General features: G+C 70.7%; 43 protein-coding genes and 1 pseudogene. 22 read left to right on the top strand and 22 right to left on the bottom strand.

Annotation, left to right across the window (positions count from 1 at the left end; all coding sequences use genetic code 11):
- Positions 1-143 precede the first annotated feature (143 nt).
- The gene (mycP, locus tag ACFWX1_RS00975; protein ID WP_378382744.1) at positions 144-1,424 is read right to left on the bottom strand and encodes a type VII secretion-associated serine protease mycosin; all 1,281 of its coding nucleotides are present in this window, start codon (positions 1,422-1,424) and stop codon (positions 144-146) included.
- A 118-nt stretch (positions 1,425-1,542) separates the two neighbouring features.
- Here mycP and ACFWX1_RS00980 point away from each other — a divergent pair, with 118 nt between their 5' ends.
- The 4 genes from ACFWX1_RS00980 to ACFWX1_RS00995 are packed head-to-tail and all read left to right on the top strand — an operon-like array spanning position 1,543 to position 15,010.
- Positions 1,543-1,920 carry a YbaB/EbfC family nucleoid-associated protein gene (locus tag ACFWX1_RS00980; RefSeq protein ID WP_378382745.1) on the top strand — a complete coding sequence of 126 codons (378 nt, stop codon included), beginning with the start codon at positions 1,543-1,545 and terminating at the stop codon, positions 1,918-1,920.
- Positions 1,920-2,279, top strand: coding sequence for a hypothetical protein (locus ACFWX1_RS00985; protein ID WP_378382746.1), 360 nt, complete (start codon positions 1,920-1,922; stop codon positions 2,277-2,279). Before ACFWX1_RS00980 ends, ACFWX1_RS00985 begins: the two co-directional genes overlap by 1 nt.
- A gap of 9 nt (positions 2,280-2,288) precedes the next feature.
- Positions 2,289-12,827 carry a hypothetical protein gene (locus ACFWX1_RS00990; RefSeq protein ID WP_378382747.1) on the top strand — a complete coding sequence of 3,513 codons (10,539 nt, stop codon included), beginning with the start codon at positions 2,289-2,291 and terminating at the stop codon, positions 12,825-12,827.
- Between the two features lie 17 nt (positions 12,828-12,844).
- Positions 12,845-15,010 (top strand): YrhB domain-containing protein, encoded by a 2,166-nt coding sequence (locus ACFWX1_RS00995; protein ID WP_378382748.1) that lies wholly within the window; start codon positions 12,845-12,847, stop codon positions 15,008-15,010.
- 64 nt (positions 15,011-15,074) lie between these two features.
- Here ACFWX1_RS00995 and eccB read toward each other — a convergent pair whose 3' ends face one another.
- A complete protein-coding gene (gene eccB / locus ACFWX1_RS01000; protein WP_378382749.1) occupies positions 15,075-16,508 on the bottom strand; it encodes a type VII secretion protein EccB in 1,434 nt (477 codons plus the stop codon).
- A gap of 3 nt (positions 16,509-16,511) precedes the next feature.
- On the bottom strand, positions 16,512-17,894 hold the full coding sequence (gene eccD, locus ACFWX1_RS01005) for a type VII secretion integral membrane protein EccD (protein WP_378382750.1): 1,383 nt from the start codon (positions 17,892-17,894) through the stop codon (positions 16,512-16,514).
- Between the two features lie 101 nt (positions 17,895-17,995).
- Here eccD and ACFWX1_RS01010 point away from each other — a divergent pair, with 101 nt between their 5' ends.
- A complete protein-coding gene (locus tag ACFWX1_RS01010; protein ID WP_378382751.1) occupies positions 17,996-19,549 on the top strand; it encodes a serine/threonine protein kinase in 1,554 nt (517 codons plus the stop codon).
- 78 nt (positions 19,550-19,627) lie between these two features.
- Here ACFWX1_RS01010 and ACFWX1_RS01015 read toward each other — a convergent pair whose 3' ends face one another.
- From ACFWX1_RS01015 to ACFWX1_RS01030, 4 genes are read right to left on the bottom strand one after another with little or no spacing between them, the layout of a single operon-like run.
- Entirely contained in the window at positions 19,628-21,814 is a 2,187-nt protein-coding gene (locus ACFWX1_RS01015) for a DUF3488 and DUF4129 domain-containing transglutaminase family protein (protein ID WP_378382752.1), read from the bottom strand.
- Complete coding sequence (locus ACFWX1_RS01020) at positions 21,811-22,944, bottom strand: DUF58 domain-containing protein (protein ID WP_378382753.1); 1,134 nt, start codon at positions 22,942-22,944, stop codon at positions 21,811-21,813. The genes ACFWX1_RS01015 and ACFWX1_RS01020 overlap by 4 nt, the downstream gene beginning before the upstream one ends.
- Before the next feature lie 2 nt (positions 22,945-22,946).
- Entirely contained in the window at positions 22,947-23,900 is a 954-nt protein-coding gene (locus ACFWX1_RS01025; protein WP_378382754.1) for an AAA family ATPase, read from the bottom strand.
- A complete protein-coding gene (locus tag ACFWX1_RS01030) occupies positions 23,897-26,065 on the bottom strand; it encodes a fibronectin type III domain-containing protein (protein WP_378382755.1) in 2,169 nt (722 codons plus the stop codon). Before ACFWX1_RS01030 ends, ACFWX1_RS01025 begins: the two co-directional genes overlap by 4 nt.
- Before the next feature lie 122 nt (positions 26,066-26,187).
- Between ACFWX1_RS01030 and ACFWX1_RS01035 the strand changes: the two genes are divergently transcribed.
- A complete protein-coding gene (locus ACFWX1_RS01035) occupies positions 26,188-27,525 on the top strand; it encodes a type VII secretion protein EccE (RefSeq protein ID WP_378382756.1) in 1,338 nt (445 codons plus the stop codon).
- Positions 27,526-27,544: 19 nt separating this feature from the next.
- On the opposite strand, the gene ACFWX1_RS01040 is transcribed toward ACFWX1_RS01035, so the two are convergent.
- Both ACFWX1_RS01040 and ACFWX1_RS01045 read right to left on the bottom strand, forming a co-directional pair.
- Positions 27,545-28,069, bottom strand: coding sequence for a nitroreductase family protein (locus tag ACFWX1_RS01040; protein WP_378382757.1), 525 nt, complete (start codon positions 28,067-28,069; stop codon positions 27,545-27,547).
- Between the two features lie 34 nt (positions 28,070-28,103).
- Positions 28,104-28,463 carry a hypothetical protein gene (locus ACFWX1_RS01045; protein WP_378382758.1) on the bottom strand — a complete coding sequence of 120 codons (360 nt, stop codon included), beginning with the start codon at positions 28,461-28,463 and terminating at the stop codon, positions 28,104-28,106.
- A gap of 121 nt (positions 28,464-28,584) precedes the next feature.
- Between ACFWX1_RS01045 and ACFWX1_RS01050 the strand changes: the two genes are divergently transcribed.
- Positions 28,585-29,664, top strand: coding sequence for a class I SAM-dependent methyltransferase (locus ACFWX1_RS01050; protein ID WP_378382759.1), 1,080 nt, complete (start codon positions 28,585-28,587; stop codon positions 29,662-29,664).
- Here the strand turns inward: ACFWX1_RS01050 and ACFWX1_RS01055 are convergent.
- Genes ACFWX1_RS01055 through ACFWX1_RS01070 form a run of 4 tightly spaced genes read right to left on the bottom strand, consistent with a single transcriptional unit; the run spans position 29,622 to position 31,699 of the window.
- Positions 29,622-30,185: a hypothetical protein gene (locus ACFWX1_RS01055; protein ID WP_378382760.1), complete on the bottom strand. Its 564-nt coding sequence runs from the start codon at positions 30,183-30,185 to the stop codon at positions 29,622-29,624. The genes ACFWX1_RS01050 and ACFWX1_RS01055 overlap by 43 nt on opposite strands.
- Positions 30,182-30,439, bottom strand: coding sequence for an Ada metal-binding domain-containing protein (locus ACFWX1_RS01060; RefSeq protein WP_378382761.1), 258 nt, complete (start codon positions 30,437-30,439; stop codon positions 30,182-30,184). The genes ACFWX1_RS01055 and ACFWX1_RS01060 overlap by 4 nt, the downstream gene beginning before the upstream one ends.
- Positions 30,440-30,443: 4 nt before the next feature.
- Entirely contained in the window at positions 30,444-31,166 is a 723-nt protein-coding gene (locus tag ACFWX1_RS01065) for a 2OG-Fe(II) oxygenase (RefSeq protein ID WP_378382762.1), read from the bottom strand.
- 26 nt (positions 31,167-31,192) lie between these two features.
- On the bottom strand, positions 31,193-31,699 hold the full coding sequence (locus ACFWX1_RS01070; RefSeq protein WP_378382763.1) for a methylated-DNA--[protein]-cysteine S-methyltransferase: 507 nt from the start codon (positions 31,697-31,699) through the stop codon (positions 31,193-31,195).
- Positions 31,700-31,974: 275 nt separating this feature from the next.
- On the opposite strand from ACFWX1_RS01070, the gene ACFWX1_RS01075 reads away from it, so the two are divergent.
- Positions 31,975-32,901 carry a 5'-nucleotidase gene (locus ACFWX1_RS01075; protein WP_378382764.1) on the top strand — a complete coding sequence of 309 codons (927 nt, stop codon included), beginning with the start codon at positions 31,975-31,977 and terminating at the stop codon, positions 32,899-32,901.
- A 13-nt stretch (positions 32,902-32,914) separates the two neighbouring features.
- Here ACFWX1_RS01075 and ACFWX1_RS01080 read toward each other — a convergent pair whose 3' ends face one another.
- Positions 32,915-33,481 carry a hypothetical protein gene (locus ACFWX1_RS01080; protein ID WP_378382765.1) on the bottom strand — a complete coding sequence of 189 codons (567 nt, stop codon included), beginning with the start codon at positions 33,479-33,481 and terminating at the stop codon, positions 32,915-32,917.
- Positions 33,482-33,621: 140 nt separating this feature from the next.
- Between ACFWX1_RS01080 and ACFWX1_RS01085 the strand changes: the two are divergent.
- A pseudogene (locus ACFWX1_RS01085) lies at positions 33,622-33,813 on the top strand (transposase); the annotation flags it as partial.
- Positions 33,814-33,871: 58 nt separating this feature from the next.
- On the opposite strand, the gene ACFWX1_RS01090 reads toward ACFWX1_RS01085, so the two are convergent.
- The 4 genes from ACFWX1_RS01090 to ACFWX1_RS01105 form a co-directional block, all read right to left on the bottom strand.
- Positions 33,872-35,131 (bottom strand): DUF222 domain-containing protein, encoded by a 1,260-nt coding sequence (locus ACFWX1_RS01090; RefSeq protein ID WP_378382766.1) that lies wholly within the window; start codon positions 35,129-35,131, stop codon positions 33,872-33,874.
- A 707-nt stretch (positions 35,132-35,838) separates the two neighbouring features.
- On the bottom strand, positions 35,839-37,170 hold the full coding sequence (locus ACFWX1_RS01095) for a family 2 encapsulin nanocompartment cargo protein terpene cyclase (protein ID WP_378382767.1): 1,332 nt from the start codon (positions 37,168-37,170) through the stop codon (positions 35,839-35,841).
- Between the two features lie 41 nt (positions 37,171-37,211).
- On the bottom strand, positions 37,212-38,063 hold the full coding sequence (locus ACFWX1_RS01100) for a geranyl diphosphate 2-C-methyltransferase (protein ID WP_378382768.1): 852 nt from the start codon (positions 38,061-38,063) through the stop codon (positions 37,212-37,214).
- 410 nt (positions 38,064-38,473) lie between these two features.
- The gene (locus ACFWX1_RS01105) at positions 38,474-38,899 is read right to left on the bottom strand and encodes an SgcJ/EcaC family oxidoreductase (RefSeq protein WP_378382769.1); all 426 of its coding nucleotides are present in this window, start codon (positions 38,897-38,899) and stop codon (positions 38,474-38,476) included.
- Positions 38,900-38,960: 61 nt separating this feature from the next.
- Between ACFWX1_RS01105 and ACFWX1_RS01110 the strand changes: the two genes are divergently transcribed.
- The 3 genes from ACFWX1_RS01110 to ACFWX1_RS01120 all read left to right on the top strand — a co-directional run bounded on the left by ACFWX1_RS01110 (position 38,961) and on the right by ACFWX1_RS01120 (position 42,453).
- Entirely contained in the window at positions 38,961-39,566 is a 606-nt protein-coding gene (locus ACFWX1_RS01110; RefSeq protein WP_378382770.1) for a TetR/AcrR family transcriptional regulator, read from the top strand.
- Positions 39,567-39,949: 383 nt separating this feature from the next.
- Positions 39,950-41,083 carry a PrpF domain-containing protein gene (locus ACFWX1_RS01115; RefSeq protein ID WP_378382771.1) on the top strand — a complete coding sequence of 378 codons (1,134 nt, stop codon included), beginning with the start codon at positions 39,950-39,952 and terminating at the stop codon, positions 41,081-41,083.
- The gene (locus tag ACFWX1_RS01120) at positions 41,080-42,453 is read left to right on the top strand and encodes an MFS transporter (RefSeq protein WP_378382772.1); all 1,374 of its coding nucleotides are present in this window, start codon (positions 41,080-41,082) and stop codon (positions 42,451-42,453) included. Before ACFWX1_RS01115 ends, ACFWX1_RS01120 begins: the two co-directional genes overlap by 4 nt.
- Before the next feature lie 17 nt (positions 42,454-42,470).
- Here ACFWX1_RS01120 and ACFWX1_RS01125 read toward each other — a convergent pair whose 3' ends face one another.
- Positions 42,471-43,382 (bottom strand): LysR family transcriptional regulator, encoded by a 912-nt coding sequence (locus ACFWX1_RS01125; RefSeq protein ID WP_378382773.1) that lies wholly within the window; start codon positions 43,380-43,382, stop codon positions 42,471-42,473.
- Between the two features lie 74 nt (positions 43,383-43,456).
- On the opposite strand from ACFWX1_RS01125, the gene ACFWX1_RS01130 reads away from it, so the two are divergent.
- The 8 genes from ACFWX1_RS01130 (at position 43,457) to ACFWX1_RS01165 (ending at position 51,360) form a co-directional block, all read left to right on the top strand.
- Complete coding sequence (locus ACFWX1_RS01130; RefSeq protein WP_378382774.1) at positions 43,457-44,407, top strand: DMT family transporter; 951 nt, start codon at positions 43,457-43,459, stop codon at positions 44,405-44,407.
- 163 nt (positions 44,408-44,570) lie between these two features.
- Entirely contained in the window at positions 44,571-45,515 is a 945-nt protein-coding gene (locus ACFWX1_RS01135; RefSeq protein ID WP_378382775.1) for a helix-turn-helix domain-containing protein, read from the top strand.
- Between the two features lie 74 nt (positions 45,516-45,589).
- Positions 45,590-46,369, top strand: coding sequence for a MoaF C-terminal domain-containing protein (locus tag ACFWX1_RS01140; RefSeq protein WP_378382776.1), 780 nt, complete (start codon positions 45,590-45,592; stop codon positions 46,367-46,369).
- 25 nt (positions 46,370-46,394) lie between these two features.
- On the top strand, positions 46,395-46,781 hold the full coding sequence (locus ACFWX1_RS01145) for a nuclear transport factor 2 family protein (RefSeq protein ID WP_378382777.1): 387 nt from the start codon (positions 46,395-46,397) through the stop codon (positions 46,779-46,781).
- A gap of 105 nt (positions 46,782-46,886) precedes the next feature.
- Entirely contained in the window at positions 46,887-48,065 is a 1,179-nt protein-coding gene (locus ACFWX1_RS01150; RefSeq protein ID WP_378382778.1) for an ABC transporter substrate-binding protein, read from the top strand.
- 28 nt (positions 48,066-48,093) lie between these two features.
- A complete protein-coding gene (locus ACFWX1_RS01155) occupies positions 48,094-48,954 on the top strand; it encodes a branched-chain amino acid ABC transporter permease (protein WP_378382779.1) in 861 nt (286 codons plus the stop codon).
- Positions 48,941-50,668 carry an ATP-binding cassette domain-containing protein gene (locus tag ACFWX1_RS01160; RefSeq protein WP_378382780.1) on the top strand — a complete coding sequence of 576 codons (1,728 nt, stop codon included), beginning with the start codon at positions 48,941-48,943 and terminating at the stop codon, positions 50,666-50,668. Before ACFWX1_RS01155 ends, ACFWX1_RS01160 begins: the two co-directional genes overlap by 14 nt.
- Positions 50,665-51,360 (top strand): ABC transporter ATP-binding protein, encoded by a 696-nt coding sequence (locus tag ACFWX1_RS01165; RefSeq protein WP_378382781.1) that lies wholly within the window; start codon positions 50,665-50,667, stop codon positions 51,358-51,360. Before ACFWX1_RS01160 ends, ACFWX1_RS01165 begins: the two co-directional genes overlap by 4 nt.
- Before the next feature lie 177 nt (positions 51,361-51,537).
- Here ACFWX1_RS01165 and ACFWX1_RS01170 read toward each other — a convergent pair whose 3' ends face one another.
- The 3 genes from ACFWX1_RS01170 to ACFWX1_RS01180 form a co-directional block, all read right to left on the bottom strand.
- A complete protein-coding gene (locus ACFWX1_RS01170) occupies positions 51,538-52,455 on the bottom strand; it encodes an ABC transporter substrate-binding protein (protein WP_378382782.1) in 918 nt (305 codons plus the stop codon).
- 365 nt (positions 52,456-52,820) lie between these two features.
- The gene (locus ACFWX1_RS01175) at positions 52,821-53,627 is read right to left on the bottom strand and encodes an SDR family NAD(P)-dependent oxidoreductase (protein WP_378382783.1); all 807 of its coding nucleotides are present in this window, start codon (positions 53,625-53,627) and stop codon (positions 52,821-52,823) included.
- A gap of 34 nt (positions 53,628-53,661) precedes the next feature.
- Positions 53,662-54,378, bottom strand: coding sequence for an SDR family NAD(P)-dependent oxidoreductase (locus ACFWX1_RS01180; protein WP_378382784.1), 717 nt, complete (start codon positions 54,376-54,378; stop codon positions 53,662-53,664).
- 153 nt (positions 54,379-54,531) lie between these two features.
- Between ACFWX1_RS01180 and ACFWX1_RS01185 the strand changes: the two genes are divergently transcribed.
- Both ACFWX1_RS01185 and ACFWX1_RS01190 read left to right on the top strand, forming a co-directional pair.
- Positions 54,532-55,329 (top strand): molybdenum cofactor biosynthesis F family protein, encoded by a 798-nt coding sequence (locus ACFWX1_RS01185; protein WP_378382785.1) that lies wholly within the window; start codon positions 54,532-54,534, stop codon positions 55,327-55,329.
- 3 nt (positions 55,330-55,332) lie between these two features.
- Positions 55,333-57,024, top strand: a complete 1,692-nt coding sequence (locus ACFWX1_RS01190; protein ID WP_378382786.1) for an amidohydrolase — start codon at positions 55,333-55,335, stop codon at positions 57,022-57,024.
- Positions 57,025-57,050: the final 26 nt, after the last annotated feature.

Genomic DNA, 57,050 nt, shown 5'->3' on the forward strand with positions numbered 1-57,050 from the left:
GCCCCCCCCCTTTATATACCTCTCCTGGGGGGGCGGCCGCTTATTATTTTTAAACTCCACAGCCTGCCCGCCCCCCCCCCCCCCCCCCGGCGGGGGGGCCCCGCTTTTCTTTCTTCGTCCATTCAGGACTAGTCTAGTGAGGACTACGGGAACAGCGAAACCTGTTCGGGCGCCTCGGTTCCGGCGGGTTCGGCGGGCACAGCCGGCGCCAGCGCGGGCCGCCAGTCTCGCCGGCGGCCACGGCGCACGACGGCGACGGCGACGGCCACCAGCACCATCGCCCCGATCACCCCGGCCGCCAGCCACAACGCGGCGGACGTCGTGTCGCGCTCCCGCGCGGCGCGCGCCAGCGCGGCGTGATCCACCGGCGCCGAGTGGTAGGCCGGAAGACCCGCCGCCGGGGCGAAGTCCGTCCCGTCGGTGACCGCGCGGTACGGGTTCACCAGGCCCGCCCCGTAGGCAGCACTCGCCTGGCCGCCCCGGGCCGGGCTCGCGGTGGCCTTCAGCCGCCGAACGACCTCCGCGGCGGACAACCGCGGCCAGGCGGCTCGCACCAGCGCCGCCGTCCCCGCGACGAAGGGCGTCGCGAAACTGGTGCCGTCCACGTAGGCGTGACCGTCCACTCGCGTCGCGGCCAGCACCTTCGCGCCCGGCGCGACGAGGCCGACGTAGGGCCCGATCTGGGAGGTGGACATCCGTGCCCCGTTGATGTCCACCGCGCCCACGCCGAGCACGCCGGGATAGGCGGCGGGATACGAGGGCAGTTCCGTCGCCGTGCCCTGCTGCGCATTGCCCGCCGCCGCCACCACGACGACGTCGCGAGCCACCGCGTAGGCCACGGCGTCCCGGATGGCGGGGAAGTCCGCGGTGCCGGACAGGGAAAGGTTGAGTACCCGCGCGCCCTGGTCGACCGCGTAGCGGATGCCGTCGCCGATCGACTGGGGACTGATCCGCAGGGACTCGCCCCGGTCCCCGATCTCCCGGTCGCTGACCCGCACCGGCAGGATCACCGCGTCCGGGGCCACACCGTGGAAACCGACGCCCGGCAGGGCACCGCCCGCGATGATGCTCGCCACGGCGGTGCCGTGGGAGTCGCAGTCGAAGTTTCCCGGCAGATTCCGCGCCGCCACGAAATCCCGGCCGGGGAGCACCTTGCCGGGCTGCCGCAACTGCGGATGGCCGGCGTCCACTCCGGAATCGACCACGGCCACCGGCACCCCTCCCCCGCGACTGTGCGGCCAGGCCGCCTCGGGCGCGAGCATCTGCTGTGCCCAGGGCTGGGCCGCGATCCCGGGATGCGCCGGCTGGGCGTCGGTGCAGGCTCCCGCCGCGGGTGCCGCCTGTGCCGTGCCCCCGCCGAGGGCGAACTGGAGCGTCGCCATCGCGACGACGGTGAGGATCGAGGCCGGACGGTGTCGGTTCACCCTCGCGATACTGCGGCAGTCCCGTCCCGGTGACCGCGGCGTGGCAGCAACAGGTCATCCGGCGGACCGGGACCGATCTTCGCGCCAGACTGGTCCCCGCACGAGAAAGGGGGCCGACATGGACACACCGCTCCACCTGAGCATGTACGGCGAGTACCAGCGGATGGCCGAAGACGTCCGGGCCGTGCAGGCCCGCGTGACCGAGATCCGTACCGAGGCCACTTCCGAGGACGGGACGATCACCGCGATCGTCGGCGGTTCCGGGGAACTCGTCGAGCTGCGGCTGGATTCCCGGATCTACCGGACCCCGGACTCGAACCAGCTCGCGACCGACATCACCGCCGTCGTCCACCAGGCGGCGCGACTCGCCCGGCAGGAGACCTTCGACATCCTCTCCGGCTTCCTGCCGCCGGACGCCCGGCCGGAAACGACCGACCTGCGGGCCGATCCGCTGTTGCACGAACTCGACCGGCAGGTCGCGGGGAGGGAACGCTGATGGCGCCGCCGGACGAGCGCGGAATCACCGTCACCAACGCCGACGGCCTCATCGACATGTATCCGGACGCGACCGAGCGGGTCTTCCGGGCGCTGGACATGATTCGCCAGACCTTCAGCACCACGCTGCCCGCCATTCGCGAGGTCCTGGAGCGGGAAATGACACTGGGGAACGGGAAACCGGGCGAGATGTTCATGGACAACTACCGCAAACCCGCGGTCGAGACCTTTCGTTACGCCAACCAGACCCCGCGAGTGCTCGACCGTTACGCGCAGAACGGCCTCGGGCAGGTCACCGAGTACCGGACAGCGGACGCGAAGAACGCCGCCGGCCTGCGGACGCAGCAGCCCGGGAACTAGGACCAGGTCATGGCCGACCCGAGTGACATCCAGGAACCGAGCGACGAACTCTTCATCCGGGTCAAGAAGATCTGGGGAGTGGACGCGGTCTGGCCACGCGACAGCGAGGGGGACGCGCAGAAACTGGGCGAGGCCTGGGAATCCCTGGCGACCGCGTTGACGAAGCTGGCGACCGACGGCCAGGCACAGCTCAAGGATCTTCACGAGGCATGGCAGGATCTCGCCGGAGTCGCGGCCTACGACTCCCTTCGCTCCCTCTTCGCAGGATCCGACGGCAAGAGCGGCATCCAGGCGCTGGCCGGCCAGTGCACCCAGCTCGCCGAGTTGTGCAAGGGATACGCCAAGCAGATCTCCGACATGAAGGGCGAGATCATCGCGGATCTCGCCATCAACGTCGCGCTGTTCGCCCTGTCCTTCGCCTTGGCCGGACCAGCGGGCGAGGCCTTCTTCGCGGCCCGGTTCGGCGCCATGATCGCGGCGAGGATGGCGCAGTTCGCGGAGGCCGTCGAGGCGATGGGCGCCGGGCTCAGGTTCGGGTTGCAGGCCGGGATGAACGCGGGTTTCGGCGCGCTCGCCGGCGGGCTGGGCAACCTCGCGGGCCAGGAACTGAGCAACCTTCGCGGCTACGGGCCCATCAACTGGGACAACGTCGGGCACGCCGCGGGCGCCGGTGCCGTCGCGGGTGCCATCGCGCACGGGGTCTTCACCGGGGCCGGAAAACCGATCAGCAAGGGCGTGACCTGGTTGGCAGGCAAGACTCCGGGGATCTCCGGCACCGTGGCGGGCCAGATCGGCAACATCGCCGGGGTGGCCGCGACGGGTGCGGGCGCCGGCGCGGCGACCGCCGCGGTCTTCGGCCAGGACGCGATCGACGGCGCGATCGGCGGCGCGGCCATCGGCGGCAGCGCGGCGCTGGCCATCCACGGCGGGCGCAACACCTACGAGCACGTCACCGGCAACAGGGCGAACTCCCTGCAGGACTTGATCAAACCCTCCGGCGGGGGCGACGGCGACCCGCCGGGCCCCGGCGCGAGCCGCTCGACCGGAGGAGATCCCCCGCCCTCCGGGACATCGGAACGCCACAGCGCCGGAACCGCCGAGAACGCCCAGGCCGGCGCGGAATCACAGCATTCCACCCGGGAAACCGCCCAGCACGGCGACGGCCCAGTCACCCGCGCGGGCGCGCAGGGCGCCGATCACCCGGGGACGACGCAGGAAACCACCGTGGCCGAGAACCGGCAAACCGCCACGCCGCCCGGTCACGAGACCACCGCGAACGCCGGGCCGCCGACCGGGGAAACCGTCTCGAACGCAGTGCCGCGGACAACGGCGCAGGTGCCCGCGGCGACGATGGTCGAAAATGTCCACAATGGATCCTCGACCGTCTCGCACGGGACGAACTCGTCCACCGTCCCGGCGAAGTCCGCGAGCGTCGAGCCCTCGGTACGGCAGGCAGCGAGCGGAGACACTCCAGCACAGCAGGCATCGGCCGCGGAGACGTCCAAGACCCAGCAGGCGGCGAGCCGGACCACGGAGAGTCCGGAGCAGGCGTCCCCGAAGCCGAAGCAGGGAGAGCAACCCGGCAAGGGTGGCGAGCAACCCGCCAAGAGCACGGAAACCGCCACCCCACCGGAAAAATCCGCACCGGCGGCGGCCAAGCAGACAGCCGAGGGCCAGGCGGAAACGCGCGGCCGGAACGGCGGCTCGCAGCAGGCGGCACTCCAGCCGGGCGAGAATCCGAAGGCCACCCCCGGCCCGGCGGTGGCCGAGCGGGCCGAGGCCCGGCCGGGAGAGCGCGAATCCGGCAGCGACGACAAGCGCGGCTCCGCCCCGGAGCCACCGAAACCGTCCGAACACACCGGCGCAGGGCGTGACCCCGCCAGTGCCGAGCCGCGCGGACGGCAGGGCGAGCGCGGGCTGGTCGTCGAGAAGATCACCACACCGGAGCCGCTGACCCTGGCGGACGGGACGAGCCACACACTGCCCGCCGGAAGCGAGATAGTGCGGGACAGGGCAACGCGCGAAACGGTCGCATACCGCCAGACGACCGGCGAAGACGGCAAGCCACTCGCCAAGCCGGCGACGTTCTTTCCCACCCACGACGGCGGCTGGGCCAGGACGGAAAAGCCGCTGGACCCGGCGATGCACGAGGCGTGGCTGGCGAACGCGAACTACTCGCACGAGACCGCCCGGCTCCTGGACGATCTCGGCAAGCGCTACAGCGAAGACCTGCCCAAGCGCGAACGCCTGAACAACCTGCGCTGGCACGAGCTGAAGAGCCTGCTGCGCGGTAGTGCCGACGATGTGGCCGCCGCGATTTTCGAGGCGATCCGGCGGCGGGAGGGGATCTTCCTGCGCTGGACGCAGTTGTCGGCGGCGGACGCGCTCGGCAACGGCAAGATCGTGAACATGGCCGCGGGCGAGGGCAAGTCCTATGTGTACCTGGTGCACGCCGTGCGTGAGGCGATGCGGAACGGCGTCGACGCGGTGAACGTGATCCAGACCCGCGGCCATCTGGCCGACCGGGAACTGGAACGGTACCGCAAGGTGCTGGGCAAACTGGACATCGACGTCCACCGGATCACCCCGGACGAGCCGATGCCGGTGCCCGAACCCGGCAGGCCGACGATCTACATCGGCACCCAGCAGGATCTCGAGTTCACGGTGCTCAAGCAGAAACAGGTCCCTGGCCAGGTCGCGGACGGTTCCAACAAAATCCACGCCGTCGTCGACGAAATCGACGAAGCGTTCGTCTACTCCGACACCAAGTACGTCCTCAGCGAGGGCGCGGACCAGCTCGCCCCGCCGGAAATCGCCCAGGAAGTCCACTGGGCCCAGGAATTCCTCGACACCAACCTGACCCGGGAACATTTCAGCCCCGCCGGGGGCCGCGAGGGGCAGCTTCTCGCCCTGAACAAGGCAGGCGGGATCAAGGTGGTGGAACTGCTGGGCGAGGCGCCGCCGGTCAAGCTGGCCCAGCGGCTGAACATGGCGGCCAACGCCAAATGGATGTTCGAAAAGGACGTCCACTACATCGTCGACGACGGGGTGCACCCCAAGGGCCCCGGCGCGTCCGGGCCCGACGGCCCGTCGGTCAAGATCATCGACCCGGTCACCCACGAGGTCCTCTACGACCCGAAGACCGCGACGGAGAGCCGGTGGAACGGCGGGCTGGCCCAGGCGGTCGAGGCCAGGGAAGGCCTGCCGGTCCGCGACGACCCGATCGGCCACAACGAGATCACCGCCGGAGAGACCTACGGCAAGGGCAAGCTGATCGAAAGCGTGACCGGCGCCTCGGGAACGGCCAATGGCCACGGGGAGCATTTCAGCTCCCAGGGCCTCCCCGGCGAGGTCGCCGACACCCCCGTTTACTACAATTCGCGGCTGCAGCAGCTCGACGACGTCTTCACCCCGAATTCGGCCGAAAAACTGAAGACCATGGCGCAGGAAATCAAAGATTTCCAAACGAACGAAGAGCGTCCCCAGCTTGTCCTGATGCACCGCAACGACCTGGTCGGCAAACTTTCGGACCTGCTCACCAAGGACGGCGTCGAGCACGTCGCGGTCGACGCGAAACAGTTCACGAAATGGGGCACCCACCGGCCGGAGGAGTTCAAGAAGATCCTCGACGAGGCCGGCGGGAAGGGCAAGGTGCTGGTGGTCAACATGCAGGGCGCCCGCGGTGTCGACATCAAGGTCGCGCCGGAGATGCAGGCGCAGGGCGGCCTGCGGGTCCGGGTCAGTGCCCGGTCCCCCTTCGCGGACATCGACATCCAGGCGGAGAACCGCACGGCCCGCAACGGGGAACCGGGCGACGTGGTCTATTACCCGTCCCTGGACGACGAAGTGTTCAGACTGGCGCCCGACGCGCAGGTCGAGCACGCGATCGTCAGGTACGAGAAGGCCCACGCCGAACACGAGAACGCCGCCGCCGAACACAGCGCGAACCCCACCCCGGAGAACCGTCAGGCGCTCACCAACGCCGAACAGGAACTTTCCCACGCTGGCAAGGGGCTCACCGGCTCCCTTCCGCAACTGCGGACCCACGCCCTCGCGGGCCGGGTCGCGCTCCAGATGCTGCCCACCCACCAGCCCAACGCCCCGCCCGGCCCTGCCCAGCCCACCGGCGACCTCCCTGCCGCACCGGATGCGAAGCCGCCCCCATCGCCGCGGCACACCGTCCTGACATCGCAGCCGGGCGAACAGCCCGATTCGCCGATCGCACGGCTGACGCCCGAGATCTGGCCGCAGGTGCCCGCCGCGGCGCAGCTTGGCGAAAACCCCGTCGCCCCCACGAATTTCAGCACTGTCCACGCCGTGATCGCCGGTGAGACCGGACCGGCGGTGCCGCAGACGACGGGCGAGCACCAGGGCCCTGCCGAGCAGGCCACGGAATCACCGAAGCGGCCCGAACAGGCCGAAACGCCGGAACCCGGGCCGGTTCCGGCCTCCGAGGCGCAGCCCGCCACGCCCCAGCCCTCCACACCCCAGCCCGCCACGGCTCAGCCCGTCGCGAGCCCGGCACCCGCCGCCCCGCAGCCCGCCGCTCCCCCACCACCGACCGGAACCCCGCCGGGCCGGGGATCCGAAGGCCCCACCTGGCCACGGCCGCGCTCACTCGCGAAAGCGTCTCGCCCGCTCACCGGCACCATCGAAATCCACGGTCCGCTCAGCACGGTCCGGGGCGCCCGGCAGAAGCGGACGGCCGAAGAGGTTTCCCGCTCGCGGCTGCTGCCCGCGGCGACCGCGGCGGACGTGGGCGTAGTCGAGAACGTCCCATTCCCCCTGCCCTCGGCGGACGCGGTGGTGCTCGAGGGGGCCGGGGTGCCGTTCGTCTTCCAGACCATCCACGTGCCGAACCTCGGCCACTCCACGGCGAAACCGATCACCTTCCAGGTCTATCTGGAAGCCACGTCGAGCCTGCCACTGCCCCGGGTCGTCCTGCGCCTGCCCGACTGGCTCACGCCGGACCAGGCGGTCCTGCCGATGGCACACGCGATGGCGGCGGGCGCCGCGATGGTGGCCGAACGAGCCCGTGGCGGCTTGGCCTCCCTCCACGAACAGCACCTCGGCCATGACCTGTTTCCCGGTCAGGCACCGGTGCTCACGCCGACCGACCTGGGCCACATCGCCCAGATCGTCGCGCTGGGCAAGGAAATCGACCAGGCACGGTGGCGCGACCGGCGGCGGCTGCGGGCGCAGCTGGGACGGTTGCTGTCGGACCTCGGACTCGCCGAGGACGACCCGTACGGCAACGTCCGGCTGCGCGCGCTCGCCGGGTACGGCACCAGAATCCGGATGAACGCACCGCCCGAAGCACGCGACGCGGCGACAGCGGCCGACAGCGCGCTCATCATCGCCAACCGGTACCGGCCGGCCAAGGCGGTCAAGGGATACCGATCCGTCCACCGGCCGGTCGAGGACCCGGCCGTGGAAATCGGCTACCGCGTTCCGGTGGACGCCCCCGCCCGGCCCTTCGGCCGCGCCGCCGCGGTCGGGGCGGCCGTGCGCGAGCACCTCGGCAAGGCCGGATCGCGGGCCGGGGTGCGGCTGGTCCCCAGCGGACCGGACCTGCGCTACGACGCCTTCGTCGGTGAGCGGAAGATCTTCACCGTGGTCTTCCACGTGCTGCCCGGCCGCACGCTCGAAACGACCGGTGTTTCGGTGCACCCCGGCAGGCAACTGCTGTCCGGGTACCTCCCCGCCCGGACGCGGCTACGGGACGTCGAGGAGGTCGTCAGCGCCGCGATCGCTTACGGGGCAAGGTATTTCACCACGGCGACCGCCGACCCGCACGCCCACACCCTGCACCAGGACACCGATCTGGACGCGCTGCCCTCGGGGCCCGCCGACCGCGCCTTCGAGGCCAGGATCGAGGTGCTCGGCGATCGCGTCGTCACCACGCCGGCGTGGCGGCCGTGGCGCAGGCGGCAGCTGGTCTCCCAGCTGCGTGAGCTGCTCGAACGGGCCGGGCTGGAAAAGCAGCTGCCGGGCTATTCCTACCGGGCGGGCTCGCTCGGCCCGCACGCCCGCGCGGTGGTGGACGAGTTCGCCAGGACCAGGTCCCACGCCGACTACCTGCCCACCTGGTTCCACGTCGGGACCGCGCTCTTCAACGAGTATCCGGCGATGCTGGCGATGGGGGTCACCTTCACCATCGCCGGCGCCGCGCAGCACCACGCGGGCAACGGCATCGGCTACCTCGTGTACGGCTTGGTGGCCACTCTGACGGGTGCGGCGATGGCCCGGAAATACGACATCGCCAGCGACAAACAGGCGGCCAAGAAGAAGAAATGGGACGAGATCCGCGCCGCGGTCGACCACGGCCGCGCGCTGGCGGATTCGGTCAACAGCTGGCGGCACGACCACCTCGGCCGGGCGCCGAAGCACAACGCCGAAGTGCCCTCCGCCGCGCAGCTCCAGGGCGAAGCCCCCGACATCGCCCCGAGCCTGACCCGGCGGTATCTCCGCTTCGGGACGCCCCGGGTGGCGGGCCTGGCAGCCGGCCTGGCCGCGGGCTGGCCGCTGGGCATCGCCGCCTCCTCCGTGCTGGGCCTGCTGTTCGCGGCGCTCGCCACGACCGTTCTGCAGCCGCTGGCCGAGGGGATCAGCCGCCGCTCGCGCAAGGGTGCCGAGCTGGCCCAGCAGGACGACCTCCGGCGCACGCTGAACAGTTACGACATCGAGGAGATCAACGATCTGTACCGGCAGATCGAGCAGGCCTTCGCCGTGATCGACGGTCATCTCGCGGACACGCCACTGCCGGCGGACGTACTGGCCAGGCTGACACCGGCACCCGCCGAGCGCCCCGGCGTGGCCTACGACGTACGCGAGCCGGTGCTGGGGACGCTGAGTGCCTCGTCGGGCTTCATCCCCTACGTGCCCGATCCGAACAAGCTCGCGCGGCCGTCGCCGAGTCTCAAGCCGATCGGGCCCATCCTGGAGCACCTCAACGCGCACGCGACCGTGGTGGCCTTCGACCTGGTGCGGCTGGCCGTCGCGGGCAGTGTCGCCGCGTGGGCGGAGAACCGGCTGGCGGTGCGCGAGGTGAACAACAAGCTCACCCGGCTGGCCATGCGGATGCGGGCCGAACGCGAAACACAGCTCCCGATGAAGACACAGGACCGGGACCAGCTGCTGCGGGACATCATCGTGCAGGCCCTGCGGATCGTGGCCGATTCCGAGAAAGCGAACCCGGCGGAGAACGCCTGGCTGCCGCCGGTCACGTCCCTGCCCCCGGAACTGGACCGGCTGTTCGGCACCATCCGGTCGCACGCGCCCCGGCTGCCGGACCCGGTTTCCCGGAAGGCTTCGGCGTCCCGGTGGGCCTACGCGGGATTCATCGCCACCAAATCGGCGGCCGCGGGCGCGGTCACGGTCATTCCGAGCGCACTGCTCGGCATGCCGGGATCGTATCTGCTCGGCGCGAGCGCGGCCGCCGTGGCCGGGCTGCTCGCGGTGGCGGGCAGGCCGTTCCACCGGATCAGGGAAATCCTCGTCGACGACCGGGCGGGCTCCCCCGTGGAGAAACAGGGCGACCAGGCCGCCGTGGAAAACCGCCACGTGCTCCAGCAGGTGCTCGAATCCGGGCTCAGGGGCTACGCGGAGAAGTACGGCGAGGCCCTGCCCGGTGCTCTGGTGGAACGGGTTTCGCACTTCGTCACCTCGCACGAGCAGCCGACGCTACCCGCGGTGACGCCGCTGGCCGAGTTCGAGCCCATCTCCTTCACCGACGAAAGCCTGCGGTCCGGGGAGTGGGCGCGGGAGGTCCGGGCCAGGCTGGCCTCGCTGGCGCAGGCCATCGAGAACGAACTCCGCCTCTGGGGTTTCCGCCCCACCCTGGAACGCAGGCAGGCGTTGCTGCGGGACGAACTGCCCCGGCTCGCCGCGCGGGTGGAAAGCCAGCTGGGCAAGTACGAGGGCACCGGCGACAGTCTCCTGGCCGATCGGCTGGCCGCGGCGCTGCGGGACTACCTGCGTACCGGGGAAGGCGACTTCACCATGCAGGTGCAGCACGTCCTCTGGGAGCACGAGGCCGTGGACGTCGCGCTGGTCAGGGACCTGAAAACGCTGGCGCGGCAGTACGAAAGCACCGGGCGGGGCGACCTCGGCAGGCAGCTGGTGGACCTGTTGTGGCGGCACGGTTACGACCGGGACCGCCAGCTCGTCGACCGGGTGGCCGAGCTGACGAACATCCGGTCCGGCGACGACCGGCTCGCCGCGCACCTGAAGATGCTGCTGCACTGGTACGAAACCGGGGGCGACGGCCACCTCGCCCGGCAGGTGCACACCCTGCTGCGGCGGCTACCCCCGGGCACCGCGCTCCCCGGGCAGATCGCGAGGCTGCTGCACCCGTTCGAGGAGGAACGCGCTCGCGCCGCGCGCCTCGCGGTGGAAGCCGTTCGCGAACTCAACGAACTCGTCGCGGAGTACCAGAAAGCCAGTGATCCGGTGCGGTTCACCCGCGTCGACGACCCCGCCCCCGAACTCCCCGAACCGGTCTACCGGACGCCCGGTCAGCTGCTGATGGACAAGTTCGCCGAAGAGCTGAAGCCACCGCGGACGGTACTGGGTTCCCGGTATCTCGCGGACCGGCTCCCCGAGGACTGGGCGAAACGGCTGCGCGAGCGGGCAACGGACCTGCTGGCGGACGCCAGGAGGAGCGCGGCGCTCGCCGTCTGGGCCGGGGAGAAGACCGGCAAGTACACCCTGGTGGCGGCCACCGCCGACACGGCACCGCCCGCGGTGCTCGAGTCGCTCCTGCGCGACGAAGTCCCCCAGCTGCCGAAGATCAACCCGAAACACAGCGATTGGCTGCCGGGCCGCGAGCCGTACCGGACCAACTGCGTGCCCGCCACGAGTGCCTTCCTGCACGCGCTGGCGGGCTGGGACACCGGGGCTGTCGCGGCCAAGCCCGAGCGGGCCACCCTGGCCGCGCTCTGGCAGGAGGTGGGTGGCACCTGGCAGGCCCACGGCACCAGGTACGACAACGTCATCGCCGCGATGACCGGCCGCAAGGGGATGGCGGCGGCACTGGCCGTCGTGTCGCGGGGGCGCCACGGCGAAAAGGTCCGGCACGTGAGCGCGGTGGTGGTGAGCGAGAAGACCGGGGTGCCGATCTTCGTGGATCCGCTGACCGGCTACGCGACGAAACTCCCCGATCACCCCAAGGCGATCTACCTGCTCCCGGTCGACCTGGCGGCACTGCGGTCGATGAAGGACGTCGAACTGCCGCCCGACGGGCTGGCGAAGCTGCCGGACGCCGAGCGGACGGCGGCCTACCACGGCCAACGGGGACGCGAACTGTACGAACTGGTGCGGCAGTCACCGCTGTTCAAGTCGAAGGGACTGCCCCCGCTTCCGGCCGCGCGGCCGGACACGACGCGGTATTTCGAGCGGCATCCGCTGTTCCAGCTCTGGGGACGGTCGCCGCTGGCGAAGGCGAACCGGATGCACGCGCTGCCCGCGATCGACGCCGGTACCGCGTCCAGGGCCGAAGAGGCGAGGTTCCTCCGGGAAAACCACCCGGACTACGCTCAGCCGAACCCGCACTTCTACGGCACCGCCTGGCGCGACGACGGCTGGGTCGATCAGGGCTACCTCGCCCACTGGTTCGGCGGATTCTGGTTCCACCACCTCGATTCCTACGACAGCGTGATCGTCGCGATGGCCGACCGGCCGATCGGCGCGCGCGCCCTGATGCTGGTCGTCACCTCCGACGAACGGGGGGTGGAGGAACACCGGCTCGGCTACGTGGCCCATGGCCCGTACGGCGTCGCGTTCTTCGACCGGCAGCTCGGCCGGCTGCTGCACCTGCCGGAGTACCCGGACCGGCTCGCCCTGCTGCCCTACACCGACCCGTTCCTGCCGTGGCCGGACGCACCGCCCGAGTATCAGCCCGCGCCGGGGAAGCTCTTCGTACCGGATGCCCCACCGGCCCGCCACGACGGGGAGCCGCGGGCGGACGTACGACCGGCCGAGCCGTCCCTGCCGTCCTTTGTGGACGATGTGCGGATCACTCCGGCCGGTCCGCGCAACCGGCCCCGGCCGCCGATGCGCCAGGCACCGCATCCCTCCCGTCCGGATCCGTCCGGCCCGCCGACGGCCGGCCCGCCGCCGTCCGGCCCGCCTCCCTCCGACCCGCCGACGGCCGGCCCACCGCCGGAGGACCCGCCGCCGGACCACAGTTCGAACGCGGCGAAACCGGCCAGGTACGGCCCGTACCACCGGGCGGAAAGCTCAAGCCAGTCACCGGAAGTGGCGAAGATGATGGTGGAATCGAGCGAGCTCTGGGGGAAAGCCGCCCGGTTCGGCAACAGCGCCGTTGTCCAGGCGTGGAACGGCCCGCTGCCGGACGGCGACCGCGGCGTCGAGTTCTACACGGACGTCAAGCCGCGGTTCTACGGCACCAAGGTCTCGCTCCGGGAATGGCGGGAAGGCCAGAACGTCATCTTGGACGGCGACTACGTGAAAGTCGCCATCGTGGTCACCAAGAACACCCAGACGACGCCGGAGGCCGACGCGGGCGGAACGGCGGAAATCCCGTGACGCGCGAAGGAGAAGCGATGGAAGCGCGGGAAGCGGTCGAGAAGGTCGAGCACTGGTTGCGTTCCGGCACGCCCGCCGACCTGACCGCCGGCGAGCACGCGGTGCGGGTCGACCATGAAAACGTGGTGCGCGTGCCGGAAGGCTGGTACGTCCCCTACGATTCGGTCCGGTCACTGGACACGGGAGACCGGCTGGCCGCGCTGGTGCCGCAGCCCGCACTGGTGGTGCGTGCGGACGGCGCGCTGCGCAAGCCCGATCCCGGCCCGGAAGGCAGGCTGCCGAGCGTGCCGGTGGCCATGGCCGGTGCGGCGGACTGGCAGGAAATCCTCGAGCCGGAGTTCGAGCGCAGCGGGGTGGCCTACCTCGGTGTCCCGCGAAGCGCCGTGCTCGGCTGGCGGAAGTACACCGGCGGCGAGCCGACGGACGAGGTGCGGGTCAATCCGGAGTACCAGCAGGGCCCGGAGCGGCTGGGCTACCCGCCCATGGACACTCCGCTGGAGTATCTGCTGAGCTACGCCGCGACCGGACGCTACGAGCGTGCCCGGTACCTGTCCGGCTTGCTGGGCGCGGAAGTGCTCATCCCCCTCGATCCGTATACCGGGCAGCCACTGCGGCAGCAGTGGGAGGAAGGCCGGACTATCCTGCGGGTGTACAGCTCCCGGCGCCGCCTGCCGGTGGGCACCGCGCGCTGGTCGCGCGCCGAAGTGCTGTCGGTCATCGACGACTTTCCCGGCACCGGCCTGCTGATCAACCCCGGTTCGTTCCCGTCGGACCGGCTCGACGCCGGCGAACTGGCCGCCACGCGGGCCGCGTGGCCGCGGTTCCGCCGGGCGGCGCCGATCGTGGAGGTCTCACCCGAGCACTCCGAGCGGGTGGCCGAAACGGGCAGGCTCGTCGCGGAGCGGTTCGGGCTTGACGAGCCGCTCGCCGGTCTGCGCGAGGCGATGGCGAAAGCCAGGGCCGCCGGTTTCGAACTGTCCGAAGTGGAGTGTGAACGCTTCGTCGTCGGCCGGGCGTGGGAACGGCGCAACGGCGTGCGCCCCGCTGGGATCGACTCGCCGGGGGAAGACCTGTCCGGCAGGCAATGGCCGGAAGACCTGGCGGCGAACGGCCTGGCGGCCGGGTACGACGCGCTCGGCCGGGTCCGGCCGCGCGCGGGGAGTTCGGGCAAGTTCTCCCGGCGCGACGCCGACGAAGCCGGCTTCCAGTGGCACCGCGTCACCGGGGCCTTCGTCGGGTTCGCCATGGGCGAATCCCTCGGCCTCGCGGTGGACACGCTGAGCACGCCGGAGATCCAGGCTCGGTTCGGCGACGGCCTGCTGGACCGGGTCGGCAGGCCCGGCCCGCTGACCGAGCAACTGCTGTTCCACACCGAGGGTCTGCTCCGGGCGCTGCCCGCCCCGGTGACCCCGGCCCTGCGGACGGTGGGAGTCCGCGCCCTGCGCCGATGGCGGGAAACCGGCGGCGACGACGGCTGGTTGACGCGAGTCGCGGAACTGCGCGATCGCGCGCCCCTTCCGGCCGGGCCCGCCGACGACGTGAGCTTCCTCGTGCCGGGTCTGGCAGCCGCGCTCTGCGGTGGCGCCCCGGATTCGGACGAGAAGACCGCCGCGGAAGCCGGCAGGCTGCTCGCGGCGGGTGCCGGCGCCGACGAACCCACGGCGGACGCGGCAGCGGCGCTGGCGGAGCTGTTCGCCCGGCTGTTCCGGCGGGCCGACCCGGCGTATCCCCCGCACATCCACGTTCAGCGGCAACTGGACGCCGGAACGGTGTCCGGCCCGGTGGCCGGGGCATGGGCGGGCGCCCTCCGCGCCAGGGTCGAGCTGATCCGTCCCGACCACGAGGAACTGGACGCGGCCGGTACGGGGCAGAACGCCGTGGACGCGGTGGGACGGACCATGATCGCGGTGTTCCGGCGGTTCTTCGACCCGCGCTGGACGCTGGTGTCCGCGGTCGGCCACTCCGGCCGCAGCGCGATCACCGGAGCGCTGGCCGGGGCGATGCTCGGTGCCCGGTACGGTATCCCAGGCCTGCCCGCGGACTGGCTGCACCAGCTGGAGCTACGCGACTTGACCGAAACCGTCGCCGACGACGCGTTCTGGCACTTTTCCGCCCACCCGCCGCTGTCCGACAGCCGCTACGCCGCCGAGTGGGCCGCCCGCTATCCGCGCGATATGTCCTGAGTGGACGGACACAGCCGGACGCCGGAGGAGCCCCATCATCCACAGTAGACGGACAGCAGGGGGCTCAGCCGCCCAGCGTCTGGTTCTTCGCGGCGTTCGGATCGAGCCCAGGGCCCTCCGGCAGCCGCGCCACCAGCCCGGCGGGCAGCCGGACGGCGTGATCCGCGGAGTAGCCGAGCATCTTCAGCACGTCTGGCGAGGCCAGGGGATAACGACGACCCAGGTCGGTCACCAGGGTCAGGGTGCCGCTCGGTGCCTGCGCCGAGGGCATGGCCTCGACGACCGCGGCGCTGCCCGGCGGCACGTGGACACGGTCGGCGAGCGGGGTGCCGTCCGCGGACCGGCGCGCGGTGGCCGCCATGGGATCCGCGGGCGGCAGCGCCGGATCGACGGTCAGCCGCGGCGCGGTCCCGCCCGGCGCGAAGGTGGCGCACACGGTGGACTCGCGGTCCCGCGGCCGCGCGATCGACGGCCGGGTGGCCGGAGCCGCGCCCGCCACGGCCTCGGCCGGGTCGAGCCGCCGTGAACCGGTCGCCAGCGACGGCGGCAGGGAAACGGCCATCGGCTCACCGCCGGGATAGGCCGCCGACGTCTGCGCCGCCGCGCGCTGGATGTCGTACTGCAGCGCGGAAATCGGGCGCAGCGCGTCGCGCTCGGCGAGGTAGTACTGCCGCCCGCCGCCCGAGGGCTGCACCACCAGCAGCATCCCGGCACGGATGTCGGTGCGGCCGGGCACCGCCGTCGACGGCTCCCCCGGCTGCGCCACCGCGAGCGGCCCGATCGGGGCGCCCTCCGGCAGGACGTCGAGCCACGGCCTGCCCACCCGCGCCCACGGTTCGGCGGTCAGCGCGAGCCCGGTGCCGACCGCGCCGTAGTCCTCGATCCGGTGCCGGTGACCCCGCCAGACCAGATACCGGTCCCCGTTCGTCACCAGTTCCACCAGCAGCGCCTGATCGCCCAGCCCGGCCCCGCCCGCCGGGTCGGCCCCGGCCAGCAGCACCGACTCCTCGATCCGGCTGCCCGCCACGTCGCTGGCGGGCGCCGAGCACAGCGACCACGAGCCGGTGAGCAGCCGGCCGGCGGCGGGCAGCGCGTCCGGCGCGTCCGGGATGCCGATCCGGGGCCCGCGCGGCACTCCGGCCAGCGACTCGCGGGAAACCTGTTCCGTGGCACGGTGATCGCCGAGCAGCAGCAGCGCGGAGGCGTAGTTGGCGACCGGGTGCAGCCGGTCGTCGAGGTAGACGTACCTCGTCCCGGTCTCCTTTTCCACGATCACCGCGGATTCCTTGCGCCAGGACGTGTTCCCGCCCGGCACGATCATCCCGTACACCCCGACCGCGGCGAGCGACACGATGCCCAGCGCGATGCCGGCGAACGACGCGGTCCCGGTGCGGCGGAACGGCGGCTGCTCCGGATCGGTCTCGCGGGTCACCAGCGCGGACGTCGCCCGCTGGACGAGGAACTGGTACGCCTGCAGCTGGTCGCGTTTGGACGCCACGGTTCAGCCTCCCAGCCCGCGCACGGCGGCGTACAGGTCGAGCACCCAGCACACCACCGGCACGATCGCGACCATGAGCAGGATCTCGAAGTACTCGGCGAACCGGCCGAGATAGGGATTCGCGCGGCGGGTGCTGAGCAGGATGCCCGCGGCGATCGCGCCCGCCGCCACCGCGAACAGCAGCGGACCGGCCGTCAGCAGCGCGCCCGCCCCGTCCGCGAGCAGCGGGCCGAGCGCGAGACAGCCGAGCCCGGACATCCCGGTGATCAGCAGCGGAATCCGCTGGCGCAGGACCGGATACAGCCGCGCGCGCAGCAGGAAACCCAGTGCCAGCACGGAAACCAGCACCGCGGACGCGGTGCCGCCCGCGCGGATCAGCACCACCTGGCAGGCCGTCACCACCACCGACGTCCCGGCCAGCATGCCGGTGAGCAGGCCGTCGGCCCTGGCCACGGCGGCGTGCACGTGCGCGAGCGGCGGCTGCGGATCGTCGCGGACCAGATCGGCCGTACTGCGCGGCAGCACCGGCATCGGCACCCGGCCCAGCCGCAGGGCCAGCGGGGCGAACGCGCCGGACAACGCCAGCAGCGCCCCGGCGACCACGGCCGCCGACCGGTGTCCCGCGACGTCGTCGAAGGTGGCCAGCCAGCCGCCGAGTACGGTGAGCAGCCCGGCCATGGCCGCCCCGGCGAACAACGCGGGCGCCGCGGTCACCCCGAGATAACCCACGAGTGCCGCCAGCAGCAACGCCGCGCCCGCGAGCACCAGCTGCCCGGCGGACAGCCCGGTCACCGGATTTCCGCCCGCCAGCGCCAAACCGCCGCCCGCGAAGGCGTAGGGCAACGCGACCGCGGCGAGCACAGCCCCGGCACCGGCGTCCCGCATCGCGCGCGCCAGCGCGACACCCGCGATCAGCAACAGCGCCGCCGCGCCGAGCGCCCACACCGCCGCGCCCGGCCACGGTGGTCCCGCGCGCAGCACCGCGACCAGGCCCAGCAGCAGGGCCGCGGCGCCCGCGGACAGCCCGGCCAGCCGGGTGTGCCGCGGGCCCCAGGCGCGGCCGGTCTGCCCCGAGCCGGTGGCGATGGCGTCGACCACGTCGTCGTATTCCAGCTCGGGCCAGTCGGCCCGGCGCGGTGTCAGGTGCAGGATCTCCCCGTCGCGCACGCGGTGCGAGCCGAGCGTCCGATCGAGATCGAACGCCGTCCCGTCGCCGCGGCGCAACACCCAGCCGCCGCCGGGCACGCCGTCGTCGGCGAGTCCTTCGCCCGCGCGTGCCAGCAGGCCGGGCAGGAGCTCGGCGACGGCCATGTGCTCCGGTAACGCCATGTCGATACGCCGATGCGGGGTGGCGATGGTGAGTCGGACCAGGCCGGCAGTCTGCATAGGGGAAGCCTCGGGCACCGCGCGCGATGGTGGGCGCCGAAGGCAGGAACCGGCCGCGCGAAACGCGCGTGAAGACGGCCTCGATGCGCGAGAATGAAGACATGAGCATCGAGAACGTGGGCGTCGATTACGCGCGGGCGTTGACTTGGGTCGCCCAAGGCCCGATCGCCACGGTCTACGCGGCCCGCTCCGCCGGCGGCGGCGCCGAGGCCGTCAAGGTGTTCCCCGAACGATTCGACCGCGACACCGCGGCCTGGCTCGACCGTGAGCGCAAGGCACTGGACGCCACCCGGTCGACGCCGTCGCTCCTGCCGATCGAGGGACTGGTCGAGTTCCCGCAGGGACGTTCGGGCGTGCGGATGCGGCTGTGCGACGGATCGCTGGCCGGGCTGCTCGACGCCGGTGTCCGCCTGCCCGTCTCCGACGTGCTCCGGCTGGGCGCGGCGGTCGCCTCGGCGCTGGCCGCGGCTCATCGGGTGGACGTCCTGCACGGTGGGGTGACCCCGCACAACGTGCTCTACCGCGCCTCCGGTGAGTTCTTCCTCGCCGATTTCGGGCAGGCGCTGCGCCGCCGGTTCCCCCGCGATCCGATGTACGCGGTGGAATACACCGCGCCGGAGACGTTGCGCGACGACACGTTGTCCACCGCCTCCGATCTCTACGGGCTGGGCGCGGTGCTGTACACCGTCTTGACGGGAGCGCCGCCGTTCCCGCGCCGCACCGGGCAGCAGCCCGGCGAACGGATTCTCCAGGTACTGCGGGAACCCGTGGCCCCGATCCGTGGCGCGGGGGTCCCCGCCGGACTGTCCGAAATGGTCATCCGGCTGCTGGCCAAGGAACCGGACGACCGGCCCCACGAGGCGAGCGCCGTCGCGGAGCTGTTCGAGAATCTGCGCCGCTCGCCGGAAAGCCGCGGGGTTCCCGCGCCCGTTCAGGAGTCACCGGACCGCGCCGAGGCGGCCGCTGAGCCCGAAGCTTCCGACGACGAGCCGGAGCAGGAGCACGTCGAGTTCGACGATTTCGCCGAGCTGCCAAGGGCTGGAGCACCGGCTGTTCCGCCCGTCCCGTCCCCCTCACCCAGCTCGTCCGTTTCGCCCACCTCGCCCACTTCGCCCTCCTCACCCGCCGAGCCCGTGGTGCGGCCGCCCGCACCGGCGAATCCCGGTGGGCGCACCCTGATCCGTACCTTCGGCGGTCCGGCCGCCGCCACGCGAAACTCCGCTTCGGGTAACGGCTGGCGTACCGGAATCCTGGTGGGCGCGGGCGTCGTCGTGGTGGGTCTCGCCGTGGTGCCGATGCTCGCCGGGCCGGAGAAGGTGTCCGGGCAGGCCAGCCCGATCACGCTGGCCGCGCAACCGGCGAACGGCATGCCGCCCGGCGAGGCGGCGCCGGACATGCACCTCGAACTCGCCCAGCCCGCCGACCTCGGCGACCGCGTCCGCCTCAGCTGGCGCGCCGACGGCGACCTCGACTTCGCCGTGGTGGTGGCGGGCGAACGGATCGACACGATGGTGCTCGTCGCGCACCGCCAGCGCGCCATGGACGTCCCGGTCGACCCGGCACGCCGGTACTGCTTCCAGATCCGCGCCACCGACGGCAGGCACGTCTACACCAGCACACCCGTCCCGATCCGCGGCGGCCACTGCACCCCGTGAGCTGAAGGGGACTTTCCTTGCGTCACATGAGCTGAAGGAGACTTTCCTCGCATACCCTGCGACGAAAGTCCCCTTCAGCTACCGTCCCTTGGCCCGCTTGGGAGCCGACGGCGGCAGCAGTGTCCGCGGCTCCAGCGCCGCGCGCAGCCGGGCCCGCAGCGGCTGCCCGGCCAGTCCCTTGCGCACCTCGCCCACCTCGTGCCAGGCCCGGCGCACAGCACCTTCGGACGCCGGGACGCCGGACCACAGCGCCATGTCCAGCACCTTGCCCAGCCGCGTGATGGGATCGCGGGTCCGGTCGCCCGCCACCGCGTTCGCCAGATCGGCGAGATCCCGCGGGGTCATGCCGACGCGGTAGGGCACGCCGTGTGCGCGCAGCCGGTCGCGGGCCTCCGCCCACGCGCCGATCACCCCCGCGGACCCGGAAAGCCGGCGACGGCGGCGGCCGCGGACGGTCTTCGCCAGCGGCACTCCCCACAGCCAGCAGACGAGCAGGGCGCCCACCACGATCGCCGCCACGATCCCCCACTTGCCCGCGCTCGGCCCGGTCGCACTATCCACTTCGGACTCGTGGTGTCCCGGCGGCAACTGCGGCGGCCGCAACGACTGCTCGGGCGGCAGCTGCTGCCGGGCCAGCGCGGTCGCCTTGGCGAGACCGGACTGCTCCCGTCCGGCCCTGGCCGCCGCGGCCGTCGGGTCCAGCGGCACCCAGCCCACCCCGGCGACCGCGACCTCGGGCCACGCCAGCACGTCACGGTTGCGCACGACCCGATCACCACCGTCCACTTCGGACGATCCGCCGAACCCGACGACCAGCCGCGCCGGGATGCCGTTCATCCGCGCCAAAACCACGTACGCCGCGGCGAACTGCTCGCTCGTGCCACGCTTGCTCTCCAGCAGGAACCGCCGCAGCTGGGGCCAGCCGTGCCCGGTCGGCAGGTCGTTGCCGACCGCCACCTGGTAGTTCGCGCTGAGGAACCGTTCGAGCTGCAACGCCGACTGGAACGTCGGGCGCAGGCCGTGCACCGCGTCCTTGGCCACCTGGCCGATGTCGGCGGGTACCTGGCCGAGGCCGCCGAGCCCGCCCTCGGCACGCGCGTCGACCTCGGCGAGCCCGAGTTTGGCGGCGTCGACCTCCGGAGAGGACCAGGACAACCGGTAACGCCGCTCCTGCCCCGGCGCCGCGGGCGGGTCCAGCAGGAGAGTGCCCGCCGACTGGTCCACCAGCGGCGCGAGCCCGTCCACCCCGGTCAGCGACGGCTGGCTGGGCAACCACGGCCCCGGCAGCGCGCGCACCCGCACATCGGCGGTCCGGGCGGCTCCGCTCGACGCGCTCTCCAGCCGGAGACCGAGCCGCCGCAGCTTCGCGTCGGCCGACCAGTTGGACCCGTCGAAGCCGTCGAGCACGATCAGGCGCCACCGGTCGACGGGTGCGTCGCTGTGATAGCGGAACACCTCCTGCCCGGGGCTGGCACTGCGCTCGCCGACCTCGTCCAGCGGATTGCTGAGCCGGTTCTGCGCAAGCGGAGCCACCTGGGCGTCGCTGAAGCGGTAGGGGTTGCGGCCCACCGGGTCGAGCTCGCCCAGTACCGCCGCCCCGGCCACCAGTGCGACCACAGTGGACAGTGCGAGCCAGGTGCCCGCCGCGGACAGCCGCCGCGCCGGTCGTGGCCCGCCCCGCGACCGGCGGGCCGTACCGGGACGCTCCGCCCACAACGTCAAGGCCGCCGCGACCGCGTACGCCACCGCGGCCGCCAACGCGGTGAAGCCGGTCAATGCCTGGTACGCCTGGGAAAGCGCTGCGACGAGCAGGCTCGGCAGCAGAGCGAGGAGCGGTTTTCGCAGCCGTAGCACCAGCTCCAGCCCGAGCACCACCGCGAGCAGCACGGCCAGCGGGACGAACAGCAGCTGCTCGGGGACCGGCCGGGCGGGCCAGGTCGACTGCAACGTCAGCAGCCAGCCCTCGGTGAACCCGCGCACCAGCACGTTCAGCGTCTCGCCGGTGGGCAGGCCCGCGAGCGTGGTCGGGAACAGCACCGCCTCGATCAGCCCGAGAAGTCCGCCCACCACCACGAAAAGCGGCCGGTACGGCGTCAGTTTCGGCCAGCGTGCGCAGATTTCGACGCAGGCGTACGCGACGGCGACCACCACGAGGACCGGGAGGAGCAGCGACGGCAGGCCGAACACCGGCGTGAACAGCAGCCCGGCCACCGCGGTCGCGCCGAGCACCCCGGCGACCGCGAGCCGGTCCAATCCGTCGCTCATGCCGTACCCGCCAACAGCGAGTTCCACTGCGCGGCCGCGTCGGCCGCGTCCACCGCGACGATGGTCCCGGCTCCCGCGGAGACTCCGCGCTGCCGGGCCCCGAGCCGGATCACCGTGTCCGGGCGCCAGCGACGGGCCGGGCCGAGGTCGGCTTCCATGCCGGTGAGCACGAGGACGACACCGCCGGGCCGCCGCCCGGCCGCGAGGGGCGCGGCCAGCAAAGGCGCGTCGTCGGCGGCGTCCTGGGTGACCAGGCAAAGCTCGTCCAGCACCGTCCTGGCCACCCGCAGCCCGCTGTCCACCGGGGTGTCGGTGCCGGTCGTGGTGATCAGCCGGCAGTGCTGCCCCGCCGACGCCGACGCGAACAGCACCGAGGCCGCCACCTCGACGGCCTCCTCGAACACGGCCGGGGTCATCGCGGCGGGCCGGGTGTCGAGCAGGACGGTGCACCGCAGCTGCGCCGGATCCGCGTACTCGCGCACCATGAGCTGGCCGGTGCGGGCGGTCGCCTTCCAGTGCAGGAGCCGCACCTCGTCGCCGACCACGTACTGCCGGACCACCTGCAGATCCGCCGAACCCCGCAGCGGCGGGTCGGTGATCGGCCCGTCGTGGTGATGCCGCGGGTGCCCGGCCTGCGCCGGGCGCACCGCGTGCCGCCGCGGATACACCCACAGCCGCGCGGTGCCGCCCACGGTCCGCTCGCCGCGGGCGAGGTCGAACAGGTCCGGCCGGTTCAGCACAAGCGGCCCGACCTCGAGCCGTCCTCGGTGTGCGGTCGGGAGTTCGTAGTGGTAGGTGGCTTCGGCGCCGGGCGCGAGCGGGCGCACCCGCACCCCGTGCGTCTCGGTGCCGATCCGGTCGCCCGCGGCGAAACCCCCGTGCCTGCGCGTACCGACGTTGCGCACGGTCAGCGAGGCCAGCGCGGGCTTGCCGCGTTCGATCCGGTCCGGGTGCACCGTCCGGCCCACTTCGACCTTCGGCCGGAATCGGGCGACGGCCACCGCGACGAGCACCGCGCCCAGCGCGATCCCCGCCAGTGCCCGGAAAAGCGGGTACCCGGCCAGCTCGCCGGCGGCGTAACAGACCGCCGCCGCGACGAGCACGAAGACGCCGCGGCGGGTGAGCCGCACCGCTACCTCCCCGCCGCTGCCGCCGGGGCGGGCGTGTCGGCCAGCAGTTCGTCCACGACCTCGCTGGTCTGCCGCTGGTTCAGCTCCGCGTCAGGGGTGAGCACCAGCCGGTGCCCGAGCACCGGATGCGTCACGTCCTTGACGTCGTCGGGCGTGACGAAGTCGCGGCCGTGGGTGGCGGCCAGCGCCTGCGCCGCGCGGATCAGCGCGATGCTCCCGCGCGGGCTCGCCCCGTAGCGGACGGCGGGATGCAGCCGGCTCGCCGCCGCCAGCCGGACCGCGTAGGACACGATTTCCGGCGCCAGATGGGATTTCCGCACCTCGGTGATCACCTGCTGCACGGCGCCGAGGTCGATCACCGGCCGCAGTTCGTCCGGGGTCACCCCGGCGCAGTCCCCCATCACGACCCGCATTTCGGCGTCGTGGTCCGGATAGCCGACCGACAGCCGCATCAGGAAGCGGTCCAGCTGGGCCTCGGGCAGCCGGTAGGTGCCCTCCAGTTCGATCGGGTTCTGCGTCGCCACCACGAAGAACGGCCGCGGCACGTCCTGGCTGACCGCGTCGACGGTCACCCGCCGCTCGGCCATCACCTCCAGCAGCGCCGACTGCGTTTTCGGCGTGCCCCGGTTGATCTCGTCGGCGAGCACCACGTTGGCGAAGATCCCGCCGGGGTGGAACTGAAACCGCTCGGCGTTCTGGTGGTACACCATCACGCCGGTGATGTCGCCGGGCAGCAGGTCCGGGGTGAACTGGATCCGGCTCCACCGGCCGCCGATGCTGGCCGCGATGCACCGCGCCATGGTCGTCTTCCCGACCCCTGGCACGTCCTCGATCAGCAGATGGCCTTCGGCGAACAGTGCCGCCACGGCGAGCCGGACAAGCTCCGGCTTGCCCCGCACCACCGTCTGGACGTTTTCCGCGATCAGCTCGTAAGCGGCCTTGGGAGTCGGTGTCACTTTTCCTTCTTCGCCTTGTCTTTTCCGGCATTCTTGATGGCGCGGCGCGTTCCCAGCAGGGCGAGCGGCCCAAGTACGACCAGGAAGGCGGGCGTGCCCTGCCAGTGGTCCGTGCCGGTGCCCGCCGACGACGTGATGGTGACGTCGATTCCGACGGCACCGACCCAGTAGGCATTCGAAATGGTGATGTTCGTGGTGCCGCTGCACGGGACCGGGGACGTGGTCGAGTTGAACACGGTCGCCGTGCACTTCGCGGGCGCGCCGTTGGAGGTAGCGTTCACGGTGACGATGATCTGCTGCTCGGGCGCACCCTTGCCTTGGACGTGGGTGATCTTCACCGTCGGCGGTGCCGCCGGGACCGTGGCGCTCCCCCGCCCGGAGGCACCGGTGAGCGCCGGGCCCGAGCCGTACTTGGTGACCGCGCGGACCGTGACGGTGACCGCGCCGGTCATGCCGGAGAAGTCGACGGACGTACCGGACACCTGCTGATCGCCCTTCCCCGTCGCGCTGACGACGTAGTGCAGCAACGTCGCGCCGTGCAGATCCGGCTCGGACCAGCTCGCCGAGACCTGGCCGCCGAGCTTGGCGTTCACGGTGACGCTCGGCGCCCCGGCCGGGGGTCCCTGGATCAGCACCTTGGCACCCGCACCGGCCCCTCGGCCCGCCGAGTTCTCCGCGACCACGGTGATCGTGTAGGACGTCCCGGCGGTCAGCCCGTTCACCGTGGCGCTGCGCGCCGATCCGCCGACCGTCGTCGACCCGCCCGGCCAGGACAGGTGATAGGCGGTGATCCGCGCGCCGTTTTCGGGCGCGGCGCCCCACGAAACGGTGGCGGCGCCGTTCCCCGCGGAGGCACTGACGTTTCTCGGCGCACCCGGCGGCGTCGCTGCCGCGACCGGCGGAGCGGACTGCCTCGACGGCGGAGGCGAGGCGGGTGGCTGCGCCGAGGGCGGCTGGGGATTGTCCGCCGGTTGCGACGCGGGTGGCGCGGCGCTCGTGGTCTGGTTCCTGGCCTGTTCATCGACGGCCACCTCGACGACCGATCCGTTGTCCCCGTTGACGACCAGGACGTGCGAGCCGTCCGCGCTGTCGACGTAGATCCGGTTGTCCTCGCCGTGTGCCAGCCGCGCCCGGTCACCCTTGCCGGGCACCTTCTTCGTGCTCTTCAGGGAGCCGGTGCTGTCGTAGGTCCGCACCTCGTTGCGGGTCTCGTCGACCATGGCGACGACGTGCGAGGTGGCGACCGGGCCGGCGAACCGGCCGTCCTTGGGCAGCTCGATCGAAACCGGTTTGCCCGCCGGCCGCTTGCCGGCCAGCCCGGCGGTGTCGATCAGGTGCAGCTGGTTGCGCTCGGGATCGGCGACGGCCAGCCGCCCGTCGACGGAGGTGTTCGCCACCTGGGCCGAGGGCGGCAGCTTGACGCCAATGCCGACCGGTTCGCCGAGCCCGTCCTTGCCGATCACGCTCAGCGTGTCCGCCGTGATGTCGAGCAGCACCGGCTGGTCGTCGACGAGCGCGAGCAGCCCGCTGTGTCCCGGCGGCAGCTGCGCGGGGCACGCCAGCCGGGTCGCGCCACGCGGCAGTTCGCACACCGAGCCGTTGTCGATCCGGTGCACCCACAGGGTTCCGGCGGAGGTCACGATCGGCGGAGTCAGCGGGCCGCCCGCCGGGACGGTCGCCGTCGGGTCGCCGAGCCGGACGATCTGGCCGGCGTTGCGATAGACCAGGTACGGGCCGCCCACGGCCTCCAGCACCGCCGGGGTCTCGGTGGCGGGCGGCGTGGCGGTGTTCTCGACGCTCAGCGTCGACTTGTCGAACATCGTGATCCGCGACCGCTCGACCACGTAGCCGGACCGCTCCCCCTGGGCGACCTGGCTGCCCTGCTCGGCCCCCGGCACGCTCGCGCGCGCGTCCACCTGGCTGGTCCCGCCGTCGATGTGCAGCGCGGACTGCAGTTCGCTGCTGTACACCCAGTGCCCGACCTGGACGAACTGCAGGCCGGCAGGCATCGGCGCCCGGCCGGAGACGGCCACCCCGATCAGCACCAGGCACGCGGTGACCAGCAGCGCGATCGCCAGGCGGGTGCGCACCACGGCGCTGAACCCGCGACGGGCGGCGGTTTTCGGATCGGTGGCGTTCGCCGTCACGCCCCGGGAACGGTCCATAGCGGCTGACGCTAATGACCGACCATGAAATTTTGATGAAACGCCCCAGCCGTCGAACGCTGTCATCGAAACCTCATGTCCGCCGTGGACGCTGGCCGGTGACCGGACGAGGAGGCGGCACAGTGACTGATCTCGGCGCGGCGACCGAACCGGGCGCGGCCAGGGCAGACCGGCGAGGTGGCGTGCCCGCTCCCCCGCCGCACCATGCCATGTCCGTCCAGCCGGGTACCGCCTACGGCACGATCGCCGTCGCGGACTCGGCCTCGCGGGCCGCAGCGCGCGAAGCGGCGCGCGTGGCGTTGTCCGCGGCACGGCAACCACAAGCACGCGTCGCGACACCGATCGCGGCGCCCGCGCCTCCCGCCGCCGGACCGCGGAAAGCGGCCGCGCCGCCGAAGTCCGGCGACACTCGCGGCGCCGGCAGGCCGGGCGGGATCGGGATCGGGGTCGCCCAGCTCGTCAGCTGGCAGCTCGTCCTGGTCGCGCTCGTACTGGCGCTGGGCAGGCCGTGGCCCGTGCTCGCCGCGGTCGTCGTCCTGGCCGCGATCGTCGTGACGCTGACCGCCGTCCGGTTCCGCGGTCGCTGGTTGTACGCCTGGCTCGCGGTGGGCTCGGGCTACCTGCTGCGCGACCGGGTCCGCGATCTGCGGAGCGAGAGCGAGGCCGGCCGGGCGCTGCTGCGCCTGATCTCGCCGGAGGCCGCCGGCAGCACCGACGAGGACGGCGCGTTCCTGCTCAGCCGCGCCGCCGGGATCACCGCTGTGCTGCAACCGAAATCGGCCGTGCGGGATCTGACGAAGGCGATGCCCGCCCCCGAATCCCTGCTCCCCCCACCGCACGAACAGGCGCAGGCGATCGCCGCGCAGGTCGTCCACCACGCCGGGATCAGCAGGGACCGCCCGCCGCGGGTGTGGGTGACGCTGCAGGCCTTGCGCACGGTCGACGTGCACCACGACGCCGATGTCCGGCGAACGCTCCGGAACGCCCTCCGGCGGGTGCAGCGCCAGCTCCGCCGGGCCGGCCTGCCCGCGCGTGCGCTGGCCGAGCACGAGGTGCTGGGCACGCTGGCCTCGCTCGCCCACGTCACCGCCGGCCGGGGACAGGTCCGCGAGGACTGGCGGGGCTGGCACAGCGGCCCGGTCACGCAGGCGACGTTCCGGCTCGACGGCTGGGCGGAGCTGTCCCCGGCGGTCGCCCCGCAGATGGTGCGCTGGCTGCTCGCCGCCGTCCCGCAGGCCGCCGTCACCGTCGCGGTCACCGCACACCGTCCGGCCGGCGCGGCCGTCGCCAGGACCGACGCCGCGGTGCGCATCGCGGCCACCGGTTCCCCGGCGCTGGAACACGCGGCACGCGAACTGGCCCGGCTCGCCGGCGAATGGGGACTCGGCATGGAACGTCTCGACGGCAGGCACGCCTGGGGCATGGCCGCCACGCTGCCGATCGGCGTCGCTTCCCCGTGACGGCCGGTCTCGAACGGCGTCAGCGTGCGGACGGCTCGAAGTGGGTGAGCAGTTCGGCGACCGGCTTGCGGCCGGACGGGATCGCCGACCGGCCCGGAGGCGCCACGGCGGGCCGCCCCAGCGCGATCGCGTGCCCGGCCCGCCACGGCGCCGGACGCCCGACCAGCCGGGCGGCCTCGACCGCGTTCGCCTCCGGGTACAGCGTGACCGGGCAGGTCCCCAGCGACCGGCTGTGCGCGGCGAGCAGGAGCGACTGGCAGATCCGGCCGAGATCGAACTCGGTGTCCGCGCCCGCTTCCGCGTCGGACAGCAGGATCAGCACGGCGGGCGCGGCCGCGAGCAATCCCGCGTACTGACCCAGCCGGGACAGCCGCTCACGCGTGCGCCGGTCGCTCACCGCCACGAAGCACCACGGCTGACGGTTCCGCGCGGAACCCGTCCACCGCGCCACCTCGACCATCGCCTCGATGTCCGCGCGTGCCACCGGCTCGTCGCGGAAGAACCGGGTGGCACGGAGGGAACTGATCAGCTTGACATCGTCCACAAGCGACTACTGTGCCACTCGCCGGGACGATCGCTCAGCGGGCTTCGCGGCCGCGCGCCATCAGCGCGACACCCCCGATGATGCAGACGGCTTCGGTGATCACGCCCCAGTATTCGGGCTGGCTGGTGAACTGGTCGTGCTGGCCGAGGAATCCCACGGTCGCCGCGAGCACGTACGAACCGAGCGTCAGCGCCCCGAACCCGAACGCGCCGAGCGCGGGCAGCCAATGCCGCCACGCCAGCACCGCGATCGCCAGCACCAGCCCGCCGACCGCGTTCAGCAGGAACAACGGGCCGATGACGCCGGGGTACCCCTGCGTCCACAGGAAATAGTGCACCCCGGCCGAGCCGAGCAGCGCGACCGCGACGACGATCCGCAACACCCATCCGATCATGACGTCCTCCACCTCTGAACCCGCACCTCACCTCCTATACGGACGCGACGGCGATCCGGTTCACCACCGCCTTGCCGCCACACGGTGACGCACGGCGCGGAAAGCGTTACCATCCGCGCCCATGATCGAGAACGACTCCCCGGCGGTCCAGGTCGCCGCGCGCCGTCCCGGCTATCTCGCCGATCTGGCCGAAGGCGTGGACCGGTTCTTCGAACCCCGGCGTGCCTCGTGCCCGTGGTGCGGCTCGGCGGCGCTGCGGACCCGGTTGCGCACGACCGACCTGCTGCAGCACAAGCCGGGGCGATTCGTGCTCGACGGCTGCCGCGACTGCGGGCACACCTTCCAGAATCCCCGGCTCACCCCGGCCGGGCTCGAGTTCTACTACCGGGATTGCTACGACGGGCTCGGCGAGAAGTCCATGAGCGGGATGTTCGAGGGCAACCGGGCGGGCTACCGCTCGCGGGCCGAGCTGGTCCGCGGCTTCGGCGAGCCCGGGGAGTGGCTCGACGTCGGCATGGGGCACGGTCATTTCTGCCGCGAGGCCGGGGACCTGTTGCTCGGCACCAAGTTCGACGGTCTCGACCTCAGCGACGGGGTGGAAGTGGCGCAGCGGAAGGGCTGGGTCCGCACCGCCCACCGCGGCTCCTTCGTGGACCTGGCCGGCGAGCTCGGCGGCCGGTACGACGTGGTCAGCATGTACCACTACCTGGAACACACCCCGGATCCGAAGCGCGAACTGACGGCGGCGCGCACGGCGCTGCGGCCGGGCGGGCTGCTGGCGATCGAACTGCCCGACCCGGAATGCCGGTGGGCGAAGGTGCTCGGCCGCTGGTGGCTGCCCTGGCTGCAGCCCCAGCATCTCAACCTGATCCCGATCGGCAACCTGCGCACCGAGCTGGCCGCGCGGGGCTTCACCGTGATCGCCGAACAACGCGGCGAACCCCACGCCGCGATCGACGTGCTGGCCGCGTCGGTGATGGCGGTCAACGCGCTGACGATCGGCGGCGAGGACCTCGCCTGGCGGCCCGCACCGCCCGGCAGGCCGCGGCGGATCCTGCGCAAGGCCGCGTTCGTGGCGTGCGTCCCGGTCTTCGTGCTGGCCGCGCTGCTCGACCGGCTCAGCGCGCCGTTCGGCCGGAAACGCGGCTGGTCCAACGCCTACCGTGTGGTGGCGCGACGCGACGACGACACCGGCGGATAGCTGACGACCCAGCGGTGCCGCACCTCCCACGTGGCGCCGTCCGCGCTCGCGCCCCGCAGGCCGTGCAGGACGTCGTCTCCGGCGAGCGCCGGGACCCGGGAATCCCGCAGTGCGGCGAACGCGAAGCTCCGAGCCGGGTCCCAGCCGGTGCTGTGCCGCAGCCTCCGGGCGAGCTGGGCGAAGCCGAGCGGCGCGGCGGCGAACACCCACGCGTCCGGGTTTTCCGCGGTGAGCCGCTGCGCGGGCCGCAGCCACGAGGCCGCGGTTTCCGGCCAATCGGCCACCGCGAGCACTGTCCCGCCCCGGGCCCGCCAAGCGACCGCGAACGCGGCGGCCGTCGAGCGCGAGACGTCGTCTCGGCTGTGCCCGATCGTCACGGTCTCGATCCTCGGCCGGGGCCGCGTCAGCAACCCGGCGAGCGCGGCGAGTTCGGCATCGGTGTGCGAAGCGGGCGAGGACACACCGCCGTACTCGGCCACGTCCGCGGCGGGGATCAGCGGTGAGCGAAATCCTTGTGTCATAAGGTTTTCCGTTGTTCCTTCCACCGGGCATACCGTTCGGGAAGACAGACCGCGCACGGCCGGTAGCCTGCCGCGATCGCGGTGGCCTCGTCCGGGAAGAAGACCCGGTTCGCGGCGTAGTGACCGCGGGCCAGCGCACGCAGGGCCGACGGGCAGTCGAGCCGCCCGTACAACCGTCCGCGGCGATGGCCGCCGAGCGTGCCGGGCGTCGCGCTGCGGTAGCCCCGCCCGTCCGGCCCGATCAGCACGTACACCGGATCAGGCGGCGTCGTGGAAGACGAGGCCGAGCGCGTGGCGGCGCCCGGACCGGACGACACTGACACCGTGCCGCATGACGCCCGCCGACCAACCGCGTTTCGTGGCCACCGGCCGGTCACGGGTGGTGAAAATCAGTCCGTGGCCCTGCTGGAGCGCGGTGGTGGTGCCCCGGGACTGGGCGCGCGGCCGCTGTTCGACGAGCAGGAACTCCCCGCCGGTGTAGTCGGTGCCGTACTCGTCGAGCCCGATCACCACCTGGAGCGGGAACAGCATGTCGCCGAACACGTCGCGGTGCAGCGCGTTCCAGTCGCCTTCGGTGTACCGCAACAGAATCTGCGCGGAACGGTCCTGCCCCGCCCGGTGGCAGTCGGCCACCCATTCCTCGAGGCCGTCCGGCCACGGCGCGGGCCTGCCGAGCCGCTCGGCCCAGTCCCGCGCGATCGGCAGCAACCGAGGGTAGAGCGCGGCACGCAGCGCGGCGACCGGCTCGGGCAGCTCATGGGTGAAGTACCGGTACTCGCCCGAACCGAACCGGTGACGGGCCATGTCGACGGTCGTCCGGAACAGTTCGGCTCGCTCGTAGAGCCCCGCGATGTCCGCGCATTCGGCGGGCGTGAGCAGCCGCGGGGTGAGCGCGCACCCGTACTCGTCCAGCTCCCCGGCCAGCCGCCCCCAGTCGGCCTTGCCGACTCGCCGGGCGATCGTGTCAGTCTTGACAGGCATCGATGTTCTCCGGAATCTTCGGTGTCTCAGACGGCCAGCGCGACGCCCTCGTGGGCGAGCAGCCGGACCTTGCGCTCGACACCACCGGCGTACCCCCGCATACCGCCGTCCGCGCCGATCACGCGATGACAGGGCCGCATCAGCAGCACCGGGTTCGCCCCGACCGCGGCCCCCACCGCCCGCACCCGCTCACGGGGCAGGCCGAGGCGCTCGGCAAGCTCGCCGTAGGTCGTGGTGGACCCGAACGGAATGGCCGCCACCTCCTGCCAGATCCGCTGCTGGAACCCGGACCCGGTGGTGGTGAACTCGAGGTCGAACTCCGTCAGCTCCCCGGCGAAGAACGCCCGGATCTGGCGGACCGCCTCGGCGAACGCGGCGTCGTCGCGCCGCCACTCCGGCCGCACCGCGGGCGCGTTCTTCTGCCCCGGCATCGAAAGCGACGCGATGGCGACGCCGCCCGGCGCGGTGCCGGACTCCTCCCCCACCAGCAACAGCTCCCCCAGCGGACTGTCCGTCGTCGTGTAAACGGTCATCGCCGACGACTCCTTTCGTGTGGCACTTCTCTTTCCTGCCACCAGTCTGCGTGCGGGCGGGAGCGGACACTGGCGGAATTCGGACATCACGACAGAGCGTTCACTCTGGACGAGGTCGTCTCAGCCCACCCGGGAACACCGTGCCCACGGTAAACACAACCTTCCCATTACGGTTTGGACACCAAGATGTGGCAATTGACCATCGGTCGCAACGCCGACATGGATCTTACCGAAGTCGTAGATCACCCGTCACAAGGAAGAACCGGACAGCACCAATGCCTTACAAACTCGACGGCCGACTCGTTGTCGGCATCGCCTCAAGCGCATTATTCGACCTTAGCGAATCCGATGCGGTACTTCACGCCGAAGGAGAAGAAGCCTATCGCAGGTATCAAGAAGACAGACTTGACGACCCCCTCGACAGGGGCGTGGCTTTTCCGTTCATCAAGCGCCTTCTCTCGCTTAACGATCTCAGCGAGCAGAACGACCCACTGGTGAAAGTGATCATCCTATCACGCAATGCACCGGATACCGGACTGCGCGTCATGAGGTCAATAGCCGACCACAACCTGTCGATCACCAGGGCGATCTTCACACGAGGCGAATCGCCCTACCGGTTCATGAGGGCACTCAACATGTCCCTCTTCTTGTCTGCCAACGAACGTGACGTTCGCGAAGCGATCGCGTGCGGGCTGCCGGCGGGGCGCGTACTCAACGGCTCCTTCGTTGACGACGAGGCCGAAGAACTCCGCGTCGCCTTCGACTTCGACGGAGTACTAGCCGACGACAAATCCGAGCGCATCATGCAGAGCAGCACTCTGGAAGAGTTTCACTCACATGAATCCGCCAACCTGGTGGAGCCACACTCTGCCGGACCTCTACATGGTTTCTTGCTCAACGTCAACAGGATTCAGCAACTCGAGGAAGCACGTCGAGCATCGGACGAAAGTTACAAACTTCGCGTACGCGTATCGATAGTGACAGCACGTAGCGCACCATCACATGAGCGCGCAGTTTTGAGCCTCAAGTCATGGGGAGTGACCGTCGACAACGCTTTCTTCCTAGGGGGAGTAGAGAAGGTATCGGTGCTGGGCATATTGAAGCCCCACATATTTTTCGACGATCAAAGCAGGCACCTTGATCCTGCTTGTCTGATTGTGCCCTGCGTGCACGTACCGTTCGGTGTCGCCAACGAGAGGTAGCACAATCGATCACTCAGCGTGACGCGGTGCGGATACGGTCCTTCAGCCGGTGCTCGAACGTCGTGTACTCCGAGTCGTAACCATCCACCACGACCAGCTCACCGGCCGGAGTAACGCAGCAGACGCACACGACGGAATCCCGCCGGATACCGACCATTTCCTCGGGTCGCGCCTGCCTGGCGGCGGGATAGTCCCGGTACAACAGTTCCGACATCAGTTGTGTACCGAACTCGTCGTCCTCCAGGAACCGCGGGAACCGAGACGGCCAGTCGTGGCCGACTTCGACCAACTCTCCCTCGACGGTGATGGCCACACCACCTGCGGAAAAGAGAACATCCACCCGGCAGGTCTCAGTCGCCAGCCTGCCCAAGCGTTTCTTCACCGTCCGTTTCCCCGAGATACTCCACGGGACCATGCCGATCTCGGCGGCCACTCTCGCGAACGAGGCGGCCTGGCTTCTCCAGACCGCCCGGTGCTCCGGCAGCTTCGCCATGACCTCGTCGATCACCTGACGCTCACGGCTCCGGGTCTGCCGCACCTCGTCGGCCTGCGCACGAAGCTCCTCCTCGAAATCACTCATGGCGCGACAGTACCGCCACGGCAGGGGATGGAACTGTTCCCAGATCGGTGTTCCGGCCCGACACGCCGGGCTGCGGCCCGGCCCCGATCGTGAGTCGACGAACGTGAGCAACGGTCCCACCGAAGTTCGAAGGGAAATGAGGCGCGCAGCATCGAGCAGTGGTTCGTTCGTGGCGCAAGGTTTTCGACGAGCTCACGCCGTTCCTCGGCTACAACGTCGAGATACGGACGATGATCTGCTCCGCTAACGCGATCGAATCGCCGAACGCCCGCCACCTGCGGGCGATCCGCGCACGCGGGCACTCCCCGACCGAGCAGGCTGCGATGAAGTGCCATGATCAACGCCGGAAACCGATCACGGGATAGGCCCGAGCGCTTGACTTAAGGCAGCTCAGGTTCGAAGGTGGATGGTGTTGCGTCGGGGTGTGCGGGTGGCGTCAAGCCAGGCAGGCGGCACGAACTCCGGGAGTCCGTCGCTGGCGATCCGGACTTCCCATTCAGAATGGTGGATGAGCTTGTGGTGGACGGAACATACGAGCACGAGATTGTCCACTTTGGTCTCACCATGATGTGCCCAATACACCACATGATGCGCCGTACAACGGTAAGCGGGCGCATCGCACCCCGGGAAGGCGCAGCCGCCGTCGCGGCGGATGAGTGCTCGGCGGATGGCGGGGGTGGCGAGGCGTTGGGCGCGGCCGACGTCGAGGGGTTCGCTGTGGGAGCCGAGGATCATGGGGATGATTTTGGCGTCGCAGGCGAGTCGTCGTGCTTCGGCTGCGGTGATCTCCCCGAGTAGATCGAGGGTGGCCTGTCCGATCCCGGACCGTAGCTCTTCCAGGCTGACTGTCACGACGATGTGGGTGGCTTCCCCAGCTTGGGTGGGCAGATCGGGGTGTTCGGCCCACATCCGCACCAACTCGGAGAACGCGCAGCCCCGCCGCTCCCACTGAGTGCGCGTGTCGCGCCCGTCTTCCTCAGTGGCAGGCCGTGGCTTCGCCAGCGGATCCAGCATCGCTTGCAGGCGCGCGGAAGTCTCATCGTCGACGCGGGCTTTGATCTGATGCCCGCCATCCCGGTGCGGAGCGATCGAGAACTCCGGCTGGAACGGCTTCGGATCCCGGGTTTTCGGCTCTTTCCCGTCTGGATCGAGCTGACTCAACAGGCGTCGTCCGGCGGCCCGGACCTCCCGGGGCCCGGCAGAGCGGGCGAGTTCGGCGAGGATTTTCTCCGCCTGCTCCCGATCCTCCACCGACACGGTCTTGGGAAGCTTGTCCAGCACCCGCAGGATCTCATCGATCTGCGCGGCCCCCACCGCACCCTCGGCAGCAGCCTGTGCGGTCGCCGGAGCCTGCGGCGGCTGCTCACCGGAAGTCAGGTCGCGGGTGCCATTGAGCGCCAGCGCCCGTGCCGCGCGAGCTTTCGCCTCGGCATACGGGATGTTCAGCGTCTCCTGCAACAGCCGAACGAGACTGCCGTAGCCGGTGGTATCGCGTATCCCGCGCCGTTCGAGCTCGGCCATGACCTCGCCCTGCACCGCAGCCTCACGCCGCTGCACGCACTCGGACTCCAGGAGCCTGTCCAGCAGGCAGCCGACATCCTCGCGCCACCACTCGGTGCGCGATGCCTGGGTGCTGCTCTCGACGGCCACAACACCACTCTACCCCGCCCGATCGAACATGTGTGCTATCGATCGGGTGAACCTGCGGAGCGCACTTTTCCTTGCTATATAAGGGTTTTACGATGCCACGACGGATGGGAGGCAATCTGTTCGTCGAATGGCAAACTGATCGGGCCGCGCGGAGATCGAGCGGTTGCGGTCCGGCAATCCTCCGCCGAAGCCGTTGCGGCGCAGGAAATTTCGACCACGAGCGGGCCGGAGCGAGGTTGTCTCCACTGGAGTCCTCGGACAAGATCCTTGTCCACGAGCCTTCATCGTAGTGACCGAGCATCGCTTGCGCCGACGGCGTATCTGCTGACGCACCAGTCCGAACCACTGCGCCGAGGCTGATCCGAGAGACCTGCCAGTATGCCACCGACTGCACACCAGCCGACGCACCACACCCGCGCCACAAGACTGGACACGATCCCCAGCGCATCCCGCAACCAAAGCAACGCCCGCCGCCTGCCGATGCAGCTACGCGACCACCAGCGTCAAGCGCTCGCGTTTCCCTTGCCACATAACGGCTTACGCGCGACTCTCCCCGATCAGAAATCCCAACAGGCGACGCACAGGTCACACCGAAGGCAGTGAAGGGGTCCTTCATGGCGCTCCCAGCACCGAAGGACCCCTTCACCCCACCAAAGTCCACAAAGGACAAGTCAACGGCATACCGCCCCGACACAGCGTCCGATGCGTCAGGACTGGTACCGCGGGTTGGTAGCGTGCCATTCGACGCCGCCGCCCATCCACGCCCGCACTCCCTTGAGGAACCGATGCAGTTCCGGGGACGGCACCACCGCCAGCTCACGATGGCCGTCCTCGAAATCGTGGACGAACTGGTTGTGCAGGCCGATGGTCACCTCCGTCGCTTCCTCGATCGAGCACTTCCGGTCCTCGGCGATCTGCAGGACCATGTTGCAGACCGGGTTCTCGTCCGCGGCGTCCTTGGCGACCGAGAACAGGTCGTTCACCATCACCGACGCGGTACCCGCCTGCATCATCATCCGGCGGACCCGGGGGTCGTAGTAGAAGTGCGCGGGCAGTTCGTACCCGTCCACGACGTCCACCAGGGTCATGGACGTGTAGAAACTGTCGTGCTGCCGGGTCGCCAGGTACTTCCACGCCTCCGGGTAGTCGGCCGTGTGGCGCCACGCGGCGTACGCGCACCAGCTGACGAACATCGCGAACGTCGAGTAGCAGACGCGCTGGGCCTGCACGGGCGAACCGTGCCGGAGCAGGTGGTCGATGCCGGAACGCAGCGACACCAGGATCGGGTCCGACCGTAACGCCTCGTCGAGCGGAGCGGAGAATTCCCCGGCCGGGGCCACCGGGTCCATGGCCGCCATCGCCATCGCCAGGCGCGGAGGAAGACTCGTCGGCGTCGCGCCCAGGGAACTGTCGTCGGCGTAGTAGTCGTCGGCGGCCCACCAGGCCGCGTTCAGCTGCGCCGCGATCAACAGCAGGTCCGGGTCCTCCGAACCGGAATGCGCGAGCATGACCAGCCGCCCGAGCTGGGAGCGGCGGATCTGCTCCAGCCCGTCGCCGGTATACCCGCAGTCCTCCGCCCATTCGTCCAGCCGCCGCTGGACCTCCTCGGCCAGCGGCTCGTTGATCCGCTCCACCACGGGGCAGTAGAGCGGCGACGCCGTCCCGTCGCCCCAAGGCCGTTCGATGTACACCGGGTCGTGCCCGGGCGCGGGAGCACGCTCGGGCGTGAGGCCGGCGGCGGAGGTGCCCAGCCCGGAGAGCCCGAGCTGCGCCACCACGTCCGGCAGGCTCGCCGCGGCAGGCGGAGCAGGCGGGGCCACGGCAGGCGAGTCGGGCGGGGCCGCGGCAGGCGGAGCCGCACCGCTCTCGCCTGCCGCGGTGAAGAGCCGGGCCGCCGCGGTGCCGAGCCCCGTCGGCCCGGTCCGGAACACCGACGCCCCCGCCGCGCCGCCGGTACTCACCGGACTGTCCGGAATGGACGGACGACCGGGACGCGCACCCACCGCGCCCGATCCTGCCACGGGGACTGTGTCGACCATCGTGTTCCCTTCTCCTCGTCAGCCGGGCGCCCGCCGCGCGGTCAGACGCGGTCCGCGGCGATGAGCAGGTAGTGGAAGCTGCCTTCCCGGTAAGCGGTGAGGAACGCCTCCTCGATTCCGGTGGTGACCGAGGACCGCGCGCGCAACTCCCAATAGGGAATCGTCGCCGCGGTCAGGTCCACGACGCTGATGGGCACGAAACCATTGGCCGCGAGCGCCTTGAAATACTGGCTCCTGGCATGGATGTTGCAGATGTAGTGCTGGTCGATCTGGCTCACCGCCCGCGACCGGCCGCCGGTGACGTCGTTGTAGCACCCGGTGATGGTGACGTAGCGGCCGCCCGGCGCGAGCTGGCGGGCGTGTTCGGCGAACAGGTCGAACAGGTCGACGTACATCGTGCTCTCGTTGTTCCAGATGCCCCTGAACGCGCCCGTGTCGAACCCGGTGTCCAGCATGTTGCGCAGGTGATACCGCACCTGATCCGCGACGCCACGCCGCTCCGCCTCCGCATTGGCGAAATCGACCTGCTGCTGGGAAATCGACACCCCGTCGACCTGGCAGCCGAACCGCTGGTTCGCCATGATGCTGCTCCCGCCGCGGCCGCAGCCGGCGTCGAGCAGCCGGTCGGTGGGCGCGATGTCGCCGAGGTAGTCGAGCAGGACCTGGGCCTGCGCGGTCTCCAGCCGGTGCATTTCGGCGATGATGGCGTCGTCACGCTGCGCCGCCGGCGCCTCGAGCACGGCGGCGTCGTAGTCGCCTATGCCGTAATGGTGGTGATAGAGGTGGTCGATGTCGCCGAGCCGGAGGTTGACGGCGTTCTTCTCGTTGTTCCAGTAGTCCGCGACCGACCGCTGATAGGGGGTGCGCAGCACGGGCTGGTCGATGGAGGTCATCCGGATGGGCTCCTTCTCGGGCGGTGACGTCGGCAGAACGGACGGCTGCTTCCGGCACCGTGGATCGGAACACAGGCAGCATCCGCGGTTTCCTTCGTATGCGGGGATTCGGCTGACGAGGTTTTCCAGGCTCGGGTAATTGCGTGGCCGGGCCGGGATTCCGGCCCTGACCACCGGGTTCGGTGCCTACCTCGGCCAACGCTAGTAGCAGCCATGCGGCCCGACAAGGAGCTCGGCCGCGGTTCACTCAGCTAAATCCGGAAGCGCCGATTTCGTTCCCGATTCGGCCTATTCCCCTTGGCTCTGGGGTGATTTCCCCGGTCCGCGCAAAACTCCTTCGAGACTGCTTCTTTCCCGACCGGATGACGGCAGGCGACTGTCCGTGACCCGCCGCCGACCGGCCGGGCCCGTTATTCCTTCCACTCCAACGGCGAGCGGGCCGCCAGTTCCGCATCCCGGTGCGTGAACTCCGCGAGGTCGGCCAGCATCGTGTTGTGGAACGCGACGATCCGGCCGTCCCGGACGATCTTCGTCTGGATGGCCGCCCATTCCCCTTCCCTCGGCCCGCCGGGCACCCGCAGTTTCGACGTCGTGTGCAGCACCAGCGCGTCCGCGCCGATCGGCCGGACGTCCAGCTGCCGGATCTCGAGCCTGCTCCCCCGGTAGATCGTGTCGAAGATCTTCTGGTGTTCCTCCGCGATCACCTTTCTGCCGCGCTGCACACGCCCCACGACGTCCACGAAGTCCGCATCCTCGGCGAAATACGCACCCCACGCGGCCCCGTCACCGGCGTTCCACGCGCGCTCCAGCCCGGTGATGATCTCCTCAGCAGTCATCGTTATCCTAACTTAGTATGGCGGTCTAGCTGTTAGAACGATGTTCTAAGTTGGAGTGTACATGACATCCGATCTGCCCGGCCTCGTCCGCTTGCGGGACCGGCGCGAGGCACTGACCCTGCGCGCGATCCTCACCGCGGCACGCAGGCTCTTCGCCGAACACGGCTACGCCCGCACCTCGATCCGCCGCCTCGCCCAGGAAGCCGGCGTCGTACCGCAGACCATCTACGCGCACTACGGCTCCAAGGCCGGCGTCCTCACCGGGCTCGTCGATCTCCTCGACGACGAAGCGGGCTTGCCCGAACTGATGGCCCGGTCCGCGGAACTCGATGATCCCGGCGAACTGCTCCGCCTGCTGGCCAAGGCGAGCAGGCAGGTCCAGGAACGCTGCGGCGACATCGTCGCGATGCTCGATTCGGGCGCGGCCGTCGATCCCGACATCGCGGCCACGCGCGCGGAAGGCGCGCGCCGCAACCGGCTCGGCGTGGAGATGATCATCGGCCGTGTCCGGGAAACCGGCGGGCGCCTCGTTCCCCGCGCGACCGACATCGCCGTCGCGCTGATGACCGACGGCATCCTCGACAGCCTCGTCCGCGAAGCCGGCTGGTCTTACGACGACTATGAAACCTGGCTCGCCGAAACCCTGGTCACCGCCATCCTGCGCTGAACACCGCATTTCCTTGCCCGATAAAATCCCAGTGAAGCCGCAAGAAAATCACCCGAAGGTGTCGCCATAACACACCGCTCCATCACGCGCATCCCCTTATTTTCACATTTTTAACACTGTCGACAACGTCACACGGCAAATCGGGAACTCTGCCGGATTTCACGAAATTCGCCTATTCACGGCGTGGTCATCCGCGATTCACAGGCACTTGACCATGGCCCTACGCTGCGCACCTTACGTTGACCATGTCGACTTTTTACGATACGGTTACCTGCATCGGGAGACACCCACTCCCCCTTTTCGTACCTCTGTGCTTGTGGCCTGCTCCAATGTCGCGGCGGTCGACGAACCCTTCCCTTTTCCCATTGTGGACGGTGTAACGCATGCTCTCCCCAGAAAAAGGAACCATCGGCGTATCGGCGACCCTGGTACGCGGCGGAACGAGCAAATGCTGGCTGTTCGACGTGGCCGACATCCACGGGCGCGGCGCGTCGACCGAGGACGTGCTCCTCGCCGCGTTCGGCGCGCAGGACCACAGCCAGATCGACGGCGTCGGCGGGGCGACCTCGACGACGTCGAAGGCCGCGATCGTGGCCCACTCCTACGAGCCGGGCGTGGACATCGACTACACCTTCGCGCAGGTCGGCGTCGGGGTCGAACGGGTGGAATGGGGCAGCAACTGCGGCAACTGCGCCACCGCGGTCGGGCTGTACGCGGTGCAGTCCGGGCTGGTCCGGCCGCGCGGTGACCGCACCAGGGTGCGCATGCGCAACACCAACAGCGGTTCCCGGATCGACGCGGTCGTCGCCACGCCCGGCGCGCGGTTCCGCCCCACCGGCGACGCGGTGGTACCGGGCGTCTCCTCGCCCGGTGTGCCGGTGGGCCTGGAGTTCCTGAACCCCGTCGGCGGCCGCCTGCTGCCCACCGGCCGCGCCGTCGACATGCTGGAATCGCGTGAAAAAGCCGCGCGGGCGACCCTGGTCGACGCCGGCGCACCGGCCGCGCTCCTCGACGCGCCGTCAGTGGGCCTGACCGGCTCGGAGAGCGTCGCCGAGTTCGCCGAACGGCTTCCCGGGCTGCTCGGCCTGCGCCGGGCGGCCGCGATCAGGATGGGACTGTCCACTCCGGACAGTCCGGTCAGCCACGCGGTACCGAAACTCGGCATCGTCGGTCCCGCCACCGACTACACGACCACCGGCGGCACGCGCGTCGCGGCCGGGGACTTCGACGTCTCGGTCCGGATGGCCTCCATGCACGCGCCGCATCCGGTGATCGGGCTGACCTCGATGGTCGCGGTCGCCGCCGCGGCCACGGTCCCCGGCAGCACGGTCCGCGCCCACACCGCCGCGGAGACCGGGGAGATCCGGATCGGCACCCCGGCGGGAGTCGTCTCGGCCAGCCTGAGCACGGGTGGCGACGGCGGGCTGACCGGCGTCACCCTCAACCGGTCGGCCAGGGTGATCGCCCGCGCCGACATCTTCGTCCCGGCGGCCCGTGAGCCGGCGGTCGCCCGGTGACCACGGCGACCAGTCCTGGCACCGCGTTCGACGCGAAATTCCTCACCCCGCTGGTCATCGGCACGCTGCTCAACGCGGTCAACTCGTCGATGATCGCGGTGACCCTGGTCCCGATCGGCCGGGATCTCGGCGTCGGGGCGGGACACACGGTGTGGCTGGTCACCGTGCTGTACCTGACCACGGCAACCGCCCAGCCGGTGATGGGCAGGCTGGTCGACACCCTCGGCGCCCGGCGGGTACTGGCCGCGGGCCTCGTGCTCGTCGCGGCGGCGGGCCTGCTCGGCACGTTCGCTCCCGCCTTCGAGGTCCTGCTCGTGGCCAGGATCCTGCTCGGGCTCGGGACCGCCACGGGATTCCCGGCGGCGATGGCGATGGTCCGCGCGCGGGCGAACGCCGGGGACGTCCCGGTGCCGGGGAGGGCACTCGCCACGCTCGCCACGTCCACCCAGGCGAGCATGGCCGTCGGCCCGACGCTCGGCGGCCTGCTGGTGGGCCTCGGCGACTGGCGCTGGACGTTCGCGGTGAACGTGCCGGTCGCCGCGCTCGGGCTGCTGCTGGCGTGGAAGTGGCTGCCGCCGGACGAACGACGCGAGCGCACCGGGCCGCGGCCGCCGCTCGACCTGGTGGGCATCGGGCTCTTCACGCTCACCCTCACCGCGCTGCTGCTGTGCCTGACCCGCTCGGGCGCGGCGCCGTGGCCGTTCCTGCTGACCGGCGTGCTCGCGGGCGCCGGGCTGGTCGCGTGGGAACTGCGCGTGCGGGACCCGTTCCTCGATCTGCGCACCCTGGCCCGCAACCGGCCGCTCGCCGCCACCTATCTCCGGCAGGGCTGCGGTTATCTGGTGATCTACGCGTTCCTCTACGGCTATCCGCAGTGGCTCGCGGAAGGCTACCGGCTGCCGGAATCGACGATCGGCCTCGCGCTGCTGCCGATGTCGATCACCACCGTCGCGCTGTCCGCCTTCGGGGCCCGGCTGTGCACCGGCGTCCGCGCGCGCCTGCTGCTCACGGCGGGCGCGCTGGTGATCGGCTCGGTGGCGCTGCTGACGTTGTCGTCGAACACCGCGCTGTGGCTCGTGGTCGCGATCGGCCTGCTTTTCGGTGTCGGGCAAGGGCTCAGCACCGTGGCGAACCAGACGGTCCTCTACGCGCAGGCGCCCGCCGACCGGATCGGCACGCTGTCCGGGCTGTTCCGCACCGCCCAGTACATCGGCGCGCTGGCCTCCACCAGCGTGCTCGCGCTGGCGTTCGGCGCGGAAGCCACCGACGGCGGGCTCGGCACGCTGGCGCTGGTGCTCACCGTGGCCGCCACCGCGCTGCTCTCGGTCACCGCCGCCGACCGTTCGCTCCGTACCCTCGATGCCCGCTGATCGTCCACAATGGAGGGTCAGAGTTCCGGGGACCACGCGGCGACCTGGTCCCGGAGCACGGCCACGAACGCGTCCACCGCCGGAGTGTGCACGCCCTCGACAGTGGCCACGCCGATGGTGCGCGTGATCGACGACGCGGTGCGCAGGAACCGGACTCCGTCCGGCTGTGGATGCCGGGCCATCCGCGGGACCAGCGCGACCGCGAGCCCGGCGGCGACCAGCAGGAGATGGGTGGTGTAGTCGGTCACGCAGTACCGCACGTCCGCGTCGACGTTGTGGCCGCGCAACGTGTGCACCAGTGCCTCGTGCGGATCGGTGCCCGGCGGGCAGCTGACCCAGGCCAGGTCGCCCAGGTCCGCGAGCGGGATCGGAGCGCTCCGGCTCGCGAGCGGATGACCGTCCGGCACGGCGAGGTGGACGTCCTCGCGGATCAGCTCGGTCAGATGGATCCCCGGTGGATACCGCGACGGCCGGGTGGACCAGCTCTCGGTGACGACCGCGTCGAGGTGGCGGGACCGCAGCGCGGGGATCATGTCGACGACCTCGCCGTCCCGCAGTGTCGGCGTGAGCCGCGGGTGCCGAGCGGTCAGCGTGTGCAGCACCTGCGGGATGTGCGCCCGCAACGCGGTCGCGATCGCGCCGATCCGCAGCGGCCCGACGATCTGGCCGTGCAGATTAGCCAGATCGCGCTCGGCCTCGGCGATCGTGCCCGCGACGTGCAGCGCCGTGTCCGCCAGCACCCGCCCGGCGGTGGTGAGCCGGATTCCCCTGCCGTCCGGCTCGACCAGCGGGCAGCGCACCTCGCGCTCCAGCTTGCGCACGTGCTGGGTCACCGCCGAACCGGTGATGTGCAGGGCCGCCGCCGCGCCGGAGATCGAGCCGTGCTCGGCGACGGCGGCGAACACGCGGAGCCGTTCCCAGACAATCACCTAAGCCATGCTAATCAGAAGTCCTCATAAATCATAACTAGTGCTGCTGATTCCTGGTTGGCACCGTAGAGGACGTGGACACGATCTTCTCCCCGCCGAAGACCCGGCGGCCCGCCCTGCCCGCGCTGTCCGTCGTCGCGGGTGCGGTCTGCCTGTCCGGCTCCGCGACATTCGTCAAGCTCGCGGACGTCAGCGCCGGGACCGCCGCCTTCCTCCGGTGCGCCATCGCGCTGGTGGTGCTGATTCCGCTGGCGTACGCCGAACTCCGGCGCGAGGGACCGCTGGGTGGCCCGTTGCTCGGCTGCGCCGCCGCGGCCGGCGTGTTCCTCGGGATCGACTACGTGCTCTGGACCGCCAGCATCCTCGACGTCGGGGCGGCCATCGCCACCGTGCTGATCACCGTCCAGGTCATCGCCTTCCCGTTGCTGGGCAAGGTGTTCGGCGGTACGCCGATCGCCGGCCGCTTCCTCGCCGCCGCCCCGCTGATGATCGCCGGGATCGCGCTGGCCAGTGGCGCGCTGGGGCACAGCGCCCAGGTGACGAACCCGGTGCGCGGCTCGATCATGGGCATCGCCGCGGGTGTCGCCTACTCCGGTTTCCTTTACCTGAACCGGGTTTCCGGGCGGCGCAGCCCGCGTCACCTGGTGACGCCCATCGCGGTGGCGAGCGCGGCCGCCGCCGCGACCGCGGGGGTGATCGGCGTGAGCACCGGCGGCATCAGCCTCTCGCTGGACGCCGCGTCGTGGGGCTGGATGATCGCGCTCGCGCTACTGGGCCAGGTCGCCGCGTGGCTGTTCGTCAGCACGGGAACGGCCCGGCTGCTGCCGAACACCGCCGCCGCGCTGCTCACGCTGCAGCCGGTGCTGGCCATCGGGTTCGGCCTGGTGGTGCTGGGCGAAACGCCGACCGCCGCCCAGCTGGCCGGGTGCGTGGTGGTGATCCTGGCCGTCTGGTACGCCAATCGCACACCCCGCGCGCGTGCGGTGGACCGGAAACCCGAGCCGCAGCTGAGCGGGCACTGCTAGCCCGCTGTCCTTTGTAGACAGCGCCACTCTTCGGGACGCCTCGACGACGGCGAGCGACACTGCGACGAAGGGTGTAACGGGGTACGGCCGAGACGGTTGCCGGGCAAGATCGTATCGCTTATCGTATACGAAATTGCTTCCTCTCGGTGCTGCGAGGTAAGTCGTGACCGTCGCCCTTCACCCGTCCACCACGCTGGTCGCGCGGGATTTCACCGACTTCCGCACGGCGGTGTCCCAGTCGTTCGTCCCGCTGCATGTTACCAGCCCGCACCACGACCACTTCCGCGGCCGGATCCGGTCCGGTGGCGCGGACGACGTCCAGTTCTCCGAGATCACCGCCTCCGCGCACAACGTCGAGCGCACCCCGGAGCTCATCGCCAGGGCCGATCGGCGCTACTACAAGCTCAGCCTCATCCTCGCCGGGACCGGGCTGCTCGTGCAGGACGACCGGCAGGCCGTGCTGCAGCCCGGCGACGTCGCGCTCTACGACACCCACCGGCCGTATTCCCTGGTGTTCGAGGAGGATTTCCGCACGCTCGTGGTGATGTTCCCGCAGCGGCTGCTCGACCTGCCCGCCGAGCTCGTCGGCCAGCTGACCGCCGTGCGCATGTCCGGCCGCGAGGGCGTCGGCAACGTCGTCGTGCCGTTCCTCGCCCAGCTCGGCACGAATCTCGACCAGCTGGCCGGTCCCGCCGGGGTGCGCCTCGCGCACAGCGCGGTGGACCTGCTGGCCACGATGTTCACCGCCGAACTCGACCTGGCGCGCACCACGGCCGACCCGCACTACGAGCTGATGCGGCGCATCCGCGCGTATGTCGACGCGAACCTGTCCTCGCCCGAACTCGGCCCGGCGCAGATCGCCGCCGAGCACTACATCTCGACCCGGCATCTGCACGGGCTGTTCCAGGAGCAGGGCACCACCGTGTCCGGCTGGATCCGCACGCGGCGGCTGGAGCACTGCCGCCGCGAACTGCTCGACCCGGTCCACTCGACCCGCCCGGTCGCGGCCATCGCCGCGAAATGGGGGTTCGTCGACGCCGCCCATTTCAGCCGCGTGTTCAAGGCCGCGTACGGCCGCTCGCCGAGCGAACTGCGCGCCGCGGGTTGACCGAGAGCGACCGGTCCTTGCCCTCCAGTGCGTGATCGCTGGCCGTCCCCCGGCGCGGCGCCGACGATGGGGCCATGCCGGAAACATCCCCCGAAACCTCGGAAGAACAGTGGCGCACCTATGACGAGTTCGCCGCCGGAATAGCCACCTACCGCCTGCCGAACGCGGACCTCACCGGCCGCGAGCTCACCGTCACGCTCGACGACGACACGAAACTCGAACTGCGCTTCGAGGACGCCGAGCACGTCGTCTGCAACGGGGTCAAGGATCCCTACGACGCGGTCGCGGTGCGCGAGGACGTCTTCTTCGTCAACCTGCCCTTCGCCAGCGTCGAAGGCGAAGCGCTGACAGTGGTCTTCTCGACGACCACCCACCGCGCGCTCGCGGTCCGGTCGGTCATCGGCACCGAGGACGTCGAGGGCGTGCCCCGCGTGTCGCAGACGTTCCGCGCGGGCACCACCGACGGCGGCACGCCGTCCGGTGCCGCGCCGGGCCCGTCCCGCGACCTGATCGGCAAGCGCAACATCTACCGCTACAGCCCGAATCACCTCTACGAGCACGTGTACGTCTCCTCGCAGCGCTACGCCTGGCAGTGTCTCGAAGGCGTGCAACGCGGTCACGGCGACATGGACCTGTCCACGGTCTGGAAGTTCGCCGACGGCCTCTACCTGTTCTGCTTCCGCGAATTCCGCATCGCCGTGGCCAGCGTCTGGCTGCACGACCTCGGCTACGCGCTCAAGACCACCGGCGTGTTCCTCGGCATCACCGGCGACGGCCGGTCCGAACATTCCCGCGCCGGCGGTCACATCTACCCGCTCGGCTCGGTCAGTTACCCCGACGCCCAGCCCGTCTAGCCCAACCCGTCTGAAGGAGAACCCAGTGTCCAATCTGGACGTCATCACCGCGCACTACGCCGCCAGCGACCGCGGCGACCTCGAGGGCATGCTGGCGCCGGTCGGGCCGGGGACCACCTGGACCGAGGCCGCCGGTTTCCCTTACGGCGGAACGTACACCGGCCCCGACGAGGTCAAGAAGAACGTCTTCGAGGCGATCGGCAGGGACTGGGAGGGCTACACGTTCACCTTGGCGGAACTGCACGACGCCGGGGACACGATCATCGGCCTCGGCACCTACACCGGTACGCACCGCAAATCCGGTCAGTCGTTCACCGCGCGGGTCGCGCACGTGTGGAAGTTCGACGGCGGCGAGCTGGCCAGTTTCGAGCAGATCGTGGATTCCGTGCCGGTGGTCGCCGCGACGGCGTGAGCCCGTGCCGCACCGGACAACACCCGTGCCCGCAGAGACAAGGCGTCCCGTCGTGGCCGCTCGTAGGGTCCATCCACCTCGACTAGCCACAGGACGGGAACCGCCATGAGAAAGATCTTGGGCAGCCTGGCGTTCGCCACCGCTGTCGTGCTGTTCGCGGGGGGATGCGCCGGAACCGACGCCGGGACGAGCGGGCCGATCGTGGTCGGCTCGGTCAACGCGCTCAGCGGCGCCGCCACCTTCCCCGAATCGTCGCAGGCCGCGAAGGCGGTGTTCGACGCGACCAACGCCGCGGGCGGGATCAACGGCCGGAAGATCGAGTACAAGGCGATCGACGACAAGGGCGACCCGGCGGCGGCCGCCGCCGCGGCCCGCGAACTCGTCGGCGGCGACAAGGCCGTCGCGCTGGCGGGCTCGTCCAGCCTCATCGAGTGCCAGATCAACGCGAAGTACTACGAGCAGCAGAAGATCCTTTCGGTCCCGGGGATCGGCGTCGACCCGGCGTGCTTCACCAGCCCCAACATTTCGCCCGCCAACGTCGGCCCGTTCCACGACATGACGCTGACGCTGCTGTACGGGTCCGAAGTGCTGAAGCTGAACGACATCTGCGCCCTGCTGGAGATCGCGGGCAACACCCTGCCCTCGTACCAGGCGGCCATCGACGAATGGTCGGCGATCACCGGCAAGAAGCTCAAGTACGTCGACGCGACCGTGCCCTACGGCGGTTCCGACTACACCTCCTACGTCGTCAAGGCGCGGGCCGCGGGCTGCAAGGCGATCACCGTCAACCCCGTCGAACCCGATTCGATCGGCCAGCTCAAGGCCGCGCAGGCACAGGGCTGGAACGACGTCACGTGGCTGCTGCTGACCAGCGTCTACAGCGAGAACTACGCCAAGGCGGTGCAGAACGCGGGCGCCGGTGTCTACGTCCCCGCGGAGTTCTACCCGTTCACCGACGCGGCCAGCCCGCAGAACAAGGAATGGCGCGACCTGATGACGAAGAGCGGTATCCCGCTCACCTCGTTCAGCCAGGGCGGCTATCTCGCGGCGAAGTACTTCGTCGCGGTACTCAAGGGCATCAAGGGTGACATCAACCGCGAGAGCGTCACCAAGGCACTGCACGAAATGCAGCCGATCGTCGATCCGATGGTCGGGACGCCGTACGTGTTCGGGACCGGCAAGACCCATCACGACAACACCGCGGGCTGGCCGGTCAAACTCGCTTCCGGCGCGGGCAAATGGGAACTGGCTGCGAACGACTGGCTGCACATTCCCAAGAAGTAGGGCCCGAAAGAAGTAGAGGAGTATCCCGATGCTGCAGGGAGCGCTGGCAGGCCTGGCCGCCGGCGGGCTGTACGCGGTGCTGGCGGTGTGCCTGACCCTGATGTCCCGGCTGGTCCGGGTGGTCAACTTCGCGCAGTCGGCGACGGCGATGTTCGGCTCGTACGTCGCGGTCTACCTGGCCGTCCACATCGGACTCCCGGTGTGGCCGGCGACGATCGTGGGCATCCTGCTCGGCGGTGCGCTGAGCGCGCTGCTCGGCTGGGTGATCTCGACCTGGCTCGCCGAGGCGGACACCGGAACGCGTTCGGCAGTGACCGTCGCGGTGCTCCTGCTGCTCATTTCGCTGTCGTTCATCCTGTTCGGCAACAAGCCCCAGCCGTTCCAGCCGATCCTCGCGGGCCCCGCCTTCGAGGCAGGCGGAGTGGTGGTCAGCCAGGTCACCGTGGTCACCGTCGGGCTGGCGGTGCTGGTCTCGCTGGGCTGCCGGGCGGTGCTGACGCGGACGTCGGCGGGTGTCGCGTTGCGTGCCCTGTCGGAGCGGCCGACGACGGCGGAGCTGCTGGGCATCCCGGCGAAACCGCTCAGTGTCGCGGTCTGGGCGGTCACCGGGCTGATCAGCACGCTGATGATCTCGATCGTCGCGCCGTCGCAGTCCAACGACGCGACGTCGCTGGCGATGCTGGTCGTCCCGTCGGCCGCCGCGGCCCTGCTGGGCGGGTTCCGGCGGCTGGATCTCGCGGTGATCGGCGGGCTGGTGCTCGGCATGCTGCAAGGCGCGCTGGCCCAGTCCGACAGCCTTTCGATCGCGCGGTACTTCCTGCCCTTCGTCGTGATCGCCGGACTGCTGCTGTGGTCGCAGCGCAAGGAGGTGTGGGATGCCGCTCGCTGATCGCCGGACGCTTCCCCGGTTGGGAATCCCGCTGCTCGTCGCCGTCGTCGCGGTGGCCGTGGGGTACGCGCTGAGTGTCGGGCTCGAAGGGTATTTCGTCTATCTCGGCATGAGTGCGGTCGTGGCCGCGATCGCGTTGCTCGGGCTCGGCGTCGTCACCGGCAGCGCCGGGATGATCTCCTTGTGCCAGCTGACTTTCGCCGCGGTCGGGGCCTGGGTGGTGTCCGCGCTCAACAAGGCGGAGGCGCCCGGCGGGTTCCTGGTGTGGCTGCTGCTGGGCGGCCTCGCCGCGGGCGTCGTCGGGATCCTCGTCGGGCTCCCCGCGTTGCGGCTGCGCGGGATCAACCTCGCGGTCGTCACCCTCGGCCTCGCCGCGGCGGCGGACCTCACCCTGGTGCAGCTCCAGTTCCCCGGCGTGAGCGAGGGGATCTCGGTCATGCGGCCCGACGCGTTCTCCGACGACCGCGCCTACTTCCTGCTCGGCGTGATCGTGCTGGTGCTGTGCTGTCTCGCCGTGTACTTCCTGCGCCGGGGCCGCTGGGGCAGCGGCTGGCAGGCAGTGGCGTTCTCCGAGCGCGGTACGGCCGCGGCCGGGGCCAGCGTGCGGACGTCGAAACTGACGGCGTTCGCGGTGAGCGCGACGCTCGGCGGCATCAGCGGCGGGCTGCTCACCGGGCAGGTCGGCCTGGCGTTCCCGGCGAGCTTCACCTCCATCCAGTCGCTGGCGCTGTACGTGCTGGCGATCATGTCGGGCGCGCATCTGATCGACATGGCGGTGTTCGGCGCGGTGCTCTGGGTCGCGGTGCCGGAACTGCTCAAACGCTGGGGCGTGCCGCAGGACTGGGGTTACGTCGTGTTCGGGCTTCTCGGCATCCAGGCGCTGACCAGCGGCGGGAACCTCGGCACGGCGCTGCGGGAGGTGTGGCACCGGCGAGCGCGTGTCCGCGATGGGCATGTCGGCATCGAGCACCGCGAGGTCGAGGCTGTCGCCGAGGCACCGCCACCGGGTGATCCGGTACTGGTGGTACGCGGGCTGAGTGTCCGCTTCGGACACGTCGACGCGCTGTCCTCGGTGGACATCTCCGTGCCGGAACACGGGATCCTCGGCGTGATCGGGCCCAACGGTGCCGGAAAGTCCACTTTGGTCGACGCGATCAGCGGCTTCCTCCCGCAGGCACAGGGCACCGTCGAACTCGACGGCCGCCCGTTGACCGGCTCACCCACCCGCCGGGCGCGTGCGGGCCTGCGGCGGACATTCCAGCAGGACCGGGTCCCGCCGGGGCTGACCGTCGAGGCGTACGTCCGGTTCGTGGCACGACGGCGGCTGGGCGCGGCGGAGATCGCCGACGCGCTGGAGTTCTTCGGTTGCCCGTCCGCGCGCACCCCACTGTCCAGAGTGGACGTCGGCGCGCGGCGGCTGGTCGAGGTCGTCGGCCACCTGCTGGCCGGGCCGCGGATCCTCCTGCTCGACGAGCCCGCCGCGGGCCTGCCGCACGAGGAGCACGTCGCGTTCGGGGAACGGCTGCGGCGGGTACCCGCCCGGTTCGGTGTGTCGCTGCTGCTCATCGAGCACGACCTGGACCTGGTGCGGTCGGTCTGCGACACGATCACCGTGCTCGACTTCGGCCAGGTGCTGGCGACCGGCCCGCAGGCCGAGGTGCTGGCCGATCCCGCGGTGCTCAAGGCCTACATGGGCGAAACGGAGCTGTTGTGAACGCGTTGCGAGTGGCGGGCCTGACGGTCTCGCGCGGGGCGGGCCCGGTGATCAGGGACGTCGGCTTCGAGCTGGCGCCCGGCCGGATCACCGCGCTCGTCGGGCCGAACGGAGCAGGGAAGACGAGCCTGCTGGAGGCGGTGTCCGGGGTGATCCCGGCGACGCGCGGAAGTGTCCACATCGGACAGACCGAGATCACCAAGCACTCCCGGGTGGCGCGAGCCCGGCTCGGGCTGGCGCACATCGAGCAGGGCCGCGCGGTGTTCGGCGGGCTCACCGTGCTGGAGAACCTCCGGCTCACCGCGCGTACCAAGGCGCGGGTCGACGAGGTCCTGGAGTTGTTCCCGGAGCTGGAAAAACGCCGCGACTCCCCCGCCGCGCTGCTGTCCGGCGGGGAACAGCAGATGGTGGTGCTGGCCCGCGCGTTCGCCGCGCGGCCGGCGTTCCTGCTGATCGACGAGATGTCGCTCGGCCTCGCGCCGGTGGTCTTCACCCGGCTGCTCCCGGTCATCACCCGGTTCGCCGAGGACGGCGCGGCGATCCTGCTCGTCGAGCAGTTCACGCATCTGGCACTGGGCGTCGCGCAGGACGCCGTCGTGGTGTCGTCGGGCCGGGTCACCTTCTCCGGCGAGGCACGGACCCTGCTGGACTCCCCCGGCACCCTGCACACCGCCTACCTCGGCGAATCCTGACCCCGCACCTCTCATTCGCCCCAATGTGGCATTCGGTGCGTCCAACGCACCGAACGCCACATTTAGGGACAACTGCGGTGCTGACCTCCGAGCCAGACGACGAAGGAGCCACCCGGGCAGGTTGCCCAGGCGCCCCTTCGAGATGGCCGCGAAGACGATTGCCGGCCGCTGGCTCGGCTACGGGGGCGGCTTGGCGGGCGTCGCTGGTTCGATGCCCGCCGCCGTCCATCGCAGGAGGACGGTCTCGTGAGCCACTTGCGCGCCCGTGGCCGGGTCGATCTTGAATCGGCCGAACAGGGTTGTGGTGTCCAGCGACGTCGCCGCTTCCCAGAGAGCGAGACGCGTCGTGGCCCCTGCGAGCGTCACACAGTGAGTCGCCAGAGCAGCCGCCGCGACAGCTTGGACGGCCGGGTAGTCAGGTGTCGGCTGCCCAGTCTTCGCGTAGGCGGCGAGAAAGTCCCGTTCCGTCGGCCCGATGCCGGGGCCGGGCGTGGTCGTGCCCGGAAACCATTGCGCGATGCCGTAGGTGTCGTGGGATTCCGCGACGGCGTCGCCAAATTCGCGCACACCAGCGGCGACCGAGCATACGACTGACGGACGATTCGTCATCTTTCGCGCTCGTCTTACGTTGGCAGAATCGTCCTCGAACGTTCCGGCAGAGAACAGTGCCCAGTTGCCTTCTATCTCAGGCAATTCCTGCTCCGAACTCAGCTCAAAGACATGAGTTCCCAATTTTTCTACGTCACGCGAGGCACCTGCTGCGACTTGTCGACCGAACGCACCTTTGCCGCGAGCGATGACGAGTGACGGCGGCAGGGCATTCGCAGTTGAGAGATGTTTTACGAATGGCTTCGCGTACTGCGAAGTCGGTGTCAATACTGACACCAGACTTCCGGGGTGTGCAGCCTGGATATCGTCGCCGGATCCGCCGTGGTTCCAGAGAATCCGTCCGTTTTCCGACGCAATCCTGCTTGCCCCCCTTGTAAGATTCGTGGCGTACGGACCGAGCATGACATCACTGCGTTTGTCGATCTGAGGAAGAAGTTGTTCAATGGTGCGCGGATCGCTCTCGTCGTCCTCGATGACAAGGTCCACCGACCCATCCATACCCTGCCACACCTGCAACGCTGCGGCGACCTGCCTTCCGAAACGCGCAAATCTCCCCGTCAAGGACAAGCAAAGGCCCAGGCGGATCCGTGACTGCTGGCCAGCGGCAGAGTTCATGTCATCGACACCTCGTATCGGCCCTTCGCATCGCGCACGCGGCGATCCCTGCGAAGGGCCGACGGTAACCCGGGGAAACGGAGCCGATCAAGCTCTGTGGGCGAAGTCCATGCCCACACTCACGTCGGCGCTCGTTTCAAGATCCGATTCCGGACCTCTGACCAGCAACGGAGCCTGATCGACTCCATGGCCCCCGGAGAAGTACCCTCATGCCCCATTGGGGCGCATGACCGCGCCTACGAACCCATGCCCGCGCGTTCGAAGGCCAGGGTGGGCAGGTCGACGGCGTGGGCGCCGCCGTCGGCGACCAGTACCGCCCCGGTGATGTAGGAAGACTCCGAAGAGCCGAGGAAGCGGACGATGGACGCGATCTCGTCCGGTTCGGCGGGGCGGCGCAGCGGGACCTCGGCGGTGACCCGGCGGTAGCCCTCGTCGTGACCGCCGGTGAACCCGGCCGCCTCGGCGAACTGGTCCATTTCGCCGTCGGCCATCGGGGTGCGGACCCAGCCGGGGCAGACCGCGTTGGCGCGGACACCGCGAGGCCCGTAGTCCCGGGCGATCGACCGGGTGAGCCCGATCAGCGCGTGCTTCGCGACGGTGTACCCGGCGACGTTGGGCCCGGCGAACAGGCCGGCCAGCGAGGACACGATCACCACCTGTCCCCCGGTTTCCACGAGCGACGGCAAGGTCGCCCGGCAGAACACGAACGCGCTCGACAGGTTCGAGCGCAACGCCAGTTCCCATTCCTCGTCGCCGGTGTCGACCACCGACGAAAGGCCGTGCCCGCCCGCGTTCGCGACCACGACGTCCAGCCGCCCGAACCGGCCGATGATCTCCGCGACCGCGTTCTCCGCGTCCGCGGTCACACTGGCGTCGCACGAGATGACGTGCGCGCCGGTCTCGGCCGCCACCTTCTCCAGCGGCTCGCGCCGCCGTCCGAGGACCACGACGTCCGCGCCCTCGGCCGCGTACCGGCGGGCCACCGCCGCGCCGATGCCCGTGCCGCCGCCGGTGATCGCGACGACCTTGCTCTCTGTACCCACCGTGAAGGTCCTTTCCTTGTCCTGCAACAAAGTCCTACGCCGGAAACCCGGACCGCGCCGACACCCCGAAGTCGGCGAGCACCGCCTGGCCGTTGACCGTCCGCGAACGCGCGGAGGCCAGATACAGCACGTGCTGCGCGACGTCCTCGACCGCCTGCACGGGGAACGCCGGATCGTCCAGCACCGCGCCGAGGTCACCACGCGCCATCGGGGTGTCCACCACCGACGGGCACACGCAGTTCACCCGCACGCCCTCCCACTCGACGGACAGCGCCCTGGTCAACGCGACCACGGCGCCCTTCGACGCGCAATAGGGCACCATGCCGGGCGCGCACACGAACGCGGAGTCGCTGGCGAGGAACACCACCGACGCGCCGGGCGACAGCCACGGGCGCGCGTGCTTGGCCAGCAGGAACTGCCCGGTCACGTTCACCGACAGCACAGTCGTGAAGTCCTCGACCGTGGTCTCGGCCAGCGACGTGCCGACCGGGCCGGAGATCCCGGCGCAGCCGACGACGACGTCGAGGCCGCCGAACCGGCGCGCGACCGTGGCGACCGCCGCGCCGAGCCTCGGTTCGTCCGTGACGTCGGCCCGCACCGCCACGACGTCGCCGTCCAGCAGGGGAACGGACTCGCGGTCGACCAGCCCGACCCGGGCGCCCTCGGCGAGGAACGCCCGCGCGCAGGCCAGTCCGATCCCCGAGGCCGCGCCGGTCACCAGTACCGCCTTGCCCGCCAGTTCCAGTCGCATGCCGTCATCCTCGGTCCCCGTGCCGCCGTGCGGGTTGGCCGCGAGCGCATCCCTCTTGACCGATACCGCACGACGCCGTCCGCCCCGTTCCACCCGCCGGGAAATCGGGCGAAACTGCCCCCGACGAGCACCCCGACCACTGAGGACGAGCCGATGCCCGATACCGCGCTGAACCTGTCCGACACCTCGACCTGGCTGCCGCTGGACGGACTGGCCCCCGGATTCGACGCGAACAAGGCCCCCACCGTCGGTGACCTGCACGGCCGCTCGTTCGTACTCCACTGCGCGGACGGCACGACGTTCTCGGCGAAGTTCACCGGTGCCCGTATCGAGTGGGGCCACGGCGCGTCCGGGACCGACGACTGCGAGACGTTCCTCGTCGACGACGACCTGTATTACGTCCAGTTCCATCCGCGGACCCGGCAGGAGCGGGCGTACACCGTGTTCCTTGATCTGCGTCAGGGCCGGGCGCTCGTCGTGGTCACCGAGATCGGCGACGGCATCCCGCGCGTCGGCCAGACGTTCCTGCCCGCCACCATCGAGGGCCTCGAAGCGCGAGGCGAGGAGATCGCGCCGAGCACGTCGCTCGTCGGCAGGCGGGTGATGTGGGTGTACAGCACCGCCCACGCGTACGAGCACGTCTACCTCAGCCCGCACTGGTACACCTGGCAGTGCCTCGCCGGGCCGGAAAAGGGCCTCGCCGACACCGACGAGAACTCCGTCTACCAATTGCGGCCGGGCATCTACGTCTTCACCTGGCGGGAGAAGGTGATCCCGTGCGCCTCGGTCACCGTCGCCGACCACCGCGACGTCCGCGCGCTGCGTTCGCACGGTGTCCTGTTCGGACTCGACGCGACCGGCCAGACCCCCACGCACTTCACCTTCGGCGCCCACGGACGGCTGCTGAGCACCACCGTGCACCCCGCGCCCTACGACCCGGCCGGGGACTGAACCATGGCGGCCGACCTGATCCTCACCAACGCGACGGTGTACACAGTGGACACCGCGCGGCCGTGGGCGTCCTCGCTGGCCGTCGAGGACGGGAAGGTGCTCGCCCTCGAAGACGTCGACCGCGGACCGAAAACCGAGGTGCTCGACCTCGGCGGGGCGTTCGTCATGCCCGGTTTCGTGGACGTCCACAACCATCACGCGCTCGCCGGGCGCGCCGCGTTGTTCGAACTCACCTTCGGCGGGGACGCCGGTTTCGAGGACATCCTCGCCGCCGTCCGCGACCGGTGCCGCGACCTCGGCGCGGACGAATGGGTGATCGGCGGCGCGTGGGCGTCCACATTGGTCGGCACGCTCTCGCAGCACTCCGCCCGGCACGCGCTCGACGAAGCCGCGGGCGGCCGCCCCGTCGTGCTCTCCGACGACAGCAGGCACAACCGCTGGGTGAGCAGCAGGGCACTGGAACTGGCCGGGATCACGGCGTCCACAGTGGACCCGCCGAGCGGGGTCATCGTCCGTGCCCCGGACGGGGCACCGACCGGGGTCCTGCTCGAAGCCGCGGGCATGCTCGTCGAACGGGCGCAGCGGGAGAACAGCGCGTTCACCGCCGAGCAGCACGCGCGCGCCTCCCGGCACGGGATCGGGATCCTGCATTCGTACGGTGTCACGGCGTTCCAGGACGCCGGGGTCTCCGTCGACATCATGGCCGCGCTGAAGACACTGGACGACGCGGGCGAGCTGGACGCGTGGGTGGTGTCCTCGCTGCTGGTGAACGACCCGATCTTCGGCGTCGACCCGATCGGGCGCCCGCTGATCGAGGTCCGCGAGCGCTACCGCACCGAGCATCACCGGCCGGACTTCGTCAAGATCTTCCTCGACGGGGTGCCGCCGACCCGCACCGCGGCCTTCCTGGAGCCGTACCGGCCCGACGAGGTCCACGGCCCCTGCTTCCACGGCGCGACCACGATGACCCCTCCGGAGCTGGAAGGGTGGCTGCGGACGGCGGCCGAGGCCGGGCTGTCGGCCAAGATCCACTGCACCGGGGACGCCTCGGTGCGCGCGACGCTCGACGCCGTCGAAAAGGTCCGTGCCGAGGGCTTCCCGGACGTCAAGTTCCAGGTGGCGCACGGCCAGTTCGTGCACCCGGACGACATCCCGCGGTTCGCCGAGCTGGGCGTCGCCGCGGACATCTCGCCGTTCCTGTGGGTGCCCGGGGTCATCCCGTCCGCGATCGCCGACGTCCTGCCGGCCGAGCGGGCCGCGCGGATGCAGCCCAACCGGTCGCTGCTGGACCGGGGCGCGCTGGTCGCGGGCGGCTCGGACTGGCCGGTCAGCGAATCGCCCGACGCCTGGGAAGGCATCCAGGGCCTGGTCACGCGGCAGGATCCGAGCGGGACCTTCCCCGGCGCGCTGTGGCCGGAGCAGGCCATCACGCTCAGTGAGGCCATCGAGGCGTTCACCCTCGGCGCGGCCAGGGCGTGCGGCCTCGACGACGTCACCGGATCCTTGACACCGGGGAAGTCCGCCGACTTCCTCGTGCTGGACCGGGACCCCTTCCGGACCACGGCTGGGGCGCTCGCCACCACGAAGGTGGCCGAGACGTGGTTCGCCGGGCGCCGGGTGTTCAGGCGCGGCGGAGCCCCCCGCGCGCGACCCGCGGGGACGTTCTCCAACACCCAGTCTCTTATAAACAAATGACGCGGCCGACGACAAAGCAAGTGTAT

Source organism: Amycolatopsis sp. NPDC059021 (genome assembly GCF_042739895.1).
Classification (GTDB): domain Bacteria; phylum Actinomycetota; class Actinomycetes; order Mycobacteriales; family Pseudonocardiaceae; genus Amycolatopsis.

Bases quoted from the DNA above. Each gene is read 5' to 3' on its own strand.
- ACFWX1_RS01010 (WP_378382751.1), top strand. From the start codon at position 17,996: ATGAGCATCGAGAACGTGGGCGTCGATTACGCGCGGGCGTTGACTTGG.
- ACFWX1_RS01065 (WP_378382762.1), bottom strand. From the start codon at position 31,166: ATGCCTGTCAAGACTGACACGATCGCCCGGCGAGTCGGCAAGGCCGAC.
- ACFWX1_RS01030 (WP_378382755.1), bottom strand. From the start codon at position 26,065: ATGGACCGTTCCCGGGGCGTGACGGCGAACGCCACCGATCCGAAAACC.
- ACFWX1_RS01185 (WP_378382785.1), top strand. From the start codon at position 54,532: ATGCCCGATACCGCGCTGAACCTGTCCGACACCTCGACCTGGCTGCCG.
- ACFWX1_RS01100 (WP_378382768.1), bottom strand. From the start codon at position 38,063: ATGACCTCCATCGACCAGCCCGTGCTGCGCACCCCCTATCAGCGGTCG.
- ACFWX1_RS01080 (WP_378382765.1), bottom strand. From the start codon at position 33,481: ATGAGTGATTTCGAGGAGGAGCTTCGTGCGCAGGCCGACGAGGTGCGG.
- eccD (WP_378382750.1), bottom strand. From the start codon at position 17,894: ATGCAGACTGCCGGCCTGGTCCGACTCACCATCGCCACCCCGCATCGG.
- ACFWX1_RS01095 (WP_378382767.1), bottom strand. From the start codon at position 37,170: ATGGTCGACACAGTCCCCGTGGCAGGATCGGGCGCGGTGGGTGCGCGT.
- ACFWX1_RS01015 (WP_378382752.1), bottom strand. From the start codon at position 21,814: ATGAGCGACGGATTGGACCGGCTCGCGGTCGCCGGGGTGCTCGGCGCG.
- ACFWX1_RS01180 (WP_378382784.1), bottom strand. From the start codon at position 54,378: ATGCGACTGGAACTGGCGGGCAAGGCGGTACTGGTGACCGGCGCGGCC.
- ACFWX1_RS01150 (WP_378382778.1), top strand. From the start codon at position 46,887: ATGAGAAAGATCTTGGGCAGCCTGGCGTTCGCCACCGCTGTCGTGCTG.
- ACFWX1_RS01140 (WP_378382776.1), top strand. From the start codon at position 45,590: ATGCCGGAAACATCCCCCGAAACCTCGGAAGAACAGTGGCGCACCTAT.
- ACFWX1_RS01155 (WP_378382779.1), top strand. From the start codon at position 48,094: ATGCTGCAGGGAGCGCTGGCAGGCCTGGCCGCCGGCGGGCTGTACGCG.
- ACFWX1_RS00990 (WP_378382747.1), top strand. From the start codon at position 2,289: ATGGCCGACCCGAGTGACATCCAGGAACCGAGCGACGAACTCTTCATC.
- ACFWX1_RS01105 (WP_378382769.1), bottom strand. From the start codon at position 38,899: ATGACTGCTGAGGAGATCATCACCGGGCTGGAGCGCGCGTGGAACGCC.
- ACFWX1_RS01070 (WP_378382763.1), bottom strand. From the start codon at position 31,699: ATGACCGTTTACACGACGACGGACAGTCCGCTGGGGGAGCTGTTGCTG.
- ACFWX1_RS01055 (WP_378382760.1), bottom strand. From the start codon at position 30,185: ATGACACAAGGATTTCGCTCACCGCTGATCCCCGCCGCGGACGTGGCC.
- ACFWX1_RS01075 (WP_378382764.1), top strand. From the start codon at position 31,975: ATGCCTTACAAACTCGACGGCCGACTCGTTGTCGGCATCGCCTCAAGC.
- ACFWX1_RS01115 (WP_378382771.1), top strand. From the start codon at position 39,950: ATGCTCTCCCCAGAAAAAGGAACCATCGGCGTATCGGCGACCCTGGTA.
- ACFWX1_RS01110 (WP_378382770.1), top strand. From the start codon at position 38,961: ATGACATCCGATCTGCCCGGCCTCGTCCGCTTGCGGGACCGGCGCGAG.
- ACFWX1_RS00995 (WP_378382748.1), top strand. From the start codon at position 12,845: ATGGAAGCGCGGGAAGCGGTCGAGAAGGTCGAGCACTGGTTGCGTTCC.
- ACFWX1_RS01190 (WP_378382786.1), top strand. From the start codon at position 55,333: ATGGCGGCCGACCTGATCCTCACCAACGCGACGGTGTACACAGTGGAC.
- ACFWX1_RS00980 (WP_378382745.1), top strand. From the start codon at position 1,543: ATGGACACACCGCTCCACCTGAGCATGTACGGCGAGTACCAGCGGATG.
- ACFWX1_RS01160 (WP_378382780.1), top strand. From the start codon at position 48,941: ATGCCGCTCGCTGATCGCCGGACGCTTCCCCGGTTGGGAATCCCGCTG.
- ACFWX1_RS01045 (WP_378382758.1), bottom strand. From the start codon at position 28,463: ATGATCGGATGGGTGTTGCGGATCGTCGTCGCGGTCGCGCTGCTCGGC.
- ACFWX1_RS01050 (WP_378382759.1), top strand. From the start codon at position 28,585: ATGATCGAGAACGACTCCCCGGCGGTCCAGGTCGCCGCGCGCCGTCCC.
- ACFWX1_RS00985 (WP_378382746.1), top strand. From the start codon at position 1,920: ATGGCGCCGCCGGACGAGCGCGGAATCACCGTCACCAACGCCGACGGC.